Here is a 41,699-nt window from a genome sequence, read left to right on the forward strand (position 1 = left end):
GTGCGGAAGGTGCCGTGCGGCTGCTCGGGCGTGCCCTCGGAGCGGGGGAAGAACTCGTACCAGGAGCCGTACAGCGCCCGCTCCCGCTCCACCAGCAACGGCATCGGCTCACTGCTGGTGACGTGCTCGCGCAGCGGGTGGCGGGCCAGCACCTGGTCGACCTCCGGCGTGAGCGCCGCCGCCAGGCGGGCCGCCGCCGGGCGGTCCTCGTCGCGCAGGGCGTCGGCCGCGGCCAGCACCACGGCGCGCCCGTCCTCCTTCGGGATCCCGGCGGCGGCCCGCTCGTACAGCTCGGCGCCCTCCTCCAGCACCAGCCCCGGGTCGAGGCCGGCCGGAACCTTTATGCCGGCGATCCGGCGCCAGGTGGTCACCGGGTCGCCCCACGCCTCCACGCGATACGTCCAGTGGCCCACGGCGTCCGCGGTGATCTCGGCGCCCCACCGGTCCGTGCCCGGGGTGAGCTCCCGCATCGGCGTCCACGGCCCGGGGCGGCCCTCCGGATCCTTCAGGACGACATTGGCGGCGACCGCGTCGTGCCCCTCACGGAACACGGTGGCGGTGACCTCGAACGTCTCTCCCACGACCGCCTTCGCCGGCCGCTGGCCGCACTCCACGGCCGGCCGCACGTCCCGTACCGGGATCCGACCGATGGCCCGGGTCGTCCTCATGGGTCTTCACCTCCACCGTGCTCGACACCGGGCAAAGGCCCGGCCAGGGGACCAAACTGCGGCGGGAAGGTCGCTACCTTCCCGCCGGGGACCGCCGCTCGGCCGTGGGCGGGCCCCGCCGGGTCGCACCGGCCGGACGGGGCCGTTCCTTCGGCTCCGGCGGACGGGACTCCCGCAGACGGGACTCCCGCAGACGGGACTCCTGCGGACGGGACTCCTGCAAATAGGTGACGAGGTTCGTCCGCAGATACCGTTCCGCGGCATCCGCCGCCTCCCGCGCGCAGCGCTTCCCCATCAGCACGCACAGGGTGTAGCCGGAGTCCTCGAAGGTGGCCCGCACCGTGCGGTCGGTCGGTGCCGCGAGCATGACGCGTTCCCAGGCCCGGTAACGCCGCAACTGCCGGGCGACTTCGGCTTTGGCGGGTAGCAGCATGGCGCCGTTCACCTTTCGGGGCTCGATGGGGCACGTTCTCCCGACGGTCGGGCGGCGGCCGTGCGCACAGCGGGCACGGACTCCGTAACGGCGATCGAGTTCTTCACACATGGTGCACGGGTGACGACGCACCGTCTTGTTGGATCTTCAACCACCGCTGTGGGCTCAGGATTCCGTGCTCAAACACCTCAGTTGTGCGCTCGTGTTGCACGAATGGACTAGCGCCCTCACGCTGAAGGTGACTCAGAAGCGATAAGAGCTCACGTTCCGTGTTCGGGGCTCGTCCCGCAGGGGCGAGGAGGAGCGGGAGCTTCGCGGTGAGGAGCCAACCGATGAAGACCGCAGTGCCCTGCTACTACCACCTCGACGTGGAAGTCAGCCCGGAACGGGTGGGACAGGTCAGCCGCATTCTGGCCGCTCACCTGAGGTTCTGGGACCTGGAGAACCTGGTGGAGCCCGTCTGCCGCGGCGCCGAGATGCTGCTGCGGGCCATCGACGAGCACGCCACGGACAAGAACACGTCGATCGAGATGTGGTGGAACGGACAGCACCTCATCACCGCCATCGGCGACAACGACCGCGCCCTGCGCCCGGACCAGGAGCTGCGCGCCTGCCTGGAACACATCGCCCGCGAGAGCGACGGCTGGGGCTGCTGCGCCACCGAGACCGGCAGCAAGGTCATCTGGTTCTCGCAGCGCGCCCGCGCCGGCGAACGCGTCCCGCTCGTGCCGACCGCTCCGGCCCCGCACCTGCGCGAGGGCCTGGAGGTGCCCCGCGAGGTGCGGGTCGCCCAGCTGGCCGACCCGTCCAGTACGCCGGACGAGGTCCTGGAGGAGGCCCGGTGACCCGGCGGCACGAGACCCGGACAGGGGTGCCCGCGTGGAGCGGGCACCCCTACCCGCTGGGTGCGGCCTACGACGGCAAGGGCACCAACTTCGCCCTGTTCAGCGAGGTCGCCGAACGTGTCGAGCTCGTCCTCGTCGACGACGACGGCAGTCACACCCAGGTGCCGCTCACCGAGGTCGACGGCTTCGTGTGGCACGGCTACCTGCCCGGCGTGGGCCCCGGCCAGCGCTACGGCTACCGCGTGCACGGGCCGTGGGCCCCGGCGCTGGGCCACCGGTGCAACCCGGCGAAGCTGCTCCTCGACCCGTACGCCCGGGCCGTGGACGGGCAGATCGACAACCACCCCTCGCTCTACGAGCGCAACCCGGACGGCCCCGACCCGGCCGACAGCGCCGGGCACACCATGCTCGGCGTGGTCACCGACCCGGCCTTCGACTGGGGCGACGACAGCCGCCCCTGCCGGCCGTACGCCGACACCGTGATCTACGAGGCGCACGTCAAGGGCCTGACCCGCACCCACCCCGACGTCCCCGAGGAACTGCGCGGCACGTACGCCGGGCTCGCGCACCCCGCGGTCGTCGAGCACCTGACCTCGCTGGGCGTCACGGCCGTGGAACTGATGCCGGTGCACCAGTTCGTCCAGGACGGGGTGCTGATCGACCGCGGCCTGGCCAACTACTGGGGCTACAACACGATCGGCTTCTTCGCGCCCCACAACGCCTACGCCGCCCACGGCACCCGCGGCCAGCAGGTCGCCGAGTTCAAGCAGATGGTGAGAACGCTGCACGCGGCCGGGCTCGAGGTGATCCTCGACGTCGTCTACAACCACACCGCCGAGGGCAACGAGATGGGCCCCACCCTCTCCTTCCGCGGCATCGACAACTCCTCCTACTACCGCCTGGTCGACGGCGACTGGGAGCATTACTACGACACCACCGGCACAGGCAACAGCCTGCTGATGCGTCACCCGTACGTCCTTCAGCTGATCATGGACTCGCTGCGGTACTGGGTCACCGAGATGCACGTCGACGGCTTCCGCTTCGACCTCGCGGCGACCTTGGCCCGGCAGTTCCACGAGGTGGACCGGCTGTCGGCGTTCTTCGACCTCATCCAGCAGGACCCGGTGATCAGCCGCGTCAAGCTGATCGCCGAGCCGTGGGACGTCGGCGAGGGCGGCTACCAGGTGGGCAACTTCCCGCCGCTGTGGTCGGAGTGGAACGGCAAGTACCGGGACGCCGTACGGGACTTCTGGCGCGGCGAGGACCACACGCTCGGCGAGTTCGCCTCCCGGCTGACCGGCTCCTCCGACCTGTACCAGCACAGCAGGCGCCGCCCGCGCGCCAGCGTCAACTTCGTCACCGCGCACGACGGGTTCACCCTGCGCGACCTGGTCTCGTACAACGACAAGCACAACGAGGCCAACGGCGAGGGCAACCAGGACGGTGAGTCCACCAACCGCTCCTGGAACTGCGGAGCCGAGGGCGAGACCCGCAACGCCGCCGTGCTGGAGCTGCGCGCCCGCCAGCAGCGCAACTTCCTCGCCACGCTGCTGCTGTCGCAGGGCATCCCGATGCTCTGCCACGGCGACGAACTGGGCCGCACCCAGCGAGGCAACAACAACGCCTACTGCCAGGACAACGAGATCTCCTGGATCGACTGGCGTCTGACCGACGAACAGCGCTCCCTGCTGGAGTTCACCCGGTACGTCATCGGGTTGCGTACCGCCCACCCGGTGCTGCGCAGGCGCCGCTACTTCCGCGGCGAGACCGTGACCCACGCGGGGCAGCCGCTGCCCGACCTGGTGTGGCTGGCACCGGACGCCCAGGAGATGACCGACGACGACTGGCAGCGCGGTGACGCGCACTCCGTCGGCGTCTTCCTCAACGGCGACGCGATCGCCGAACCCGACCCGTGCGGCCGGCGCGTGGTGGACGACTCCTTCCTGCTGCTGCTCAACAGCCACTGGGAGCCGGTGGACTTCCGCCTGCCGGACGCCACCTACGGCGAGCGCTGGACCACGCTCATCGACACCGCGGACCCGGACAGCATCCCCGACGAGGCGGAGCACAAGGCGGGCACACGGCTGACGGTCGGCGCACGCAGCCTGGTACTGCTGTCACGGCCGTCCCGCACCGCCCGGTGAACGGGGCACGGTCGCCCGTCCGGTACGGCGCTCGGCCGCGGCCGTCGGGTCCGGCTCGGCGCGGCGCCCGGGCCACCGTGCCCGGCCCGGCTTGTGTGGTGCCTGGGCCGCCGTGCCCGGCTGGCTTGGTGTGGTGCCCCGGCCGCGCGCCCGGCCGGTTTGGTAGGGCGCCTCGGCCGCCGTGCCCGGTCCGGCTTCGTGTGTGCCCGGGCCGCCGCGCCCGGCCCGGGCGGCGGTCGTTGGCCGCAGCGCGGGGTGACCTCCCGGCCGCCGCGTCCGGTCCGGCGGCGGTCAGCGGCTGCGCGCGCCGCGACGTGTCCGTCCTCCTGCCGGGAAGCCCGGCCGGTGGCCGTCAGCGGCCGGGCCGTGGATCGGGTGAGGTCCAGTGGCCGCGCGGGGTTTGGTGAAGACCTGGTGGCCGTCAGCGGCAGCGCCGCGGATCGGGTGAGGACCAGTGCCCGCGCGCGGTTCCCGTGAGCTCAGCGGCCGCGCCGTGAGGTGACCGTGAACTGTGCGCCGTCCGGGTCGCGCAGCACGGCTTCGTCGCTGCCCTTGGACAGGACGCTGCCGCCGTGCAGTTCCGCGGCCCGGGTACAGGCCGACACGTCCGCCACGGTGAAGTGGACCTGCCAGTGCGGACGGATGGTGGGATCGGGTGCCGCCTCCAGCGCCCCCGACTCGATGCGCGCCACCACGTCACCGCGGCTGCGCAGCACCACCTCGCCGCCCTCGTACTGGACCTCGCAGCAGCCGGGGCGCTCCGACGCCCAGTCGAGGACCTCGCCGTAGAAGATGGCGGCGTCGAAGGCGTCACGTGTGTGGAGGGTGATGAAGGCCGGCTGGGCGTGCCGCCAGGTCTCCCAGTCGGTGAACAGCTCTCCCTCCCAGATCCCGAAGGTCGCCCCGTCCCGGTCGGCGAGCAGGGCCGCGCGTCCGGGCGGCAGGGAGATCGGCCCGACCGCGACCGTGCCCATGCGTTCCTGCACCCGGGCCACCGCCTCGTCCGCGCTGGGCACGGCGAAGTACGGCGTCCAGGCCACCGCCATCTGCCACATGGTGGCGACCCCGGCGATCCCGGCCACCGGCGCCCCGTCCGCCAGGGCGATCCGGAAGCGGTCGCCGAGTCGGGCCGGCCGCCACTGCCAGCCCAGTACGGCCCCGTAGAACTCCTCCGTCGCCTTCAGGTCCCGGCTGGTCAGACTCACCCAGCAGGGTGCTCCGAACACGGAGTGCGTGGACATCTTCGTAGCGGCGGGGGAGGGCTTGTCGTTCATGGCAGTCGCGTCCTGATCTCGTCGGCCGGCAGCCACCGGAGGCATGACACCAGTGTCCGACCGGAACCGCTCGTGGCGCCTGCCGAGTACCCCCGGGACGGCACCAAAACGGTGGCGGATCCTCCCGGTGGCACCGGGAAGCACGAGTGAGGACGATGGATGGGTCGGACCACGGCGCACCGGACCCGGAGGTGACCATGCCCACGGACGGGGGCTCGGAGCGGATCTTCGAGCTGGAGGAAGAGGTCCGGCAGCTGAAGGAGGCGGTCGTCTCCCATGCCGTCGTGGACCAGGCGATCGGGATGATCGTCGCGCTCGGCCGGGTGGCGCCGGATGAGGGATGGGCGGTGCTGAAGGAGGTTTCCCAGCACACGAACATCAAACTGCGTCGAGTCGCGGAACTGATTCTCGTCTGGGGGCGCACCGGTGTCATGCCCCCGCAAATACGGGCGGAACTGGAAGACGCCCTGGACCGTTTCGGTCCCACCCAGATTCCCGAGGCGCCGCCGGAGTGGTGACCCGCCCGGCGGCGCTGGGGGAAGACGCCCGGCTCAGCGGTTCTCGGTCAGCAGCTCCTCGCGCAGGTGGGCGAAGCAACTGCTGAGCAGCCGGGAGACGTGCATCTGCGAGATGCCGAGCTGCTCCGCGATGCGACTTTGGGTCATGCCCCGGAAGAACCGCAGGTAGAGGATGACCCGCTCGCGCTCGGGGAGCGCCTCCAGGCAGGGCTTGACGGCGACGCGGTTGACGATGATGTCGAAGGCAGGGTCCGGTCCGCCGATCGCGTCCCCGAGGGCGTACCCGTCCGTCCCGGGCATCTCCGCCTCCAGCGACAGCGCGGAGAAGCACTCCAGGGCCTCCATCCCGGTGCGCACCTCGCTCTCGCTCAGGTGCGCGTACTCGGCGATCTCGGCCACGGTGGGGGGCCGGCCCGGGGTGGTCTGCGACAGCTCCTTGGCGGCCTGCCGGACCCGGTTGCGCAGGTCCTGGACCCGGCGCGGGACGTGCAGCGTCCACATGTGATCACGGAAGTGGCGCTTGATCTCGCCGGTGACCGTCGGCACGGCGTACGCCTCGAAGGCGTTGCCGCGGGCCGGGTCGTAGTGGTCGACGGCCTTGACCAGGCCCAGGGCCGCCACCTGGTACAGGTCCTCGAGGGCCTCACCGCGCCCGCGGAAGCGGACGGCGATGCGCTCGGCCATCGGCAGCCATGCCTGGACCAGCTCGTCCCGCAGGGCCTTGCGCTCGGGGCCCTGGGGAAGGCGCGCGAGACGGTCGAACGCCTCGGCGGTGTCCGGGGCGTCGTCGTGGGGGTGCGGTTTGGTGCTGCCGGCGATACGCATGATGCGCACCTCCCTGAGCAGGTGCTGAGTGGACAGACACCGTGGGAAGCGCGAACTCGGACCTGGCGGAGTACGCCGGGGCCGGGTGGGCCGGCTCCCACGGGCGTGCCTCCTGTCCGAAGCACTGAGGAGCCCATTCCCGGGCGCCGTGTTCTCAAAACAAATCATGACATAGGTGGACAGGACGGTGCTGGCGGAATGCGGCGCGTGCGCGGTGTTCGTCCCGACGGCACGCACCCGAGACCTTCCCGGAAGAACTGGCCGACGCCCTCGTGACGGCCGACTTCGAGGTGCTGCTCGGGGCCGCCGCGCTCGGCACCACTGCGGCCTCCGTGCTCCTGGGCCGGCCAGACCGTTGATCTTCACCCGGGAACGTGATGTGCGGCACGCCTCGGCAAGCGCTTTCCAAACCTGTCGGCGGATTCTTCCTGCGCACGGCTTGATCACCGATCAAAAAGGGTGAACTGCCTGGCCACAGCGCATTCTGCTCATTTGACAGTGCACTGAGCGCACAGATAGGAAGCAGCTTCCAGAGGTCGAGAGGTGCACTGTGTACGAGCCGAACGTGGTCGGGGACTGGCAGGAGTACGACGAGCATGCCGGTCTGCGGGTCCGCGTCCACCGTCTGGAACTCGCCGAGCCACCGCGGGGACGTGACGACGCCGCCGAGGGGCTGACGTACTTCAGTCTCCGTGTGACGGTCGAGAACCGCGGCAGCCGTCACTTCGGCATCCACCTCGAGGACGGCCAGATCGACGTGCGGATCGGCCCCGACGGCGAGAGCGCCTTCCTGGACTGGCGCAACTCGCAGTTCATCGAGGGCTTCGACGTCTACCCGCTGCGCCGGGCCACCGCCGTGCTCTACGGGGCAGGCCCGGAGGCGTCCCTGAGCCACGTGGACGTCCAGGTCCAGCTGCGGGTCGAGGAGGAGTGGACCGACCGGCGGCTGTGGGCGGGCGGCATCGGGGTGCACGAGGGGACCGCCGGGGCCCAGCCGTGCGCGGAGCGCGAGAGCCTCGCGCACCAGGTGAGCGTCTTCCTGCGGGACCAGGCGGAGGAAGGCACCGCCTGATCCCCGTCCGGTCCCCGCCGATCCGGCGTCAGGGCGTCAGTGCGGGATGCCGTCGATGATCTCGCGGGCGCCCTGACGCAGCAGGGCCACGGCGACCGATGTGCCGAGGGTGGCCGGATCGAGCCGGCCCGCCCACTCGTGGGCGTTCAGCCGGGTCTTGCCGTCCGGGGTGAACACACAGGCCCGCAGGGACAGTTCCCCACCGCGGTCCACGCGCGCGTACCCGGCGATCGGGCTGTTGCAGTGTCCCTGCAGCACGTGCAGGAACATGCGCTCGGCGGTGGCCTCCCGGTGCGTGTCCGGGTCGCCGAGTCCGCTCACGGCGTCGATGAGGTCGGTGTCGTCCTCGCGGCACTGCAGGGCGAGGATGCCCGCTCCTATCGGCGGCATCATCGTCTCGGGGGAGAGGATCTCGCTGATCACGTCACGGCGGTCGATGCGCTCCAGGCCGGAGACCGCGAGCAGCAGCGCGTCCGCCTCGCCGGCGGCCAGCTTCTCCAGCCGCCGGTTGGCGTTGCCGCGGAACGGCACGCACTCGAGGTGCGGGTGGGTGGCGGCCAGTTGTGCGATCCGGCGCACCGAGGAGGTCCCGATCCGGGTCCCCTCCGGGAGCTCGTCCAGGGTGAGCCCGCCCGGGTGGACGAGGGCGTCGCGGATGTCGTCCCGCTTCAGGAACGCGGCGAACACCGTGCCCGCGGGGAGCGGCCGGTCGGCGGGCACGTCCTTGACGCAGTGCACCGCGAGATCGGCCTCACCGGCCAGCAGCGCGGCGTCCACCTCCTTGGTGAACGCGCCCTTGCCCTCGACCTTGGACAGATCGCCCATCCACTTGTCCCCGGTCGTCTTCACCGGGACGACCTCGGTGCGCACACCGGGATGGGCGGCGGCCAACTCGGCCCGGACACGTTCCACTTGGGCGAGCGCCATCGGCGAGTCGCGGGAGACGATGCGGATCAGTTCGGGGACGGACATGCGGACACGATAGACCCTCGCGGGACTGCCTCCGTGCCGTACCGCCCGACTCCGCCCTCCCGGGAGACCAGGCGGAGAGGAGTGGCCCGGACCGGTCGAGCACGTGCCGTACGAACGCCTCCGGCTCGTGGCCGGCGCAGCCTCGATGCCCTGTACGCCCGCTCAGGCGCGCGGTTCGCTCAGCTCCACCGCGCGCAGCGCGGCGGCCAGGGCCCGGTCGTCGCCGGTGTCGAGGGCGGTGTCGGTGAACCGCGTTGGGGGCGGTCGCCGCGTGTACCAGCATGGTCGGTTCGCCGTGGCCGTGGGTGGCGTAGCGGTGGGTCGCGGCCGGGACCTCCGGATCGGGCCAGGGGCGGAAGCGGGCTCCGGCCGCCGGTCTACGCCGTCGGCCGGAGCCCGGGTAGATCAGGTGTTCGGGTCGAAGGCGATGCCGGACGGTTTGGCCGCCGCGAGATGGGAGGCGAAACTGCCGTCCTTCAGGCCGAAGTTGGCACTGCCGAAGTCGTACGCGGTCAGCTTCTCGCGGATGCCCGCCGGGTAGCTGTTCCAGCCGACCAGCGGCGGGTACTGCCAGGTGCCCTCGTGGTTCTCCGGCGGCTCGTCGCCCGAGCCGGCCAGGCGGAAGCAGTGCGTGCTGATGCCGTCCTTGTGGTAGACGATCTTCGGGTGCGTGCCGTCGAAGCGGACCGCGGACCGGGCGTGCACGGTGAACGAGCCGTGGTTGGACGTCGAGACGTACTGCACCGTGTTGTTCTGCACCCACACCACGACGTGCTCGAAGTCGTGCCGGTGGCCGCCGATGCCGCTGCCGGCCACGGCCTGGTCCTTCTCGAAGTACAGGGCGTACATGACGGCGCACCAGCCGTTGTTGCACTTGGAGCGCGCGTAGCCGTTGGTGTTGTCGAGGTCCGAGGCATCGCGGCAGTTGCCGTTGAGGGCGCCGGTCGGGCTGAGGCCGCCGTTGACCGTGCCGTCCGGGCCGATGGCGGGTGTGGGGTAGCAGCCGTCGGTGTCGTAGTCGTACGCGGGCTGGTACGTCCGCTCCAGCGCCTCGGCGTTGGCGGGCAGTGCCGGGGGCGGCGCGGCGAACGCGGTGGCGGGGAAGGCGACGACCAGGGCGACGGCACCGGCCAGGCCGGTGAGCCATCTCCCGCGGCGGGGTCCAGGCATGCGTGACGACACTGCGTCCTCCTCTGTTTCCGGGCGCAGCCCAACGGCTGTGGGGGAAGCGGGAGTTCAGCTTCCCGGTTGAGTGCGTCCATGCCAAGAGGGGGTAGGTGTCCCCGTGGTGAAGGGCAGCCCAATAACCGGAAGTCCTGACGCCGGTTCAGGCCAGGTCGTCCGGAAGGTCGGCCGCCGCCTCCTCGGGTGCGAGGTCCGGGCGGAGCCGCACCCAGGACGGCTGGCGCAGCATCCCGTCCCGGGTGCGGGTGCTGTAGCGGACCTCGCCGACCAGCGTCGGCACCACCCAGTGCGCGCCGGGTACGGACGGCGCGGGGTCGAAGGGGCACACGTCGGTGGCGGCGGCCCGCAGCAGCGCGGCGAGTTCCGTCCGCTCGGTCTCGCTCCAGCCGGTGCCCACACCGCCGACGTACCGCAGCCGCCCGGCGGTCCGCTGACCGACCAGCACGGCGCCCGGCAGTCCGGTGAGTCGTCCCTTGCCGGGCAGCCAGCCGCCGATCAGGACGTCCTCGCCGCGCATGTTGCGGATCTTGATCCAGGCCCGGGAGCGCACCCCCGGCTCGTACACCGAGTCCAGCCGCTTGCACACCAAACCCTCCAGGCCGTGCTCACGGGTGGCGCGCAGGGCTTCGGCGCCGTGGCCGACGAGCGCGGCCGGGGTCGACCAGGACGGTCCGTCGAGGCCGAGGTCCTCCAGGGCGGCGCGGCGCCGGGTGTAGGGGAGGCGGAGCAGGGAGTTCCGGCCCAGGTGCATCAGGTCGAACAGCACCAGGTGGACGGGGACGGCCGCCGCCCGCCGGGCCGCCCTGCCGGGCGCGTGGGCCAGGCCCATGCGGGACTGCAGCAACTGGAAGTTCGCCCGGCCCTGTTCGTCCAGCGCGAGGACCTCTCCGTCCAGGACGGCGGGCGTGCTGCCGAGGGCGGTGCCGAGCGGCAGCAGTTCGGGGTACGCGGCCGTGATGTCCTGCCCGGACCGGGCGCGCAGCAGCACGCTGCCGTCCCCGGGGAGGTAGACCACCACGCGCTGGCCGTCCTGCTTGGTCTCGTAGGCCCAGCGCGCGTCCTGCGCGGCGGGCGGCAGGGTGCCGGGCGTGGCGAGCATCGGGGGGATCAGCGGCAGGTCCACGGGTGAGTTGTGGACGCGCCCGTGCGCCGCCACGCGCGTTCGGCGCCGGTTTCCCCTGAACGGCGCCACCCGGACGTCAGCGGTCGCCGGGCGACGGCGGCGTGGCCCGTACGAGGCCCGACTGGTGGGCGAGGAGGGCGAGTTGGGCAGGTTAGCGGGTGCCCAGCGGACGCGAATGGTCATGGGGTGCGGTCTTCCGGTTCCTCGGTCGGGGGGCGGGGCAGGGCCGTGGTGACTGCCAGGTGATCAGGGCAAAGAGGAGGGTTGGAAGACCGAGAACGAGGTCGGTGAGGCCGTAGCCGCCGCCCGGCGCCGGGGCGGGGGCGGCAGGCGATCGCGGTCGGCGCGGCCTGGCCGGCGACCGTGCATGGTGCGCCTACGGCGCGGCGAAGCAGCAGTCGGCAAATTACTTGAGTTAGGCAACGAGATGGTAAACTGAGCGCATGCCCACCCCACCGCTCCCCGACGTCCCCGCGTGCCCCGAAGTGATCGAGATCGAGCGAGCGCTCACCCGCATCACCTACCTGAGCACGCGCGCCCGTCGGCACGACCGGCTGATGGCCCTGGCGGGCGTGCCGCTCGACCGAGCCGCCGTCGCGCTCCTGCGGCAGATCGCCGACTCCGAGCCGCTGCGGCCGGGGGAGCTGGCCGCCCGGCTGGGCGTGGAGGCCTCGCACGTCACCCGCACGGTGCAGCAACTGCAGAAGTCCGGCTACGTCACCCGCGTCCCCGACCCCGACGACCGCCGCGCCCAGCGCATCGAGCTCACCGACGCCGGCCGGCAGGCCATCGCCCGCGTCCGCGAGGCCGGAGCCCGCGGCATGCAGATGGCGCTGGCCGACTGGTCGCCCGAGGAACTGCGGCAGCTCGCCACCCTGTTCCACCGCATGGTCGACGACTTCCTCGCGCACACCGTCGACGAGGACACCGAACCGCAGACCTCCGCCCCGGCGGCCACCTGACCCGCCCTCACCGCGCCCCGGTCCCGCGTGCGTCCACGGGCTCGGGGGCCGGTGCCCCGGGCGGGGCGGCGGGCTCGGGCAGTCCGCGCAGCAGCAGTCCGCCCAGCGCGGGCAGCGCGATCAGCGGGAGCAGCGCCGTCCGCAGCGACGTGGCGTCGGCCAGCGCGCCGACGGCCGGGGCCGCGAGCCCGCCCACGCTCACCGTCAGCCCCAGCGTGACCCCGCTCGCCGTGCCCACGCGGCGGGGCAGGAAGTCCTGGCCGAGCGTGATGTGCAGAGAGAAGGGCACGTACAGGCCCGCCGACGCCAGCGCCACGCACACGTACACCGGCCACCCCGGCACCAGCACCACCCCGGCCACGGCAAGCACCGTCAGCGCGTACGACCGGTGCACCACCGCCAGTCGCCCGTACCGCTCGGCCAGCCGCCCCCCGGCCAGCGTGCCCACCGCACCGCCGGCGTAGAGCACGCACAGCGCCGCCGTGCCGGCCGCCTCCCCGCCGCCGGTCCGCTCCCGCACGTACAGCGAGACGAACGCGCTCAGCCCGACGAAGACGACCGACCGGCAGACGACGGCACCGGAGAGCCGGACGAACGACGGCCAGTCGTCGCGACCGACGGCGACGGACGCACCGGCGGCCGGGGCACGGGGCCCGGCCGAGCGCACCGCCGCCAGGCACAGTGCCGTGCCTACGAGGGCCGGGACGATCAGCAGGGGAGAGGCGCGCAGCCCGGCCGTGGCGACGACGGCGGCGACCAGCAGCGGTGCCAGGGCGAAGCCGACGTTGCCGCCGAGGGAGAACCAGCCCATCGCCGTGTGGCTGCCGCGCGCCGCGGCGCGTGCCGCGCGGGCGGCCTCCGGATGGTAGGCGGCCACGCCGATCCCCGACACGGCCACCACCGCCAGGGTCAGCGCGTACGAGCCGGTGACTCCGCTCAGGGCGACACCGGTCCCGGCGGTCAGCGCGCTCAGCGGCAGCAGCCACGGCATGGCCCACCGGTCGGTGAGCACCCCGAACAGCGGCTGCACCAGCGACGACAGCAGCGAGGCGGCCAGAACGACGCCCGAGGCGGCGGCGTAGGAGTAGGCACGCTCGGCGACGAAGTACGGCACCAGGGCGGCGACGGCTCCCTGGTACACGTCGACGCAGGCGTGAGCGAGGGACATCAGCGGGATGGATCGGCGGGTGCGGTTCCTGGTCACCCTGCGATCCTCCGCGCGCGATGGCGGGCCCGCTTTCGATAACCTGCCGACTTGTGTCGAACATCCGCCACACGCCGAGGGCGCTTGTGCCGAACGGCCGTACGCCGCCCGGATCGCACGTCCGGCACACTCCGGCGGCGCCGACCCGAGCCCAGGAGCTGACCGCGGGCGCCCGCATCGACGCCCACCGGCACGACGAGCACCAGATCGTCTACGCGGGTGCCGGAGTCGTCGAGGTCACCACCGACGCCGGGACCTGGTTCGCGCCCGGCACCCGCGCGATCTGGGTCCCCGCCGGCACCGTGCACGCCCACCGTGCCCACGGCCGGCTCGACCTGCACCTAGTGGGCCTGCCCGCCGACGCCGGCCCGCCCGGTCTGGACGCCCCCGCCGTCCTCGCGGTCAGCCCCCTGCTGCGCGAGCTGATCCTCGCCTACACCCGCGACCCCGACGACACCTCTCCCGAACGCCGCCGCCTGCTCGCCGTCCTGCGCGACCAGCTGCGCGCCTCTCCCCAGCAGCCGCTGAGCCTGCCCACCCCCTCCGACCCGCGCCTGGCCGCGGTGTGCGCGATCCTCCACGCCGATCCGGCCGACCCGCGCACGCTCGCCGCCCTCGGTGCCGCGACGGGAGCCGGGGAGCGCACCCTCAGCCGCTTGTTCCGCCGCGAGTTCGGCATGACGTTCCCCCAGTGGCGCACGCAGGCACGCCTGTACCACGCCCTGCGGATGCTGGCCGACGGCCTGCCCGTGACCACCGTCGCCCACCGCTGCGGCTGGTCCTCCGCCAGCGCGTTCATCGCGGTCTTCCGCCGCTCGTTCGGCTGCACGCCGGGCAGCCACAGCCGGCGTTCGTGAGCGCGCCGAAGACCCGGAATCCCTACCCTGCTTACCGTCCAGTAATATCGCGCGGCAGGCCATCAGAGGAGGAACCGTGCCCCGGTCCGAACGCTCGCCCCTGCTGCTCGCCGGCCTCCTGGCCGCCGCGGGCGTCGCCCACTTCGCCGCGCCACGCCCGTTCGACGCGACCATCCCGCACAGCCTGCCCGGCTCGCCCAGGACCTGGACGTATGCGAGCGGTGCCGCCGAGCTCGCGCTGGCCGCGGGTGTGGCGCTGCCGCGGACCCGCAAGGCCGCCGCGCTGGCGGCCGCGGCGTTCTTCGTCGGGGTGTTCCCCGCCAATGTGATGATGGCCGTCGACTGGCGGCACCGCCCCGCGCCGCAGAGGGCCGCGGCGTTCGGCCGGCTGCCCCTGCAGGTGCCCCTGGTGCTGTGGGTCCGCAGCGTCGCCCGGAACGGGGAGGGCCGGTCGTGACCCGGCGGGTGGAGACCGGGGACACGGTCGAGGACTTCGCGCTGCCGGACGAGACCGGCACCGTCCGCCGCCTGTCGGAGCTGCTCGTCGACGGGCCGGTCGTGCTGTTCTTCTACCCCGCCGCGCTCACCCCGGGCTGCACCGCGCAGGCCTGCCACTTCCGCGACCTGGCCGCCGAGTTCGCCGCCGTCGGGGCGCGGCCGGTGGGCATCAGCGGGGACCCCGTCGAGCGGCAGCAGGAGTTCGCCGGTCGGCACTCCCTCGGCATGCCGCTGCTGTCCGACACCGACGGCACGGTCCGCGAGCGGTTCGGAGTGAAGCGGGGCTTCTCCCTGGCGCCCACCAAGCGCGCGACCTTCGTCATAGCGCAGGACCGCACGGTGCTCGACGTCGTCCGCAGCGAACTGCGGATGAACACGCACGCCGACCGTGCGCTTGCCGCGCTTCGCGCGCATCGGGGGTGAGCGCGCGCGGGGCCTGTGCCGGGCTGATCAGCACAGGCCCGGGGAGTGATACCCGGTCGGCCGGATGAGTCCGGGACCCGGCACTCGGCCAACCGGCAGGACGTGGACGCCGCGCTTGGCCAACCGGGAGCCGCGCTCGGCCAACCCGGAAGACGCCGGGAGCCGCGCTCGGCCAACCGGAAGACGCCGGGAGGTCAACCGGAGGACGCCGGGAGCCGCGCTCAGCCCACCGGAATGACACCGCTGCCCGCGCTCAGCCCACCGGAATGAGCGCCACCCCGGTGCTCCCGCGCGGTTGAACCGGGGCGGTAATCGGATCATTCTGGACGATATGGAGCACGCCTCCGCCGTGGCGGTCATCGACGCACGCGGCATGGTGACGGGGTGGAGCGAGGGCGCCCGGCGGCTGACGGGATACCCGGCCGAGGAGGCCGTGGGGCGGGCCGCACGGGAGCTGCTCGCCGAGGACGTGCCGCCCGCGACGGTGTCGGCGCTGGCGGGCACCGTCAGGGTTCGGCATCGCGACGGGTCCTCCGTGGCGCTCCGGCTGAGGGCGTGCGCCGTGACGGGCGCGGACGGGGCTCCGGACGGATACGTGGTCAGCGCTCTGCCGCCCGGAGAGCCGGAGACCACTCTGGCCGGCCAGGCCTTCCAGCAGGCGTCCATGTCGATGTCCGTCTTCGACACGGGCCAGCGCTACCTCAGGCTCAACGAGGTGGCCTGCCAGGTGATGGGCGTGCCGGAGGAGACCCTGCTCGGCCGGTACTTCCTGGACACCGTGGAAGACGCCGTGCACAGCCGGGGCTTCCTGCGGCATCTGCGCCAGGTCGTCGAGACGGGCAGGCCGACCCGCTACGAGAGCTTCACGGGCGCACCCGCCCTGAACCGGGAGCACGCCTGGACCACCGAGATGTGGCCGGTACGTGCCCCCTCCGGGGAACTGCTCGGCACCGCCCTGGCGGCGTTCGACAGCACCGAGCAGTACTGGGCACGGCAGCGGCTGGCCCTGCTGAACGAGGCGGCGGCCACCATCGGCACCACCCTGGACCTGGTGCGCACCGCCGAGGAACTGGTCGGGATCGTGGTGCCCCGGTTCGCCGACTTCGCCAGCGTCGACGTGCTCGACTGGGTCCTCGGCGCGGAAGAGCCGTCGATGATGCCCGACGCGGAGATCGTGCTGCGCCGGGTCGCCCACGGCTCCGTCACCGAGGGCACCCCGGAAGCGGCCGTGCACCTCGGCGAGATGGACGTCTACCCCGCGTTCTCGCCGCCCGCGCGGGCGATCCGGGAAGGCCGGGTGATCCTCAGCCAGGCGGGGGAGCCGGCGTTCATGCGGTGGGTCGCGGAACGCAACGCACGAGCCCCCGACGGACGCCCCTACCGCAGGGGTGTCCATTCGATGATGGCGGTGCCGCTGCGGGCCCGCGGCACCACGCTGGGCGTCGCGGTCGCGGTGCGCATCGCCCAGCCGGAGGACTACGGCCCCGACGACGCCGTGTTCGCGGAGGAGCTCGCCAGCCGGGCCGCCGTCTGCATCGACAACGCCCGCCGCTTCGCCCGCGAGCGGTCCACCGCGCTGGCACTGCAGCACAGCCTGCTGCCCCGCGGCCTGCCCGGACAGGCCGCCGTGGAGGTCGCCCACCGCTACCTGCCCACCGGTTCGGCGGCCGGCATCGGCGGCGACTGGTTCGACGTGATCCCGCTGTCCGGCAGCCGGGTCGCCCTGGTCGTCGGGGACGTCGTCGGCCACGGCATCCCGTCCACAGCGACCATGGGACGGCTGTGCACGGCCGTCCGCACCCTGGCCGACGTGGACCTGCCGCCCGACGAGCTCCTCACCCACCTCGACGACCTGGTCACCCACCTCGCCACCGGCGACAGCGCGGACGACGTCGCCGAACTCGGCGCCACCTGTCTCTACGCCGTGTACGACCCGGTCTCGCGCCGCCTGACCGCAGCCGCCGCCGGGCATCCCCCACCCGCCCTCGTCCTGCCCGACGGCACCACCCGCCTCGTCCCCCTGATGGCGGGGCCGCCGCTCGGCGTCGGAGGGCTGCCGTTCGAGGCGACGGAGCTCCAGCTGCCCGAGGGCTCCGTCGTCGCCCTCTACACCGACGGCCTCCTCGCGGACCGCGACCGGGACGTCGACCACACCACCGACGAGCTGTGCCGCGCCCTGACCGTGCCCGCCGACTCGCTCGACGCCCTGTGCGACACGGTGCTGAAGGCCGTCCTGCCGGAGGAGCCCAGCGACGACGTGGCGCTGCTGCTGGCCCGGACCCGGGCGCTGGGCGCGGACCAGGTCGCCACCTGGGACGTGCCGCCGGACCCCGCGCACGTGGCCGGCACCCGCCAGGCCGCCACCGCACAGCTGGCCGCGTGGGGCCTGGACGAGGCCGCCTTCGTCACCGAACTCGTCGTCAGCGAACTGGTCACCAACGCCATCCGGTACGGCGCGCCGCCCATCCAGCTCCGCCTGATCCGTGACCGCACACTCATCTGCGAGGTCTCCGACGGCAGTTCGACCTCCCCGCACCTGCGCCGGGCGCACGCCTTCGACGAGGGCGGCCGGGGACTGCTGCTGGTCGCCCAGCTCACCCAGCGCTGGGGCAGCCGGCAGACCCCCAGGGGCAAGACGATCTGGTGTGAACAGTCGCTGACGCCGTTCCCGTCGCTCCCGGGGTTCTGAGCACGCCCCCGTCGGCAGCGGGCAGCGCGTCCGGAACCCGGCCGTCGCTCACTGATCGGTGCCGTCCGCGGCGACCTGGGCGAGCGTACGGCCGGACTTCACCGAACGCGCCCGGCGCGGGTCCGGGGTGCCGTGCCCACGGGAGCCGCCCTCGGCCGTCTTCACCAGCAGCCAGGCCTCGTCGTCCCGGCCGCTCCGGAAGCGGGTGAGGGCGTACTCGCCGCGCAGTTTCGAGCCGCGCAGCCGGAACCGGGCGTGCCCGCGCTCCAGGGACTCCCCGAAGTCGACGGGCCGCCCCTCCCGGTCGTGGCTCAGTGGCTCGTACGTGCCGTGGTCCCAGACGATCACGGTGCCGCCGCCGTACTCGCCGCTCGCGATCACGCCCTCGAACTCCTCGTACTCCAGCGGATGGTCCTCCGTGGGCACGGCCAGCCGCTTGTCCTTCGGATCCGCCGAAGGGCCCTTCGGGACCGACCAGGACCTCAGTACGTCGTCCACCTGCAACCGGAAGTCGAAGTGCAGGGTGGACGCGTCATGGATCTGCACGACGAACCGGGGTCCGGCCCCCGAGGCGGTCCCGCGCCCCCGGGGCTCACCGGTCCGGTCGAAGTCACGCTTGCCGCGGTACTCCCGCAGCCGGTCCCGCTCACCCACCAGCACGTCCCTCCTGTCCCGCACACCCTGTCCCGCGAGGCCCCGGGTACCCCGCCCGACCGTCGGCAAGGGCGCGACCCGCCCCGGGCCGTATCGCCCGTCCGGCGGCACGGATAGGGTGAGGAAAGATCAACCGGACCGGTGGGGGAGGAGGGCGGCGGACGGCATGGGCAGCGCCGAGGAGCGGCAGACGACGGGACCCGCGCGTCCCACCTCGCGGGACGTCGCCCGCCTCGCGGGCGTGTCGCACACCGCGGTCTCCTTCGTGTTCAACGGCCGGGCCGAGGGCAACCTCTCGCCCGCCACCCAGGAACGCATCCGGCAGGCCGCCGCCCAGCTCGGCTACCGCCCCGACCCCGTCGCGCGCGGCCTGCGCCGCCGCCGTACGGCGGTGATCGGCCTGGTCACCGACGAGATCGCCTCCTCCCCGTTCGCCGGGCGGCTGCTGCGCGGCGCCATGGAGACCGCCTGGGCCGGTGAACACCTCGTCCTGACCGTCGACTCCGGCGGCGACCCGGCCAAGGAGGACGCGGCGGTCGCCGAACTCCTCGACCGCCGGGTGGACGGCATCATCTACGCGGCGATGTCCCTGCGCCGCGTCCGCGTCCCCGAGGGCCTGCACCGCACCCACTCCGTGCTGGCCAACTGCCTGCCCGAGGACGACTCGCTGCCCGCCGTCATCCCCGCCGAACGCGCCGGAGGCCGCACGGCGGCCCGGCTGCTGCTCGAGCAGGGGCACCGGCGGGTCGCCCTCGTCGGCGGACAGGACGACATCGCCTCGGTCGAACGGCTGCGCGGCTTCCGCGACGCACTGCGCGCCGAGGGGATCACCGTGCCCAAGGACTGGGTCGTGCGGACCGGAGGGGAGATCTCCGGCGGCTACCAGGGCGCCGCCCGGCTGCTCGACGGAGCCCCCGCCGGGCGACGCCCCACCGGGATCTTCTGCTACAACGACCGGGTCGCGGCGGGCGTCCTGCACGCCGCGACCCGGCTCGGGATACGCGTCCCCGACGACCTGTCGGTGGTGGGCTACGACGACCAGGAGCACATGGCCGCGTACCTCACCCCGCCCCTGACCACGGTCGCCCTGCCGCACCGGGCGATGGGCGAGGCCGCCGCCCGGCTGCTGCTGGACGCCATCGCCACGGGCCGGACCCCGCCCGCCACGACGCGGCGGCTGGCGTGCCCGGTGATCACCCGTGCGTCGGTGGGACCGGTTCCCCTGCCGTGAGGGCGGCAGGTGCGCGCCGCCCGGAGGAATGATCAGCCGTGCGCCGGCGGGACCAGCTCCCATCCCGTGACCGCCGCCTCCGCACCCGCCACGGCCAACTCCCTTACATCGCCTGGGCGTTGATAGACCCGCTCGGTGATCATGGCGCGGTCGCCGACGAACAGCTCGTACAGCGAGCCGTCGACGAGGACGCGCAGCCTCAGCTCCTCGTGGCGGGGGACGCGCACCACGACCGGCGCCGCGTCCTCGGCCTCCCTGCGGGGCCAGTCGGCGCGGTCGAGGGTCACGGTGCCCTCGTCCGGGTCCAGGCGGACGGTGAGTTCCGCGCCGGCGGCCGAGCGCAGCAGGCTCACGGTCGTCGGGGTGCGGGCCGTGACGGACAGGTCGTACGCCTCCGAGAGCGCGGTCCGGCCCGGTGCGGTGACGAACGGCTCGGTGGCGCGCAGCAGTTCCAGCTCCGGGGCCGGGGTGACACGGAGCGCGCCGTCGGGGTGGACGTCGACGACCCGGGGTGCGGTGAGGACACCGGCCCATCCGGCGCGTACCGCCTCCTCCTGGTCGCGGGCCTCCCAGGACCAGCCCCACATCAGGGCGCGGTCCGGCTCCTGCAGCACGGCGGGCGCGTAGAAGTCCCGGCCGTGGTCGAGCCGGCCGCCCGTGCGGGTCTCCAGCCGCAGCCCGCCGTCGGTGCGGGGACTCAGACTCCCCGTCAGGTACCCGGTGGTGAGGGGCGAGCCGTCCCACAGCGACACCACCAGCACCCACGCGCCGCCGCGCGTGGCGTACAGCTGCGGGCACTCCCAGCCGCTCGCCCCGGCGCCGAACGCCTCGACCGCGACCGGGTCGGTGCCGTTCGCGAGCACCCCGGCGAACCGCCAGTCGCTCAGGTCGTCGCAGTCGTACAGCAGGACCGACGGCGTGCCGTCGGCGTGTCCCGCGCCGACCAGGGCCCAGCGCCGGCCGTCGTGCCGGAAGACGAACGGGTCGCGGAACATCACCACGTCCAGACCGGGCGGCGGGCCGGTCACCACGGGCGTGGGCAGCGGTGTCCACTCGGTCAGCCGCTCGTCCTCCGGGTCGGCCGCCCGGGCCAGGCAGATCGTGCCGAGGCCGGTGTGGTCACGGTCGACTCCGGTGTACACGGCGGTCGGCACGCCCCCGTCGTCGACGACGCACCCGGACCAGCAGCCCGCCTCGTCCGGGCCGCCCGGCGTCGGGGTGAGCGCGATCGGATGGTGCTCCCAGTGGGCGAGGTCGGGGCTGGAGACGTGGCCCCAGTGGACGTCGGCGTGCACCGGGGCGGCGGGGTTGTGCTGGTAGAAGAGGTGGTAGCGGCCGCGCCAGCGGAAGGGACCGTTGGGGTCGTTGATCCAGTTGGCGGGCGGGCGGACCCGGAAGCGCGGGGCGTCGGGGTGGTGCGGGGGAGCGGCGAGGCTCAACGGTTGACTCCTGCGGAGGTGATGCCCTCGCGGAGAGGGCGCTGGCCGACGACGAACACGGCGACGGCGGGGATCATGGACAGCACGACACCGGCGAGCACGACGGAGATGGAGCCGGTGCCGAGGTTGCCCTGGAGGGAGACCATGCCCAGCGGCAACGTGTAGTTCTGGGCGGAGGTCTCCAGGATCAGCGGCCGGAAGAACTCGTTCCAGTGGTAGTTGAAGGCGAGGACGCCGACGATCGCGAGGCCGGGCGCGGCAAGCGGTGCGTACACGGACCGGAAGGTGCGCCAGGGCCCGGCGCCGTCCAGCATCGCGGCCTCGCCCAGGTCCTTCGGCATGCCGAGGAAGTACTGCCGCATCAGGAAGGTGCCGAAGGCGGTCGGGAAGGCCGGGACGATCAGGCCGAGCAGGGTGTCGGTCAGGCTCATCGACTTCAGCACCAGGAACACCGGCACGATCGTGACCTGCAACGGCACCATCATCGTCGCCAGCACCAGGGCGAACAGCGGCTTCTTGAACCGGAACTCCAGGCGCGCGAAGGCGTATCCGGCCAGGCCCGCCGTGATCATCTGGCCGATCGCGATCAGCGCGGTCACCAGCGTGGAGTTCAACGCCAGCAGCCAGACGTCGATCTGGTCGAACACGCCGCGGTACGCCTCGGCCGACGGGTCCGTGGGAATGAGCTGCGGCGGCAGGTCGAAGGCCTCGGCGGGGGTGCGCAGCGAGGTGGAGACGGTCCAGATGACCGGGCCGAGCGTCAGCAGCGCGCACACGGTCAGCCCGGCGATGCGCGCCCACGGCGCGAGCCCGTACCGGACACGGCTGAAGGACAGGGTTGCTTGGCTCATGGAACTCACCCGGCTCACTGGTAGTGGACGAAACGCCGGCTGAGCCGGAACTGGAGGGCGGTGACCGCCATGATCAGCACGAACAGCAGCACACCCACCGCGGACGCCTCACCGAAGCGGAGCTGCTCGAACGCCCGCTCGTAGATCACCATCACCACGGTCCGGGTGGAGTCGCCGGGCCCGCCGTCGGTGAGGACGTACGGCTGCTCGAAGACCTGGAGCGCGTTGATGATGCCGACCACCGACGCCACCAGCAGCGTCGGCGACAGCAACGGCAGCGTGACCGTGAGGTGTTTGCGCAGCCCGGTCGCGCCGTCCAGGGCGGCGGCCTCGTGGATCTCCTTGGGAATGTTGTTCAGGCCGCCGACGAACAGCAGGAACGAGAAGCCGAACTGCTGCCAGACATAGACCAGGACGACCGTCGCCATCGCGGCGTTCTCCGACGTCAGCCACGGCACCGGCGCGACCCCGACGAAGCCGAGCAGCCAGTTCACCACCCCGAAGTCCTGGTTGAACAGGTACTTCATCACCACCGAGATCGACGCGGCGGACAGCACCAGCGGGAAGAAGAACGCCGAGCGGAACACCGAGCGCAGCCACACCGGCATCCGCCCGTTCACCGCCAGCGCCAGCGCCAGCGCGATCAGCAGTTGCAGCGCCACCGCGAACACCATGAACACCAGCGTGTTGCGGAACGACACCAGCACCGTCGAATCGCCGGCCATCGCACGGTAGTTGGCGGCTCCGGCGAAGCGCGGGGAGTCGATGACGTTCCAGTGGAACAGGCTGAGCACCACCGACCCGACGATCGGTACGACCGTGAAGACGACGATGCCGACGATCGTCGGCGCCAGGAACAGCGTGGCCAGCAGCCGGGTGCCGCGGTCGCGTGCGGAGGCGCGCGGGGCGACGGCGGCGGGCGGGGCCGCGGGCCGTGCCGCCGGGGCAGCCGGGATCTGGGTGTTCGTCATGCGTCACGCTCCATGGCCTTCTCCAGGTCGCCCTGCATCCGGCGCAGCGCGGGCCGCACCGAGCGCGGGGAGGACAGGGCGGTGCCGGTGTGCTTGAGCAGCACCTGCTCGACCTCGGCGACCTGCGGCGGCGCGGGGATCGGCCCGGTGTCGGGGAACTTGTCGAGGGTGTCGTAGAAGACCTGCCAGTGCGCCGGGCCGGTCTCCTTGTAGCGGTCGGCCGTCAGCATCGAACGGCGGGCCGGGGTCGTCTGGTTGGTCTCGAACAGCCGCATCAGGGTGTCCCGGCGGGCCGCGTACTTGATGAACTCCCAGGCCTCGTCCTGCCTCTTCGACGTGCGCAGCAGCGCGTAGCCCGCCGCGCCGTACTGCATGCGCTGGGTGCGCCAGCGCGGGAAGTACTGCACGTCGAACCCGTCGGCCTTCATGCCCGCCAGGTGCAGGCCGCCCGCCCAGAAGCCGCCCGCGGGCGTGACACCGACCCGGCCGGTGGAGAACACGCCGATCAGGTTCTGGCCGTTGCCGCCCTCGGGGCGGGTGCACAGGCCGTCCTGGACGAGCTGGGCCAGGTAGTCGTAGACCTCCTCCACCCGGTCGTGGGTGGCCTGCGGGGCGGTCCAGCGGAAGCCGCCGCCCCGGCCCTGCCGCTGCTCGGCCGGGTAGAAGCCGTCCCACAGCCAGGCGCCGCCGGGCGCCTTGGACTCGGCGAGCAGGTTGGTGTCGTTCGCGAACAGCCAGGGCACCACCCCGCCCCACAGCCGGTTCGTCCAGAAGTACGGCGTGAACTGCGAGCCGCTCGACTTCTTCATGTCCCGCAGCAGCGCGGTGAAGTCGTCGCGGCTCCAGTCGGCCGGCGGGAAGGCGGCGCCCGCCCGCTTCAGCACCTGGTTGTTCAGGTACATGTCGGCCGCGTTGAACTCGACCGGCAGCTGGTACAGGCTGCCCTCGTACATCATCGACTCCACCAGCGAGGGGTGGACGTCGGCGAAGTACTCGCGCAGCTCGGCCGCGTCCCGCTTCACCCACCGGTCCAGCGGCACGCCGAGCCGCTGCGCGAACAACTGCACGCCCTCCGTGGCCACATAGACGAGGTCGGGCGCGGTGCCCGCCGCGATCTGGGTGAGGATCTTCGCGAAGAAGTCCGACCAGTCGACGGCCTGCACCGCGTTGATCTGGACCTTGATGTCGGGGTGGACCTTGCGGAATCCCTCGGTGAGCGTGCGGATGGCGGCCGGGCCGTAGGCGGGGCCGAGGGTGGCGATGACGAGGGAGCCGTCGTCGCGGCCGGGGATGTCGGCTCCGGTGAGCCGGTCCCAGCTCGCGGCGGTACCGGCCAGGGCGGCGGCTGAAGCGCCGTAGGCGCCGTACCGCAGGAGCGCGCGGCGGGTGAGGTGCGAGTCGGTCATCGGGCGGGCCTAACTCGTGTTAGTCGAGGTCTGATGCCCCAGATGATGTGAAGCGTGTTACGGCCCTGTCAAGACGCGGGAACGCCTGACCTTTAACGAGTTAGGTCTCGGGATGGGGGCGACTCCCGCCGGACGTCCGGTTTCCACCGGACGAAGCGGGAACGCAGCGGGAACGCTCCGGCCCGGGGGCGTTCGCCCCCGGGCCGGTTCAGAAGTTGGAGATCACGCTGGTCAGCACCGCGCGGATGACTTCCGGGTCCTTGGCGTCGTAGGCGCGCGCACCACTGGCCGCGGCGATGTTCTGCAGCACGGTCCTGCCGTCCGCGTCCTGCTCGTCCGCGTCGGATCCGTACGCGATCGTGAACACCCTGATCCGCTGGTCCGGATCACCGATCCGGGAGAGGACGTCGTCCAGGGTGGGGGTGTCCGGCACGCCCTCGTTGCGCCCGTCGGTGAGGAGCACGATCGCGTTGATCGCCTCCGGGTCGTAGCTGTCGCGCATGGTGCCGACCGCCGCGTCGACCGTGCCGTACAGCCCGGTGGCCCCGTTCGGCACGAGGCCCTTCACCTCTTTCGTGAGCTGCCCGCGGCGGGTGAGGCCGTCGAACTCGGGCAGCTTCTCGCCCATCGGGCCGATGGGCACGAGCGGCTGGTAGTGGCGTTTGCCGTCGAGATTCGCCGCGTTGGAGAACTTCCACAGGCCGACCCGGTCGCGATCCCCGAACTCCCCGAACAGGGCCGGCTCGGCCTCCTTCAGCAGCTGCATCTTGCTCTTGTTGGTGCCGGGCACCTCCTCCTCCATCGACGTGGAGGTGTCGATGACGACGAGCACGTTGGCCGGGCGCCGGACCGCCGACCACACCTGCTGGATCCGGTCGAGGACGGCGCCCTTCGGCGGGTTGTAGGAGGAGATCTCGGTTTTGGGCAGGGCCCCGTTGTCCCGGGTGATCCCCGAGCCGGGCTGTCCCTCGTGGGTCCGGTACCCGTACGGGGCGAAGAACTTCTCGAACACCGGCTTGCTGTGCAGATGGCGCAGGAAGTCCTCGGAGACCGCCTCCTTGGCGGGGCTCAGCCCCTTGAGCTGGACGTACGGGTGGTCGCTGACCGGATTGCTGTCCTTCGGGTACAGCGACACGAGCGGGGTGGCCGGCCTGCCGGTCTTCGCGCAGCCCGGCTCGGAGCTGTACGCGCCGCACGGGTAGCCCAGGTTGTAGGCCACGACCGCGCTCTCCTCGACCGTGACGGCGGAGATGTAGTCCAGCGCCTCGTCGGCGCCGCCCGCGTCGTCGGCCGCGCGCAGGTTGGCCAGGAAGGTCAGCGTGGTGTCGCCGTAGTGGACCACCGACTTCTCGATGTTCTTGACCAGTGCCTGGTTGGCGGGGGCGTCGACGTCCTTCTCGGACAGCTCGCCGGTGGTGCCGGTCTTGGCGTAGAAGGCGCCGATCGTCGCGTTGAGCCCGGAGGTGGAGTAGTGCGGATTGGTCTTGCCCAGCTTCAGGGGGCCCCACTGCTTCTGGCCGCGCTCCGCCCAGAAGTGCCGCGGATTCTCGGCCCACTGCGCGAGGTCCTTCCAGCCGACCCGCTGCTCCGGCCAGCCCAGCGCCTCCGCCATCGTCTTGGGCATCGCGATGGTCAGGGGGCTGGTCACGATCGGGGTGGCCGTCTCCGGAAGCAAGGCGAGCGCCTGGGGCTCGGCCTTCGCCCGGGCGAGCGCCAGCCACTCGCTGCCGGCGGGCGACCACACGTCGGGTCTGCGCCCGTCGACCTCCGTCCAGCCGCCCGCCAGAGCGCGCATCGCCGTACCCGAGTTGACGCCGTCCACCACGATGTTCACGCAGTGGCCCGCGCTGCGCCGTGGCCCGTAGCCGGCGGCGGCCTCGCTCAGCGACCTGGACAGGTCGACGGAGGCGGCGATGCGCAGCGTGGTGTCGGCCTGGTCCGCCGGGCAGGACGGCAGGGTGGCGGCCAGCTTGGTGCTCGGGCCCTCGACGGGGGTGTCGCCCCGGTCGGGCAGGAGCCACACCAGGACGCCGGCGAGGATCCCGGCCAGCGCGAGGCCGGCCAGCGCGCGGGGCGATCTGGGCAGCCGGAACCGGACGGCAGGGGCGAAGCGCCGTAACCGGCGTGCGAGAAGAGCAGGCCAGGGGCCCGAGGGCGGGGGAGCGCTCCCGTTGACCGCGGTGAGGTGGGTGGGCGACGGCTGCGGAGCGGGCTCCGGCGCAGGTGCCGGAGATGCCGGGGTGGTGCCGGATTCGCTCAGGCCGGGCGAAGGTGCCGACGCGGGGACGGGTGCGACGGGAGTGGGCTCGGCGGGTGCCCGGGTGGTGGCGGGTTCGCCCGTGGCGGGTGAGGACGGCCGGGCGGTGGCGGACTGCCCCGGGGTGGATGCGCCGGGTGTCGGCGTGCTGCCGGGTTCGCTCCGGGCCGGGGTCGGCGTCGGGGTGGGTTCGCTCCGGGTCGGGCTCGGCGTGGGGGCGGGTTCGCTCCGGGTTGGTTCCGGCGTCGTGGTGGGTTCGCTGTGGGCAGGTGCCGAGGGCGGCGGCACGGCACCGGGTCTTCCGGCGGAACCTGGAGCCTCGTGCGCCCGGGAACCTGCCGGCGATATCGCTCCCAGCCCGGTGCCGGGCCCGGCACCGGGTACTGCCAACGGTTCCGGCAGGGGCGGTGCCGCAGCGGTTCCCGGCGCGGACTCCCCTTCTGCCACCGGGCCCAGCGGGAGGGGCGCGGTGTCGGATGCGGGTCCCGCCAGGGTGCCCTTGCCGAGCCCGCGCAGCAGGGCGACGGCGACCGTCGCGGCCCGCGAGGCCGCTTCCCGCTGCCAGCCGTGCGCGTCCGCGTCGTACTTGCGGCCGTCGGCCTTGTCGCTGATGCCGCGGATGGTCAGGACGTCCAGCCCGCCGATCACATGGGCTGCCGCCGCGACCCCCGCGCTCTCCATCTCGATGGCGGCGGTGTCGTTGTAGCGGTCGTTGATCTGTCTGCGCAGATCCGACTGGTGGTCGTTGAGGACGACGTCGCCGGCGGCGATCGGCTTGTGGTGCACCGTGAAGTCGGGCCCGCCGCGCACTCGGTAGGCCCGCTGCAGCAGGCGGTGCGAGGCCGGCCAGACACGGGGGCGGCCGTAGCTGGCGCCCGGGTCGACCTTGGCGCCGTGATACGCGTAGATGTGCGTGCCGACGACGACGTCACCGATCTGGATGTCGTCCTTCAGCCCGCCCGCGACCCCGACGAACAGCAGCGGCGTGCGCCCGAACAGGCTGTAGGCCTGGTGAGTGATCACGGCCGCCGTTTCGTTGCCCTCGCCGATCAGGGCGAGGGCGGCGGTCCAGCCGGTGTCGGCGAGCCGGCCGCAGTCGAAGACGGTGCCGGAGTCGTGCTCGCGCTGCACCACCTCGGTCAGGTGCGCGAGGACGGCCTCGTGCTCAACGGACAGCGCCGTGAGGATCACCACGGTGGGACGAGAGTCTGTCACTTGATCAACCGAGCCTCTGCTCCGACGACTGCACTCCGGCCTGGGGCACATACGGTAGCGCTGAGCTGCACACAAGGCAGCAAGTCCGGCGCACTCCGTGCGCGTTGACCCGGAAATCGTGACCGGCCCTGCCCGCGAGCGCCTCTTGCCGTCTCCCGTGCCCGGCACCCGGGGCGGCGCTGTCGCCCCGGGCGGAGATCGCTGTCACGATCTTCAGGGAAGGACCACGCCCACGAGCAGCGGAGTGCGCATGACGACGGACGGCCGTACGACGGAACAGGCGGTGCCGGACGCCGGTCTGGAGGTGAAACCGGTCGCCGGGCACATCGGAGCCGAGATCACCGGTATCGATCTGGCGGGTGAGCTCGACGACGCCGTGATCGCCGGGATCAGGGCGGCGGTGCTGCGGTGGAAGGTGGTGTTCTTCCGGGGGCAGAAGCTGGATCACGCCGCGCATGTGGCGTTCGCGCGCCGGTTCGGTGAACCGGTCGTCCTGCCCCGGCGAGGGAAGGCCTCACCGCCGGACGTCCCCGAGATCGAGACCACCGCCGACCGGCTGGAACTGGGCGGCCGGTTCGGTATGGAGCACGACGAGTGGCTCCGGCGCCGCCGCCACACCCTGCTGCGCGGCTGGCACTGCGACCACGGCGCCCGTGTCGACCCGCCGGCCGCGACGATCCTGCGCGCCGAGACCGTGCCGCCCTACGGCGGCGACACCACCTGGTCGAACCTGGCGGCGGCGTACGCCGGACTGTCCGCCCCCGTACGGGAGTTCGTCGACGGGCTGCGCGCCGAGCACCGGCTGGGCGTCGGCTACCAGCCGCGGCCCGGCGACGACGCCTACGTCCGCCACCTGCTGGACCATCAGATCGCCACCGTGCACCCGCTGGTGCGGGTCCACCCGGAGACGGGGGAGAGGGTGCTGTTCGTCAACGGCTACTACGTCGAGCAGATCGCCGGCCTCTCGCGCGCCGAGAGCCGGGTGATCCTGGACATGCTGCTGGAGCAGGCGGTACGGCCAGAGTACACGGTCCGCTTCCGCTGGGAGCCGGGCAGCGTGGCGTTCTGGGACAACCGGGCCACCATCCACCTGGCCCCGAGCGACACCGCCCACCTCGACCATCCCCGGACCATGCACCGCGTGATGCTCGCCGGGGACGTGCCGGTCGGGGTGGACGGCAGGCCGTCGGAGACGATCGTCGGAAGCGAGCCGGGGCGCTGGTGACCCGACGCCGGGCGGCCGACCCCGTCGACCTCCTGGCACGTTCCCGACCTCCTGGCACGCTCCCGCCGCCGCGGGTCAGGCCAGGGGAATCGTCACCTCGTCCTCGACCGGCGGGTCGGCCTCCTGCGCGCGGTTGCCGGTGGCCGCGTAGCAGCGCAGCCGGACGGACTCCGGGCTGACGTCCAGGCGCAGGAAGCACTTGAAGAACGGCGGGCTGTACGTGGCCGAGCTCGGCGAGAACAACTGCGTGTAGATCTTGCGCACGGGCAGCCGGAACCGCTTGGCGCGGTCGGGGCGGCGGGCGGTGCCGAGCAGCCCGGCGACCAGGCGGACGCGCCGGGTGAGACGGACGGGCGCGCCCGGGGTGCGGGTCGGCGGGATGCCGAGCCGTTCGGCGATCACGGCCGTCGCCTCGGCCTCGGTGAGCGTGAAGAACCGGCGCAGCCGCAGCCGGCGCCCGTAGAGCCTGCTGTAGAAGGCGAGGGAGTCGCCGCGCAGCGGGTAGCAGCGGAAGTCCCACTCGCTGACGCCCGCGACCGCGACCCGGGGGATGGTGTGCGTGGCGTGCATGAACGCGCCGCCGCCACCCGCGACCACGTACTGGAGGGTGCGGCCGTCGTCCAGCCGGACCGGATAGCGCTGGTAGTTGTGGATGTCGCCGCCGATCGCCGCCACATAGTGGTGGGCCGGGTCGCGGACGATGTCGTCGACGGTGCCGCCCCCTTCGATCCGGCACGGCTCGTGCCTGCCGTCCACGTACAGGGGAGAGCCCGTGATGAGGATCTTCGGGCGCGGGCCTTGGGAGACCTCGCGCAGCCAGGCGCCCTGCTCGGCGTCGACGGTGCCCAGCAGCCCGGTGTCTACGCCAATGATCCGCACCGGTCCGGCGTCGATCGCCCAGTACGGGCCCGGCTGCACGGCCTGCTGGGCGGGCGCCGACCGCAGCTTCCGTGCCTCGGGCAGCCGCTGCCCGTCGTCCGGGCGCGGCCGGTGCCACAGCAGGGAGCGCAGCCAGGCCCGGGTGAGAGGACGCGGCGCGGGCTCGGGCGGCAGGGGCGGGGCGTCGTCGCAGAAGACGCGCATGAAGCCGCCGAGATCCTCGTACCAGTCGTGGTTGCCGGGTATCGCGTAGATGGGTGCCTGGTAGTCCTGGTACGGGCGGAAGAACTTGGTCGCGTAGTCGTCGGCGCTGCCCACCGGGTAGACCACGTCGCTGGCGAGCACGGCGAAGCTGGTGTCCTGACCGACCTTCAACAACCCGGGGACGACGGCGTACTGCGGGTCGTCGCCCTCCCCGGTGTCGCCGATGACCAGGAAGGAGAACCGGTCCGGGTCGGCGCGCCGGACGACCTTGTCGGCGGGTACGCCGGCAGCCTCCCGCTGGGCCACCCAGCGGCTGCGGGTGCGGCCGGTGGGATCCCCGAACCAGGACGCCAGCACGCCGTTGCGGGCGGCCCACAGCATCCTGGGATCCAGCCAGGAGATCTTCTCGACCTCGGGCGGCATCAGGCGCTGGTACGTGCCGAGTTCTGCGGTGCCCCAGCCGGCGCCTTCGGCGGTATCGCGTGAAGAGTCAGACACCGCTGCACCGTAACAATGATCTAGGGGCTGAGCGGAGCCGGGTGCGTCACCACTCGTGGGTGCGGGACGGTACGTCGTACGACGGACTGCGCCCGAACTGCGGGGTGTTGGCGGCCGGGACGCCGAGCGCGGAGCTCCGGCCCGGTGTGCGACGGTCGGGCGCGGTGGGCCGGTTCCACTCGCCGTCGCCCAGGACCAGCAGCGGGTCGAACATGACCACGACCCCGGCCAGCAGCAGGAAGACGACCGGCCCCAGCAGCATGGGCAGCAGCAGCGAGGTCGGCGAGTCACCGGCCCACGTCCCGCCGGTGGTGTCGTGGACGTGGACGCTGACGGCCGCCATGGCGGTGTAGTGCATCCCGGACACCGCCACGCCCATGATCAGGCTCGCCGCGAGGCTCGTCACAAAGCCGCGGACCGTGACGGCCGCCCACAGCGCGGCGGTGGCGGCGACGATCGCGATCAGAACGGAGAGCACGACGGTGAGCGGGTCGTAGCGGATGTCGCCGTTCAGCCGCATCGCCGCCATGCCCAGGTAGTGCATGGCGGCGACACCGAGCCCGGTGACGACACCAGCGACGGTCAGCGTCGCCCGGCCCGCGCCGCGGTAACCGACGATGAACACGCCGATGCCGACCACGACGACGGCCACCGCCAGGCTGAGCACCGTGGTGGTCACGTCGTAGCCGATCCGGGTCTCTTCGACCTGGAAGCCGGTCATGCCGATGAAGTGCATCGTCCAGATGCCGCACCCGATCGAGGCGGCCCCGAGCGCCAGCCAGCCGGGTTTGAACGACTGCGCGTTGAGCAGGGACCGGACGATGCAGCGCAGCCCCAGCGCCCCTCCCAAACAGGCCATCAGATAGGCCGCCACCGGTGTCACCGCGCCGTAGCGGAACCCGTCGACCGTGCCGTCCATGCGCGAACTCCCCCCAGAGTCACCGCTGTTGTCGAGCAAGGTCTATGGGTAAGGGGCGAGTAAAGCAAGCCCTTACCGGGAGTATGCGGTGAACTCACGGCCCCCACGGGTCGACTTCGGTCACGCAGGGGCTGAATCCAGCCACAGGTGTGCCTGTGTGTGCCTGTGTGCACCGGTGCACCTGTCGGGCTCGGGCAGGGCGCACACGGTCAGAACGTGCGCTTCAGCAGGTCGAGCAGGGCCGCCCAGTGACGTTCGTCCGCCTCCTTGTCGTACGCGGCCGTGTCGGCCTGCGTGAAACCGTGAGGCGCGCCGGCGTACACCTCGCAGTGGTGGCGGACGCCCGCCGACGTCAGCGCCTTCTCCAGGCGCTCGATCTGCTCCGGCGGCAGCGACGGATCCTCGTCGGCGTGGCCGAAGTACAGCTCGGCCGTGACACGGTCGGCCACCAGGTGCGGGCTGTCCGGCGCCTCCGTCGCCAGCCGCCCGCCGTGGAATCCGGCCGCCGCCGCGACCCGGTCCGGACAGGTGCCGGCGGTGAGCAGGGAGAGCCGGGCGCCCATGCAGTATCCGGTCAGCGCGACCGGCCCGTCGGCCGCCGCGGGGCACTGCGCCAGCCAGCGCAGCCAGGCGCCCGCGTCCCGCATCGCCAGTTCCGGCGTCAGGGCCCGCATGATCGGGCCGATCCGCTCGAAGATCTCCGGACGTGCCCCCGGGTCGATGAACTCGGGCAGCTCGACCACGGGAGCGCGCCCGTGACGGTAGAACACGTTGGGCACCAGCACGGTGTACCCGGCCTCGGCGAGCCGGTCCGCCATGGACCGCAGCCGCGGACGCAGACCGAAGGCGTCCATGTAGAGCAGCACCGCCGGCCGCGGGCTCCCGTCGGCGGGATGCGCGAGATAGGCGTCGGCGGTGCCGTCCTCGGTGGGGATGTCGACAGCGGTTCCCTGTACGGCGGTCATGGCTGGGCTGCCTCTCTGCGGGGGGGCCAGGGACCCGCGCCCGCGGGAGGGGCGGATCATGGTCATCGTGACACGCCCCGGCACGTGCAGGACGCCCGGTTCCCGCCCGGGACGGGCACCCCGGCCACTTCTTTGGCAACCCTTGCGGTGGTCTTCCCGATCGCGTTGCCCGAAGCCGATCGCCTTACCCGAAGCCCATCGCCTCACCTAGGCGGATCGCCCTCCCGAGGCGGATCGCCTTACGCGACCCCGATCGCCTTACGCGATCCCGATCGCCTTACGCGATCCCGATCGCCCTACTCGAACCGCGAGACGTCGCCCGCCCCCGCCCGCACGATCTCCGCCTCCCCGCCGGAGAAGTCGATGACCGTCGTCGGCTCGGTGCCGCAGTCCCCGGAGTCGACCACCGCGTCCACCACGTGGTCGAGCCGGTCCTTGATCTCCCAGCCCTGCGTCATCGGCTCCTCCTCGCCCGGCAGCAGCAGCGTGCTGGACAGCAGCGGCTCACCCAGCTCGGCGAGCAGGGCCTGGGTGACGACGTGGTCGGGGATGCGCACGCCGACCGTCTTCTTCTTGGGGTGCTGCAGCATGCGCGGCACCTCCTTCGTCGCGGGCAGGATGAAGGTGTAGCTGCCCGGCGTCGACGCCTTGATCGCCCGGAACACGTCGTTGTCGATCCGTACGAACTGGCCGAGCTGCGCGAAGTCCTGGCACACCAGGGTGAAGTGGTGCCGGTCGTCCAGCCGGCGGATCGTACGGATCCGGTCGATGCCGTCCCGGTTGCCGATCCGGCATCCCAGTGCGTAACAGGAGTCCGTGGGGTACGCGACCAGAGCGCCCGAACGGACGCTGTCGGCGACCTGGGCGATGGTGCGCGGCTGGGGGTTGTCGGGGTGCACGTCGAAGTACTTCGCCATTCACCGAGCTTAAGCCCGCACCCGCGTGCCGGTGGCACAGGCCGGGCCCGGTCCGCCCGCAGGACACGCTCGGGAGGGGTCCCGGCACGGTGAGGTAACGTCCCCGACCGATGGGCCGGGGCGGCGCGAGAACGAGGAGAATACCGAGGTGGCTGGCGGAGAGGACGGGACACGGCAGCAGGACGGGGCGGTCGGCGGGCGCCCGACGTGGGCGGAGGAACTGCTCGACCATCTGCGGCCGGGCGGACGCGACATCCACAGGGTCGTCGCCTGGCTGGCCGGCACCGTGCCGGCGACGGTGGCCCTCCAGGACGCCCGCGGCACCCTCCTCGCCGGAACGCGGCTGCCGCTGGCGGAGGACCTCGCCGCGGACCTCGCCGCCGGCCGGATCGCCTCCGCCGCCTGGGAGGGCCAGGGGCGCCACCTGCGCCTGGTCCGCCTGGAACACCCGGAGCAGCCGTGCGTGCTGGCCGTCTCCCGCGACACCCCGTTCGACCGGCGCGCCTCCGACATCGTCACGCACACCGCCCAGGTGCTCGAACTCCTGCTGGCCGCCCACGAGTCGACCGCGTCCGGACACCGGCTGCGACGCGCCACGTCCGATCTGCGCCTGGCGATCCTGCAACTGCTGATGGTCGAGGACACCGTCGCGGCCCGCCGGGTCGCCGCCGGGCTGTGGCCGGGGCTGCTCGACACCGACACGGCGTGCGTCTACGTCGTCGAGAGCTCCCCCGAGGACCGCGACCGGCTCGCCGAGGAGTGCCTGGACGCCACGGCGGAGGAGGCCCTGGTCGTGCGCTGCCCGGCCATGGACGGGCATGTGATCGTCGTCGGCCCCGACGAGACCACGCGCGAGGACCTGCGGTCACTGGTCGCACGGACCCCGGACACCTTCCTCGGTGGCAGCGTCCGCCAGAGCCTGGCGCGGACCGCCACCGCGTACGGGCAGGCCGTCAGCGCCCTCGCCGTCGCGCACTTCCAGCCGGACAAGACGGCGGTGTACGCCGAACGCACCCACCCCGAGCGGCTGATGGACCCGCGGGGGCTGCGCGCCTGGACCGCCCGCGTCCTGCGCCCCCTCGACACGCTGCCGCACCACACCCGCGCCGAACTCCTCGCCACCACCCGGCTCGGCCTGGAATTCACCGCCGTGAACACGGCCAAGGTCCTCGGTGTGAGCCGCAACACCGTCCGTGCCCGCATGGAACGCGTCGAGACCCTGCTCGGCACGGACTTCGCCGACCTCACCGTCCGTGCCGTCGTCCACCTGGCGCTCAACACCCAGATCGGCCTGCCGGACGGGCAGCCCGACGGCGACGCCGCACGCACCGACCCGCGGCTCGCCGACCTGCTGGCCGGGCCCGCGGTGCGCACCTGGGCGCGGGACCTGCTGGGCCGCCTGGACGCCGACGCCCGGAACCTGCGCCGCACCCTGCGCACCTGGATCGCCGCCGGAGGCAACGCCGAACGCGCCGCACAGGCCCTGGGCGTCCACGCGCAGACCGTGCGCGAGCACGTCCGCAGCGCCGAGCCCGTCCTCGAACGCCAGCTCCTCGCCGCCGGCACCGACCTCTACGAGGTGGTGCTCGCCCACCTGGCGGTGGGCGACCTCGATCCGCCGGCTCTTCCCGGAACCCCGTCCGGGGGGACGAAACCGGGCCATCCGGACTCACCTGTGCACAGCTGAGCCCTTCGGCCGCCGCAGCGGGCATCGACGCGATACACAAGACCTGCCCGATGCACGTAAGTTCGACGAGCCGCCAGGGCACGACCGGAACGGGGGACCGGTCGCGCTCCGGCGGCCCTCCCGCAGCGCGTTCGGCTCAGCCGCGCAGCCGTACCGGAATCTCCCGCCAGCCGAAGGCGATGAACGACGGCACCTGCCGCAGCCCCTCCTCATCGGCGGCCAGCCGCAGATCCGGGAAACGGTCGAACAGGGCGGGCAGCGCCGTCAGCGCCTCCACCCGGGCCAGCGGTGCGCCGATGCACCGGTGCACGCCGATGCCGAACGCCAGATGGTCGTCTGCGCCACGGGTGGCGTCGAAGGCGTCCGCGTCCGGCCCGTAGTGCGCCGGGTCGAGCCCCGCGGCCGCGTACGTCGTGATGATCGCGTCGCCCGCCGGGATGGTGACGTCGCCGACGGTGAGGTCGGTGACGGCGAACCGCAGCGGCAGCGACGCGACCGACGGGTGCACGCGCAGCGTCTCGTCGACGACCGCGTCCCAGGTGATCTCCCCGGAGCGCACCCGCGCCAGCTGCTGCGGGTGCTGGAGGAGGGCGACGGCCGCGTTCCCGATCAGGTTGACGGTGGTCTCGAATCCGGCCCCGATGACCAGCAGCAGCGTGTACAGCAGTTCCTCGTCGCTGAGCCGGTCGCCGTCCTGGTCGCGGACCCGGATCAGCTCGGTGGTCATGTCGTCGCCGGGGTGCTCCCGCTTGTGCGCGATCAGCGTGCCCAGCACCGTGCCGATCTGCTGCTGCACGAACGCCGCGTGCTCCGGGCTCGGGTCGGAGGTGTCCATGATGGCCGCGATGAGCCGTCCGGTGTCCTGCCGTAACTCCTCGGGCACGCCGAACAGTTCGCAGATCATCCGCATCGGCAGCGGATGGGCGAACCCGGCCTTCAGGTCGGCCACGTCACCGTCCGCCGCCTCCAGCGCGTCCAGCAGCTCCGTGGTGATGGCCGCCACCCGGGGGCGCATCGCCTCGGTGCGGCGGTGCGTGAAGCTCGGGGCGACCAGTTTGCGCAGCCGGGTGTGGTCGGGCCCGTACGCGGAGAACATGTTGACCACGCCGACCCAGCCCAGGATCCAGCCCCAGGACGGGTGGTCGCCGACCTCGGGCCACAGCCGCCAGTGCAGGCGCGGGTCCTTGCTGACCCGCGGGTCGAGGATGAGCTCCTTCAGGACGTCGTACCTGGTCGGCGCCCAGGCGGGAATACCGCCGGGCAGTTCGACGGGCACGATCGGGCCGAGGGCGCGCAGCCGGGCGCTCTCGGCGGGGATGTCGGTGCCGAGCGGGTCGAGTGCGAAGCGGTCGGTGACGGTCACGACGGTCCTCCTGGCTGGTCGGGGGAGCGGGGGCTGAAACGCACGGGCAGCGCCGTCAGCGAGCGGTGGAAGGGCCCGGGGCGCCAGGTGAGGCGCTCGCGGGGCAGGACGGGTTCGAGGTCGGGGAGCCACTGGGTGAGCCGCTCGATGGCCTCGGTGACGATGAGCAGCGTGTGCTGCTTGACCGGGCAGGCGTGCGGGCCCGCCGACCAGGACAGGTGGGAGGCGTCGCCCGGGTGGCGGTGCGCGCCGTGCTGCTGCTCGGCGGCCTGCGCGAGCGCCCCGTACGAGACGACCACCGGCACCGCCGCCCGGATCCACACGCCGTGGAAGCTCACCGGCCTGCGGGCGTAGTGGATGCCGTAGTTCGCCAGCGGCGTCTCGTGGTGCAGCACGTCCAGCACCGCGTCCCTCACCGGGCGGGCGCCGCTGGTCAGCGTCGAGTAGTAGGCGGGATTGCCCAGGATCCTCGACAGGGCGTTCGACACGAGGTTCGCGGTCGGTTCGTGGCCCGCGCCGAGCGTGAGGAACACCTGCCAGGTGACCTCCTCGGGTGTCAGCCCGGCGGGATGGTCCAGGAGCCGGCTGGGCAGGTCGTCGCCGCGCCGCTCGGTCTTCGCCGCGATCAGCTCCAGCACGTATCCGGCGTACTCGGCCTCGCCCTCGGCGGCCTGGGCGCCGCCCTCCATCATCTTGCCCAGCGCCTGGTGGAGCCGGTCGCTGTGGCTGTCCGGCAGCCCGAACAGGCTGTTGAACACCAGCGCCATCAGCGGCCGGGCGAACTCGCCCACCAGGTCGGCCTCGCCGCGCGGCCCGATCCGGCTCACCAGCAGGTGCACCGCCCGGTGCACCCGGGCCCGCAGGTCGTGCGGCTCGACCAGGTCGAAGGTGTCGATCAGGGTGGTGCGGTAGCGGACGTGGGCGGCACCGTCCGCGAACAGGGTGTTGGGCCGCCAGCGCATCATGCCGAGGATCGGCGAGTCGTCCGGAACGGTGGCCTCCCACGGCCGGGGGTCGTGCGAGAACGTCTCGGTGTCGTGCAGCAGGTCCAGCGCGGCCCGCCGGTCCGTGACGACGTAGGCCGGTACCCCGGGGGCGAGTTCGGCCCAGCCGATCGGGCCCTGGGCGCGCAGGGCGGCGTAGTAGCGGTGGGGATCCTGCGCGAAGCCGTCCTCCCACAGCCGTACGGGTGTGGCGAGGGAGAAGGCCTGCTGGGCGGGGGAGTGCGTGGTCACCGGTGCTCCGGGGGGTGGCGGTCGATCAGGTGCTGGACCAGCGCGAGCAGCGCGTCGAGGGAGGAGTTCCGCTCCCGCGCGTCGCAGGTCACCATCGGCGTGGCCGGCTCCAGGTCCAGGGCGGCGCGCAGCTGCTCGCCGGTGTAGTGGCGGGGCGCGTCCGGGAAGGCGTTGAAGGCGACGGCGTACGGCAGTCCGCTCTCCTCCACCAGCCCGAGCACGTCGAACGAGGCGTCGACGCGGCGGGCGTCGACCAGGACGAGCGCGCCGAGCGCCCCGTAGGCGATGTCGTCCCACAGCGGCCGGAACCGCTCCTGGCCGGGCGTGCCGAACAGGTACAGCACGATCCCGCCCGGCAGGCTGATCCGGCCGAAGTCGATGGCGACGGTGGTCGTCGACTTCTCCCGCACCCCGGCGAGGTCGTCCACCTGGACGGAGGCCTCGGTGAGCTGCTCCTCGGTGTGCAGGGGGCGGATCTCGGAGACGGAGTCGATCAGGGTCGTCTTGCCCACCCCGAAGGGCCCCGCGACCAGGATCTTCACCAGGTCGCGGGCGGTGTCGGGCAGATGGATGCCGGCGGTGCCGCTAGGGGTGCTTGAGGGCGCGGAGGCCATCGGCGACTCTCTTCAGCAGGTCGGGATCGAACCGTTCGGCGGGCGGGATCGGAGGGCGGGCCAGCACCAGTTCCCGGTCGACGAGGTCGGCGGCCAGCACCCGCACCGCGGAGACCGGCAGCCGCAGCAGGGCCGCGGCCTCCACCACCGTCAGCGACCCGCCGTCCAGCTCGTCCAGCAGGGCCGCCTGGGCGGCGGGCAGGTCGTCGGGCACGTCCTTCTCGTCCGCGCGGAGCAGGAGCGAGAGTCTCTCCAGGTGTGATCCACGGTGCCGTGCCACGCCACCGGTCGACAGGTACGCGGGAACCAGGGGGCGGCCGCCTGGGCGGCCGGTCATACGGTGGCGTCGCCGTCGGCTCCCCGGGGCGCGGCGGCCATCGCCTTCTCACCCAGCCGCGCGACCTGCGAGTGCACCCGGTGGGCGAGCAGGTCCAGGCGCACCTCGGGGTCCCCGTGGGCGGCCACGCAGGTGCCGTGGTCCGTCGGCACGATCAGCACGTACCCGTGGTCGGACTCGATGACGACCTGCCGCACCTCGGCCCGGTCCCGGTCGGCGAACGCGGCGGCTGCGGTCCGGCAGGCGCCCTGCACGGTGCTGGTGATGGCGGCCACCCGCTCGGCCGACGGCTGCGACAGCGCGTCGGTGTAGCCCTTGACGAGTCCGTCACGGGTGAGCAGGACGGCGGCCACGACGTGCGGTACCTGCAGGATCGGTTCCAGCACCCACGCTGTGTCGCCCCCATCGCGGCTGATCATCGGGCCGCTCCCCCTTCTTGTCGGTCGTTGCGGTCTCTGTCGTCGGCTGCGGCCCCGGTCCCGGGCCCGGCACCCTCGGGTACGGCTGAGGCGGCGCCGGTGTTCGGCCCGGCCGCGGCCCGCGCGGCGGCGCTGCCGGACTGCAGGGCGCCGAGTGCGGCGGCGGCCTGCTCGGGGCTCCGCGCCGGAGGCGCCGGCGCGGGTGCGGCGGACTGGGCGGGTGCGGCGGCTGCGGCGGCCCGGCTGCGGCGCCGGCGCTGCGGCAGCCCGCCGGTGTCCCGCGGATCGTGGTGCCCGGACGCGGGCGCGGCCGCCTCGCCCTGCTCGGTCCCGTAGGCGTGGGACACGGCGGTCGGGGCGGGCTCGTCGGGCACGGCCCTGCGGGCCGGGCGCGGGGCGCTGGCCGCCGGCGGCCGCTCCTCGGGGTCGATACGCGTCAGGAGGTGACTGCCGATTCGCAGCACCGCCCGAACCCCGCCGTACGGGGACGGTGAGGACAGGTCCACCCCGAGGTCGAACTGCCGGGTGAGCTGGCCGATCGCGGCGAGCCCCATGCGCGGCGGATCGCCGAGATCGGTGAGCAGGATCGGCTCGGACCCGGCCACCATCCGCTGGGCGTGGGCGCGTTCGTCCTGCGTCATGCCGAGACCGGCGTCGTCGATGGTGACGCAGACACCGTGATGGACGTGCTCCAGATTGACCAGGACGTCCGTGTCCGGCGCGGAGTGCCGCAGCGCGTTGTCGAGGAGCTCGGCGACGATGATCGCGACCGGTTCGACGGCGTGCGACACCAGCGCGGTACCCGGCGTCAGATGGTTGTGGACCTTCACCCGCCGGTACCCCGCGAGCCGGGCCTGACCGCCCGTCACCGCGTCGACCAGGTGGGACTCCTCACGGGCCAGCCCCACCCAGGCCCCGCACACCACCGCGGCGACCTGGGCGCGGCGCAGCGACTGCTCGTTCTCGTGGTCCAGTTCGAACAGGATCTGGGCCAGCTCCGGATCGTCGTAGCGCTGCTGCAGCCCGCGCAGCGCGTCCTGCAGCCGGTACAGGGCTGCCTGGATCTCCCGGGTGGCCCCGCGCATCCCGGCCTGCGCGGCGGCGTCGATCCGCGTGCGCTGCGCGGCCAGTTCCGCGCGCAGCCCGTCCAGCACCTGCTCCAGCGCGGCGCCCAGCGGCGAGCCGGCGGTCTGCGAGTGCAGTGGGCCGGGGACGCAGACGTGGGGGTGCGCCGGCTGCCGGGCGGCGGCGGGCAGCCGCTGTGCCGCCAGGTGCTCGACCTCGGCCGTGAACATCCGTGACGTGCCGTTCAGCTGGGCGCGCAACGCGGCCGTCTTCTCGCGCTGCGCGGCCAGTTGACGCCGTGAGCGCAGCAGCCCGCCGCCGAGGGCGAGCGCGGACAGGGTGCCGACGGCGAGACCGCCGACGGCCAGGTCCGGTAATTCGATCATCGAATCGAGTCCAGGGGTGGTCGGGCAGAGTGGATCCGATGCGCTCGGGCGAGGCATTCGCAGCACAGTACACACCGTCATCGACCGCTCTCGCACGGTGTTGCGACACTACGTTTTGGAAAGTGACCGGCGTCTCTTCACTTCTGTGTCGACTGTCTGAATTTCCGTGGAGAGGAGGGGAGTTGTGCCTTCTGGCCCGGTCCGCCGGATGTCGGTGCGGGCCAGGCCGGACTCGGGCGGAGAGCCCTGCACCAAGCCGTCACGACTCGGTCACTTCACGTAGTTGCGGCTCGTTCCGCAGAGGCTGTGTGTCCTTCAGGAGGACGGGTACCCGGCCCGCGCTGAAGAGTCCGCTCCCCGGGCGCCGCAGGCCCGGGACCGTGCGGACCCGGAAACGAGTACCGCGAAAAGGAGGCCCGCATGACCAGCGACACGGAGACCGGCGGCGTGACCGGAACCCAGGACAAGGACTACAACCTGATCTGGTACGTCGAGGCGTGCCTGAGCAACGCGCTGCGTCTGGAGAGCTACATCCAGGACGCGGAACGCGCCAAGGACACCGAGGTCGCGGACCTGTTCCGCAAGGCCCAGGCGGACAGCCGCAAGGGCGCCGAGCTGGGCAAGAGCCTCCTGCGCGCGCGGCTGAACGGCGGCTGACGCAGCGCACGCCCCCCGGGGCCCGGACACCGTGAGGAGCGCGGTGGCCGGGCCTTCGTCGTGCGCCCGGGCCGCCGGACGCCCGTCTGCTGCGGTGCGGTGCGACGTCCAACTCCGTTGGATGCGTGGGGCTTTACCTCCGCCCGCCCGCCACAGCCGGGCCGACGGCCTTGCTGTCGTGGCTGCTCGCTCGCCGGCAAGGTGAACGGTGGGGCGGCGAGCCGGTGTTCACACCGCGCTGCTGCCCCGCCTGCGCCGCATGGAGCGCGCGCAGCGGGGTCCTCGGCACGGCACCGACCACCGCAACCACGTCCTGCCGCCCATCACGCTGGACGCGACCGGCCGCATCGACACGCCCGTCCCGCTGCTCACCGGCAGCGAGAAGGGGGCTGGGGCCGGACTCCCAGAAGCTCTGCCGCCCTCGACGTGTACCGGCACATCCTCGGCTTTCTCGCCGGGCGACGGTGACGAGCACCTGGGCGGCCGGTTACCGTACGCGTCAGTAACCGGACCGCACCGCAGGAGTCTCAATGACCAAGTCAAGCCGCTTGCGTGACCGGCGGGGCGGAGGTGAATGCCCGGTTATCACGCAGGAGTGCCCACAGGACGCTGG

The 41,699-nt window shown here is 72.7% G+C and carries 37 protein-coding genes; 13 read left to right on the plus strand and 24 right to left on the minus strand.

Translation table 11 applies throughout. From position 1 onward, the window contains the following. Positions 1–668: maltotransferase domain-containing protein (locus tag ACYVMZ_RS36770; protein ID WP_461087237.1), on the minus strand; the 668-nt coding region annotated here is incomplete at its 3' end. A gap of 73 nt (positions 669–741) precedes the next feature. Continuing rightward, entirely contained in the window at positions 742–1,101 is a 360-nt protein-coding gene (locus tag ACYVMZ_RS36775; RefSeq protein ID WP_461087238.1) for a DUF5133 domain-containing protein, read from the minus strand. A 332-nt stretch (positions 1,102–1,433) separates the two neighbouring features. On the opposite strand from ACYVMZ_RS36775, the gene ACYVMZ_RS36780 reads away from it, so the two are divergent. Together ACYVMZ_RS36780 and glgX are read left to right on the plus strand one after the other, a co-directional pair. Continuing rightward, a complete protein-coding gene (locus ACYVMZ_RS36780; protein ID WP_461087239.1) occupies positions 1,434–1,946 on the plus strand; it encodes a pep a2 in 513 nt (170 codons plus the stop codon). After that, positions 1,943–4,090 carry a glycogen debranching protein GlgX gene (glgX, locus tag ACYVMZ_RS36785; RefSeq protein ID WP_461087240.1) on the plus strand — a complete coding sequence of 716 codons (2,148 nt, stop codon included), beginning with the start codon at positions 1,943–1,945 and terminating at the stop codon, positions 4,088–4,090. The genes ACYVMZ_RS36780 and glgX overlap by 4 nt, the downstream gene beginning before the upstream one ends. A 479-nt stretch (positions 4,091–4,569) precedes the next feature. On the opposite strand, the gene ACYVMZ_RS36790 is transcribed toward glgX, so the two are convergent. After that, positions 4,570–5,364 carry a VOC family protein gene (locus tag ACYVMZ_RS36790; RefSeq protein ID WP_461087241.1) on the minus strand — a complete coding sequence of 265 codons (795 nt, stop codon included), beginning with the start codon at positions 5,362–5,364 and terminating at the stop codon, positions 4,570–4,572. 197 nt (positions 5,365–5,561) lie between these two features. On the opposite strand from ACYVMZ_RS36790, the gene ACYVMZ_RS36795 reads away from it, so the two are divergent. Next, positions 5,562–5,882 (plus strand): ANTAR domain-containing protein, encoded by a 321-nt coding sequence (locus ACYVMZ_RS36795; protein WP_461087242.1) that lies wholly within the window; start codon positions 5,562–5,564, stop codon positions 5,880–5,882. A 33-nt stretch (positions 5,883–5,915) separates the two neighbouring features. Here the strand turns inward: ACYVMZ_RS36795 and ACYVMZ_RS36800 are convergent, their stop codons facing one another. Beyond that, positions 5,916–6,707, minus strand: coding sequence for an RNA polymerase sigma factor SigF (locus ACYVMZ_RS36800; protein WP_461087243.1), 792 nt, complete (start codon positions 6,705–6,707; stop codon positions 5,916–5,918). A gap of 550 nt (positions 6,708–7,257) precedes the next feature. Here ACYVMZ_RS36800 and ACYVMZ_RS36805 point away from each other — a divergent pair. Beyond that, positions 7,258–7,779: a hypothetical protein gene (locus tag ACYVMZ_RS36805; RefSeq protein ID WP_461087244.1), complete on the plus strand. Its 522-nt coding sequence runs from the start codon at positions 7,258–7,260 to the stop codon at positions 7,777–7,779. A 36-nt stretch (positions 7,780–7,815) separates the two neighbouring features. On the opposite strand, the gene hemC is transcribed toward ACYVMZ_RS36805, so the two are convergent. From hemC to ligD, 3 genes are all read right to left on the minus strand, one after another. Beyond that, entirely contained in the window at positions 7,816–8,751 is a 936-nt protein-coding gene (hemC, locus tag ACYVMZ_RS36810) for a hydroxymethylbilane synthase (RefSeq protein WP_461087245.1), read from the minus strand. A 405-nt stretch (positions 8,752–9,156) separates the two neighbouring features. Next, a complete protein-coding gene (locus tag ACYVMZ_RS36815) occupies positions 9,157–9,921 on the minus strand; it encodes an NPP1 family protein (protein WP_461087246.1) in 765 nt (254 codons plus the stop codon). Positions 9,922–10,078: 157 nt separating this feature from the next. After that, positions 10,079–11,059, minus strand: a complete 981-nt coding sequence (ligD, locus tag ACYVMZ_RS36820) for a non-homologous end-joining DNA ligase (RefSeq protein WP_461087247.1) — start codon at positions 11,057–11,059, stop codon at positions 10,079–10,081. Between the two features lie 443 nt (positions 11,060–11,502). Here ligD and ACYVMZ_RS36825 point away from each other — a divergent pair, with 443 nt between their 5' ends. Then, on the plus strand, positions 11,503–12,021 hold the full coding sequence (locus tag ACYVMZ_RS36825; RefSeq protein ID WP_461087249.1) for a MarR family winged helix-turn-helix transcriptional regulator: 519 nt from the start codon (positions 11,503–11,505) through the stop codon (positions 12,019–12,021). A gap of 7 nt (positions 12,022–12,028) precedes the next feature. Here ACYVMZ_RS36825 and ACYVMZ_RS36830 read toward each other — a convergent pair whose 3' ends face one another. After that, positions 12,029–13,189: an MFS transporter gene (locus tag ACYVMZ_RS36830; protein WP_461087298.1), complete on the minus strand. Its 1,161-nt coding sequence runs from the start codon at positions 13,187–13,189 to the stop codon at positions 12,029–12,031. A gap of 89 nt (positions 13,190–13,278) precedes the next feature. Here ACYVMZ_RS36830 and ACYVMZ_RS36835 point away from each other — a divergent pair, with 89 nt between their 5' ends. The 4 genes from ACYVMZ_RS36835 to ACYVMZ_RS36850 all read left to right on the plus strand — a co-directional run bounded on the left by ACYVMZ_RS36835 (position 13,279) and on the right by ACYVMZ_RS36850 (position 17,692). Beyond that, positions 13,279–14,082 (plus strand): AraC family transcriptional regulator, encoded by an 804-nt coding sequence (locus ACYVMZ_RS36835; protein ID WP_461087251.1) that lies wholly within the window; start codon positions 13,279–13,281, stop codon positions 14,080–14,082. Between the two features lie 76 nt (positions 14,083–14,158). Then, complete coding sequence (locus tag ACYVMZ_RS36840) at positions 14,159–14,539, plus strand: MauE/DoxX family redox-associated membrane protein (protein ID WP_461087253.1); 381 nt, start codon at positions 14,159–14,161, stop codon at positions 14,537–14,539. Then, positions 14,536–15,003, plus strand: a complete 468-nt coding sequence (locus ACYVMZ_RS36845; RefSeq protein ID WP_461087255.1) for a peroxiredoxin — start codon at positions 14,536–14,538, stop codon at positions 15,001–15,003. Before ACYVMZ_RS36840 ends, ACYVMZ_RS36845 begins: the two co-directional genes overlap by 4 nt. A gap of 331 nt (positions 15,004–15,334) precedes the next feature. After that, positions 15,335–17,692 carry a SpoIIE family protein phosphatase gene (locus ACYVMZ_RS36850; protein WP_461087257.1) on the plus strand — a complete coding sequence of 786 codons (2,358 nt, stop codon included), beginning with the start codon at positions 15,335–15,337 and terminating at the stop codon, positions 17,690–17,692. A gap of 48 nt (positions 17,693–17,740) precedes the next feature. Here ACYVMZ_RS36850 and ACYVMZ_RS36855 read toward each other — a convergent pair whose 3' ends face one another. After that, positions 17,741–18,346 carry a DNA polymerase ligase N-terminal domain-containing protein gene (locus ACYVMZ_RS36855; protein ID WP_461087300.1) on the minus strand — a complete coding sequence of 202 codons (606 nt, stop codon included), beginning with the start codon at positions 18,344–18,346 and terminating at the stop codon, positions 17,741–17,743. A 166-nt stretch (positions 18,347–18,512) separates the two neighbouring features. Between ACYVMZ_RS36855 and ACYVMZ_RS36860 the strand changes: the two genes are divergently transcribed. After that, positions 18,513–19,577 carry a LacI family DNA-binding transcriptional regulator gene (locus ACYVMZ_RS36860; protein ID WP_461087259.1) on the plus strand — a complete coding sequence of 355 codons (1,065 nt, stop codon included), beginning with the start codon at positions 18,513–18,515 and terminating at the stop codon, positions 19,575–19,577. A gap of 32 nt (positions 19,578–19,609) precedes the next feature. On the opposite strand, the gene ACYVMZ_RS36865 is transcribed toward ACYVMZ_RS36860, so the two are convergent. From ACYVMZ_RS36865 to ACYVMZ_RS36885, 5 genes are all read right to left on the minus strand, one after another. After that, positions 19,610–21,016 carry a glycoside hydrolase family 32 protein gene (locus ACYVMZ_RS36865; RefSeq protein WP_461087261.1) on the minus strand — a complete coding sequence of 469 codons (1,407 nt, stop codon included), beginning with the start codon at positions 21,014–21,016 and terminating at the stop codon, positions 19,610–19,612. Then, on the minus strand, positions 21,013–21,867 hold the full coding sequence (locus ACYVMZ_RS36870) for a carbohydrate ABC transporter permease (protein ID WP_461087263.1): 855 nt from the start codon (positions 21,865–21,867) through the stop codon (positions 21,013–21,015). Before ACYVMZ_RS36870 ends, ACYVMZ_RS36865 begins: the two co-directional genes overlap by 4 nt. 14 nt (positions 21,868–21,881) lie before the next feature. Then, positions 21,882–22,838, minus strand: a complete 957-nt coding sequence (locus ACYVMZ_RS36875; protein ID WP_461087265.1) for a carbohydrate ABC transporter permease — start codon at positions 22,836–22,838, stop codon at positions 21,882–21,884. After that, positions 22,835–24,244, minus strand: coding sequence for an extracellular solute-binding protein (locus ACYVMZ_RS36880; protein ID WP_461087267.1), 1,410 nt, complete (start codon positions 24,242–24,244; stop codon positions 22,835–22,837). The genes ACYVMZ_RS36875 and ACYVMZ_RS36880 overlap by 4 nt, the downstream gene beginning before the upstream one ends. A 208-nt stretch (positions 24,245–24,452) precedes the next feature. Then, on the minus strand, positions 24,453–27,716 hold the full coding sequence (locus ACYVMZ_RS36885; protein WP_461087269.1) for a phosphorylase family protein: 3,264 nt from the start codon (positions 27,714–27,716) through the stop codon (positions 24,453–24,455). A gap of 250 nt (positions 27,717–27,966) precedes the next feature. On the opposite strand from ACYVMZ_RS36885, the gene ACYVMZ_RS36890 reads away from it, so the two are divergent. Then, entirely contained in the window at positions 27,967–28,941 is a 975-nt protein-coding gene (locus ACYVMZ_RS36890; protein ID WP_461087271.1) for a TauD/TfdA dioxygenase family protein, read from the plus strand. 75 nt (positions 28,942–29,016) lie between these two features. On the opposite strand, the gene ACYVMZ_RS36895 is transcribed toward ACYVMZ_RS36890, so the two are convergent. The 4 genes from ACYVMZ_RS36895 to ACYVMZ_RS36910 form a co-directional block, all read right to left on the minus strand. Further along, entirely contained in the window at positions 29,017–30,522 is a 1,506-nt protein-coding gene (locus tag ACYVMZ_RS36895) for a metallophosphoesterase family protein (RefSeq protein ID WP_461087273.1), read from the minus strand. A gap of 46 nt (positions 30,523–30,568) precedes the next feature. After that, entirely contained in the window at positions 30,569–31,441 is an 873-nt protein-coding gene (locus ACYVMZ_RS36900; protein ID WP_461087276.1) for an MHYT domain-containing protein, read from the minus strand. A gap of 209 nt (positions 31,442–31,650) precedes the next feature. Beyond that, positions 31,651–32,406: a dienelactone hydrolase family protein gene (locus ACYVMZ_RS36905; protein WP_461087278.1), complete on the minus strand. Its 756-nt coding sequence runs from the start codon at positions 32,404–32,406 to the stop codon at positions 31,651–31,653. A gap of 296 nt (positions 32,407–32,702) precedes the next feature. Next, entirely contained in the window at positions 32,703–33,323 is a 621-nt protein-coding gene (locus ACYVMZ_RS36910) for an L-threonylcarbamoyladenylate synthase (protein WP_461087280.1), read from the minus strand. 148 nt (positions 33,324–33,471) lie between these two features. Here ACYVMZ_RS36910 and ACYVMZ_RS36915 point away from each other — a divergent pair, with 148 nt between their 5' ends. Next, the gene (locus ACYVMZ_RS36915; RefSeq protein ID WP_461087282.1) at positions 33,472–35,010 is read left to right on the plus strand and encodes a helix-turn-helix domain-containing protein; all 1,539 of its coding nucleotides are present in this window, start codon (positions 33,472–33,474) and stop codon (positions 35,008–35,010) included. 136 nt (positions 35,011–35,146) lie between these two features. Here ACYVMZ_RS36915 and ACYVMZ_RS36920 read toward each other — a convergent pair whose 3' ends face one another. From ACYVMZ_RS36920 to ACYVMZ_RS36945, 6 genes are read right to left on the minus strand one after another with little or no spacing between them, the layout of a single operon-like run. After that, on the minus strand, positions 35,147–36,373 hold the full coding sequence (locus ACYVMZ_RS36920; protein ID WP_461087284.1) for a cytochrome P450 family protein: 1,227 nt from the start codon (positions 36,371–36,373) through the stop codon (positions 35,147–35,149). Then, entirely contained in the window at positions 36,370–37,608 is a 1,239-nt protein-coding gene (locus ACYVMZ_RS36925; RefSeq protein ID WP_461087286.1) for a cytochrome P450 family protein, read from the minus strand. The genes ACYVMZ_RS36920 and ACYVMZ_RS36925 overlap by 4 nt, the downstream gene beginning before the upstream one ends. Further along, complete coding sequence (locus ACYVMZ_RS36930; protein ID WP_461087288.1) at positions 37,605–38,222, minus strand: GTP-binding protein; 618 nt, start codon at positions 38,220–38,222, stop codon at positions 37,605–37,607. The genes ACYVMZ_RS36925 and ACYVMZ_RS36930 overlap by 4 nt, the downstream gene beginning before the upstream one ends. Further along, positions 38,194–38,559 (minus strand): DUF742 domain-containing protein, encoded by a 366-nt coding sequence (locus ACYVMZ_RS36935; protein ID WP_461087290.1) that lies wholly within the window; start codon positions 38,557–38,559, stop codon positions 38,194–38,196. Before ACYVMZ_RS36935 ends, ACYVMZ_RS36930 begins: the two co-directional genes overlap by 29 nt. Next, positions 38,556–38,978 (minus strand): roadblock/LC7 domain-containing protein, encoded by a 423-nt coding sequence (locus ACYVMZ_RS36940; RefSeq protein WP_461087292.1) that lies wholly within the window; start codon positions 38,976–38,978, stop codon positions 38,556–38,558. The genes ACYVMZ_RS36935 and ACYVMZ_RS36940 overlap by 4 nt, the downstream gene beginning before the upstream one ends. After that, positions 38,975–40,429, minus strand: coding sequence for an ATP-binding protein (locus ACYVMZ_RS36945; protein ID WP_461087294.1), 1,455 nt, complete (start codon positions 40,427–40,429; stop codon positions 38,975–38,977). The genes ACYVMZ_RS36940 and ACYVMZ_RS36945 overlap by 4 nt, the downstream gene beginning before the upstream one ends. Positions 40,430–40,849: 420 nt before the next feature. Between ACYVMZ_RS36945 and ACYVMZ_RS36950 the strand changes: the two genes are divergently transcribed. Beyond that, positions 40,850–41,086, plus strand: a complete 237-nt coding sequence (locus ACYVMZ_RS36950) for a hypothetical protein (protein ID WP_461087296.1) — start codon at positions 40,850–40,852, stop codon at positions 41,084–41,086. The last annotated feature ends 613 nt before the right edge of the window (positions 41,087–41,699 follow it).

This window comes from Streptomyces deserti (assembly GCF_054782695.1).

What these genes read in the sequence shown, in the direction of transcription:
- ACYVMZ_RS36775 (WP_461087238.1), bottom strand. Translation starts at nt 1,101, where the DNA reads ATGCTGCTACCCGCCAAAGCCGAAGTCGCCCGGCAGTTGCGGCGTTAC.
- ACYVMZ_RS36780 (WP_461087239.1), top strand. Translation starts at nt 1,434, where the DNA reads ATGAAGACCGCAGTGCCCTGCTACTACCACCTCGACGTGGAAGTCAGC.
- ACYVMZ_RS36790 (WP_461087241.1), bottom strand. Translation starts at nt 5,364, where the DNA reads ATGAACGACAAGCCCTCCCCCGCCGCTACGAAGATGTCCACGCACTCC.
- ACYVMZ_RS36795 (WP_461087242.1), top strand. Translation starts at nt 5,562, where the DNA reads ATGCCCACGGACGGGGGCTCGGAGCGGATCTTCGAGCTGGAGGAAGAG.
- ACYVMZ_RS36800 (WP_461087243.1), bottom strand. Translation starts at nt 6,707, where the DNA reads ATGCGTATCGCCGGCAGCACCAAACCGCACCCCCACGACGACGCCCCG.
- hemC (WP_461087245.1), bottom strand. Translation starts at nt 8,751, where the DNA reads ATGTCCGTCCCCGAACTGATCCGCATCGTCTCCCGCGACTCGCCGATG.
- ACYVMZ_RS36815 (WP_461087246.1), bottom strand. Translation starts at nt 9,921, where the DNA reads ATGCCTGGACCCCGCCGCGGGAGATGGCTCACCGGCCTGGCCGGTGCC.
- ACYVMZ_RS36825 (WP_461087249.1), top strand. Translation starts at nt 11,503, where the DNA reads ATGCCCACCCCACCGCTCCCCGACGTCCCCGCGTGCCCCGAAGTGATC.
- ACYVMZ_RS36830 (WP_461087298.1), bottom strand. Translation starts at nt 13,189, where the DNA reads ATGTCCCTCGCTCACGCCTGCGTCGACGTGTACCAGGGAGCCGTCGCC.
- ACYVMZ_RS36850 (WP_461087257.1), top strand. Translation starts at nt 15,335, where the DNA reads ATGGAGCACGCCTCCGCCGTGGCGGTCATCGACGCACGCGGCATGGTG.
- ACYVMZ_RS36860 (WP_461087259.1), top strand. Translation starts at nt 18,513, where the DNA reads ATGGGCAGCGCCGAGGAGCGGCAGACGACGGGACCCGCGCGTCCCACC.
- ACYVMZ_RS36870 (WP_461087263.1), bottom strand. Translation starts at nt 21,867, where the DNA reads ATGAGCCAAGCAACCCTGTCCTTCAGCCGTGTCCGGTACGGGCTCGCG.
- ACYVMZ_RS36875 (WP_461087265.1), bottom strand. Translation starts at nt 22,838, where the DNA reads ATGACGAACACCCAGATCCCGGCTGCCCCGGCGGCACGGCCCGCGGCC.
- ACYVMZ_RS36880 (WP_461087267.1), bottom strand. Translation starts at nt 24,244, where the DNA reads ATGACCGACTCGCACCTCACCCGCCGCGCGCTCCTGCGGTACGGCGCC.
- ACYVMZ_RS36890 (WP_461087271.1), top strand. Translation starts at nt 27,967, where the DNA reads ATGACGACGGACGGCCGTACGACGGAACAGGCGGTGCCGGACGCCGGT.
- ACYVMZ_RS36900 (WP_461087276.1), bottom strand. Translation starts at nt 31,441, where the DNA reads ATGGACGGCACGGTCGACGGGTTCCGCTACGGCGCGGTGACACCGGTG.
- ACYVMZ_RS36905 (WP_461087278.1), bottom strand. Translation starts at nt 32,406, where the DNA reads ATGACCGCCGTACAGGGAACCGCTGTCGACATCCCCACCGAGGACGGC.
- ACYVMZ_RS36910 (WP_461087280.1), bottom strand. Translation starts at nt 33,323, where the DNA reads ATGGCGAAGTACTTCGACGTGCACCCCGACAACCCCCAGCCGCGCACC.
- ACYVMZ_RS36930 (WP_461087288.1), bottom strand. Translation starts at nt 38,222, where the DNA reads ATGGCCTCCGCGCCCTCAAGCACCCCTAGCGGCACCGCCGGCATCCAT.
- ACYVMZ_RS36935 (WP_461087290.1), bottom strand. Translation starts at nt 38,559, where the DNA reads ATGACCGGCCGCCCAGGCGGCCGCCCCCTGGTTCCCGCGTACCTGTCG.
- ACYVMZ_RS36940 (WP_461087292.1), bottom strand. Translation starts at nt 38,978, where the DNA reads ATGATCAGCCGCGATGGGGGCGACACAGCGTGGGTGCTGGAACCGATC.
- ACYVMZ_RS36945 (WP_461087294.1), bottom strand. Translation starts at nt 40,429, where the DNA reads ATGATCGAATTACCGGACCTGGCCGTCGGCGGTCTCGCCGTCGGCACC.
- ACYVMZ_RS36950 (WP_461087296.1), top strand. Translation starts at nt 40,850, where the DNA reads ATGACCAGCGACACGGAGACCGGCGGCGTGACCGGAACCCAGGACAAG.